This window comes from Streptomyces virginiae (assembly GCF_040638905.1).
Lineage (GTDB): Bacteria > Actinomycetota > Actinomycetes > Streptomycetales > Streptomycetaceae > Streptomyces > Streptomyces virginiae_B.
Window position 1 is genome coordinate 224,900 of sequence record NZ_JBEZYV010000010.1, and the last position, 40,840, is coordinate 265,739.

Sequence of the window (40,840 nt, forward strand, 5' to 3'; positions counted from 1 at the left end):
ACTGCTTCGGTTATCAGGCACCTTACAAGTTGTGGACGGTCCTTCTTCATGCCAGCCCCCACCTACCTCCCGATCGCCGACGTCCTGCCGACCGCCCACGGGGACATACCCGACCCCGCCCCTGAACCGCATCCTCGCTCCGGCCTGAAGGGCGTTCTGCTGCCCGTCGCCGTGGTGCTCGCCATCGGGACGGTCTTCGTGAGCGTCTACCTCGCGGCCTTCCACGCTCCCCGCCCGCATGACCTCCCCGTCGCGGCCGTAGGCAACGCCGCCGAGGCGCACCGCCTGGAAGCCGACCTGGAGCGGGTCCTGCCCGGCGGCTTCGAGGTCAGGCCCTACGGCGACGAAGCCGCAGCCCGCGAGGCGGTCGCGCACCGCGAGGCCTACGCCGCCTACGTCCCCGACCACGGCCAGGGCAGCGGCAAGCTGCTCTACGCGGGCGCCAATGGCCCCTCCGTGACCGGCACCCTGTCCGCTGCCTTCGCCCAAGCCGCAGCGCAGGACGGCCCGCCCCCGGCCGGCGCGGACATTCTTCCGGTGTCCGCCGGCGACACCCGCGGCCTGTCGGTCTTCTACGCCGCCTTCGGCCTGGTCCTGGCCGGCTACCTCTTCGGCATGATGACCTACCAGGCCGCGCCCGTTCTGCGCTTTCGCCAGCGCATCGCAAGCCTGACCCTCTTCGGCGCCCTCGGCGGCATCATCGTCGCCCTCCTCGCCGGCGACACCGGTTTCGGCGCCCTCCCCGGCTCCTTCGCCGGCACCGCCGCGGTCACCGCTCTGATGGCCATGGCGGCGGGCGGCGCGACCATGGCGATCGTGAAATGGACCGGATCCGCGGGCGCCGCCATCGCCTCGGTGATTCTGCTGATCTTCGGCAACGCCACCAGCGGCGGTGTCATGCCCCCCTTCTACCTGCCCGACTGGCTGCATCCGCTGTCCGGCGTGCTGCCCGTCGGCGCAGGGGTACGCGCTCTCCAGGGGATGTCCTACTTCCACGCTGACGGCCTGTGGTCCGGCCTCGCCGTGCTGGCCGCGTGGATCCTCGCCTGCGTGGCCCTGCTCTACCTGCGCGATACCCGCAGCGCCCGCAAGGCCCGGCTGCGCACCGCCTGAGGGATCCCTGCCGCCTGACCTCGCCGGCCCCGCGCGCATGCTCGACAGCTCCGCACGCCGAACGACGCCGTCGGGGCACGCTCATCAGCCACCCGGCGCCTGAGCAGCAGGTCGCCCTCGGACTGATCACCACGGCGACCGGCATCGGTGCCGCTGATCCTGAGGCCGACCGTCCCGGCCAGCAGCCGCTCGGCGTCGGCGTGCCCGTGCCGGGCCGCCTCCGCGACCGGAACCGCGCATCGTCCACCGGCCCGCGCGGTCAGCGCGGCCATGCCGAAGAGCGCACCGGGGTGCCCGGGCGGACCGCTCTCACCCGTCAGCTGCAGGCCCTCGGCCTGGGCCCGAGCATCATGCGCAGCGCCGCCTTGGCCGGCGGCTCGGCGAGCCAAGACCTGCCCCTGCTCGGCTACGTCGATCCATGCGACGACACAGTGTTCAACCGGTCGCAGCTCAGAGGCCTCAAGAAGCCGAGGCAGTGCACAAGATCCTTGCTCTGACTGCTCAAGTCGAGCGCAAGGCTCACCGGTAAGTCGTCTTCAACGGCGGCTGACGACGCCACTTTCACAACAGGCCTTATGCGAAGGAGAACCAGTTGACGTTGACGAAGTCGGAGGACTGGCCGCTGGCGAAGGTCAGATAGACGTCGTGGGTTCCGGTGGTGCGGCGGATGTCGGCGGGGACGGTGCGCCAGGCCTGCCAGCCGCCGGTGTTGGCGACGGCGAAGCCGCCGACCGGGGTGGCTGTGGGGCTGTCGAGGCGGACCTGGACCAGGCCGCTGACTCCACCGGCGGCCCCGGAAGCAACTCGGGCGTCGAAGCGGGTGGCGCCGGTGGAGCCGAAGGCCACGGCCGAGAACTTGAGCCAGTCGCCGTCGGACAGATGGCCGACGTCGGATCCGCCGCCGTCGGAGCAGGCCTCGACCTGCGCTCCGGACTGGGCGTTGAATGCCTCGGCCTGGATGGTCGTGAAGGCGCTGACCCCGCCGCCCGAGGCGGTGGCGGTCGGCGTGGGGGCTGGTGTGCCACCGCCGGTCACACCGCCGACCGTGATGGTCCAGCGGCCGGGGGTGCCGGACTGCACCTTGCCCTCGAAGTCGACTCCGGCCGGGTGAACGTCGTCGTACGGGAAGGCGTACCCGAGATGGTCGGGGGTGGCGTTGTGCAGGATGCGGGCGTAGTGGTTGGTGCGCGGCCGGGTGTAGAAGGCGTCGGGCTTCTCGGCGGTCGGCTGGTGGGGGTTGTCCAGCAGGGTGGTGCGGTTGAAGGCGGCGGCGAGACGTGCGCTGAGATTGCCCATCAGGTCGTTGCCCGTGGTGAAGGGCGCGTCGCTGCAGGAGAAGATCGAAAGGGTGGACGGCTTGGTGAAGCTGCCGACTCCGGGGAAGGCGAGGGCGTCGCCCTTCACCCGGCCGGTGACGGTTCCCCAGGTGAACTGGGTGTCGATGCGCAGGTCGGTGGAGCGGTACTTGTTCCACACCTCGTCTACGTAGTCGTCGAAGTAACTACGGAACAAGGCGCTGTTGCCGCGGATTGCCAGGTTGGGGCTGAGTACGCGCAAGTCGCGGCCGCCCGCGGTGACGATCAGCCGGCTCCAGTCGCTGCCGTCGGCGGCGGACTGGGCCCGCAGCGCGGCGGCGACCCGGGACAGTCCGTCGGCGGGCAGCCCGCGCACCGTCTGAGTGCCCTGCCCGGTCTCCAGTTGGAAGGCGATCGGCAGCGAGACCATGTCGACGAACGTGATGTTGGCGTACAACTGGTCGCTGTTGAAGGTGAATTCGCAGAAGTCGTGAGTGACGTCCGCGTTGGGGTCGGTAGGGTTGCTCACCGATGGCAGGGCCAGACCGCCGCCGCGGTTCACCAGGAAGGTGAGCTTCGTGCCGACGGAGAAGTAGATACGGCCGCTGTCCAGGCGCGGCAGCGTCACCCTCCGCGCTCCGGCGCCGGACTCGTTGAGCGGGATGGCACAGTCGACCGCGAGCGGGGTCTGATCGTTGGCCGGAGCCGGCGGGTGGTACAGGCTGGAGCCGTTGGCCTGGATGAAGGCCCAGGTGCCGCCGGCCGCGGGGTCACGGCCGAGCACATAGGCGTACACCGTGTTGTTGCCGGTGGTGTTCACCAGGTCCAGGGGGAGCGTGGCGGTGGTGGACGCGTTGGCGCTCATCTCGAGCCAGGTTGCCGCGGCGGGCACGGCCAGGGCCAGGCCCGCTGTTACGGCGAGGAGTTTTCTACGGGGCATAGTTCGTTGGTGGCGAGCCGTCACGGTGGGGGTCCGTTCTTCGTGAGGTCGGGCGGGGGAGCGGTCGGACGCAGGGACGGGGGAGAAGGGAGGGCGGCGGGGCTGGTGGGTCAGCCGGCCGTCCACTTCTGGTTGGCGGCGCCGGTGCAGGTCCAGGTCTGCAACCGGGTGCCGTCGGCGGAGGAGTTGCCCTTGGCATCCAGGCACTTGCCCGCACCTGTGTTGGTGAGGTCACGAGCGGCGGTATACGTCCACTTCTGGGCGTTGGTGCCGTTGCAGGTGTAGAGCTGGACGACGGCGCCGTCGGCGGTGGAGCCGCCCGCGACGTCCAGGCACTTGCCGAGGGCGCGGACGGTGCCGTCGCCCCCGATGGTCCACTGCTGGGCCGCGCTGCCGGTGCAGTCGTGCAGCTGGATGGGGGTGCGGTCGGTGTCGGAGCCGCCGGCGACGTCGACGCACATGCCGCCGATGCCACGGATCGGGCGTGCGGCGGGGGCGCTGGCGGAGTAGGCGCGGACATAGTCGACGGTCATCGTCTGCGGGAAGGACGTGGAGGCGTCCGGGCTGCCGGGCCAGTCCCCACCGACCGCCAGGTTGAGGATGACGAAGAACGGGTGGTCGAAGACCCACTTGTTGCCGCCGGTGTCGGCCGGCGTGAGGGTCTTGTACGCGGTGCTGTCCACCGACCAGACGAGGGAGTTCGGGCTCCAGTCGACGGCGAACACGTGGAAGTCGTCGGCGAAGGCGCGGCCGCCGGGCAGGCTGTACGCGGCGCCGAGGCCGCCCGCTCCGGAGTAGCCGGGGCCGTGCACCGTACCGTGCACGGTGTTGGGTTCGCGGCCGATGTTCTCCATGATGTCGATCTCACCGCTGTTGGGCCAGCCCACGCTGCCGAGGTCGTTGCCGAGCATCCAGAAGGCGGGCCAGATGCCCTGGCCGCGCGGGATTTTGATGCGGGCCTCGAAGCGGCCGTACGCCTGGGTGAAGGTTTTGGCGGTGTTCAGCCGGGCCGAGGTGTATTGGCACTGCCCGTACCAGCAGCCGAGGCCGGCGTCGGTGTTCTTGCGCGCGGTGATGACGAGGTTGCCCTGGCCGTCGAGCGCGGCGTTCGAGGTGCTGTTGGTGTAGTACTGCAGCTCGTGGTTGCCGAAGCCCGAACCGCCGCTCTCAAGCGTCCACTTGGCGGCGTCGGGAGCGCGGCCGGCCGCACCGTCGAACTCGTCGGACCAGGTCTGCGCGACAACTGCGGCACCGGCGTGCGGGGCGACCGAACGGGTGAAGGACATGAGCACCGCCGCGACCAGGGCGGTGGTCACGAGGAGCACCACTCCGCCGAGAGAGCGGCGACGTGCGCGATGAGCAGCAGCCATGGGCATGGTTCCTTGTCTGGGTGGGGGAGGAGGGGGGCCAGCCTGGGCGAGTCGTGAAGAGTGACAGGAGGGGGCTGAGAGCGCTCCCACACGTGACGCAATGTCACCCGAGACAGCGAGTATTACGGAGCGGTAACCGTCGTGGCAACGTCAGACGTCACTCTTCGCACGCCTCTGAGCTGCGGTTTTCTACCGTGGCCTTCGGCTTAACGATCTCTTAAGGCTGGCTTGATGCAGAGAGGTGTGAATCGGCATCCGGACCGCGTGCTCCCGGCCACGAACCCAGCCCCGGCCGACGGTTCCTCGTTCATGCGTTGGTGTCCGGTGCCGCGCAGCCCGTCGATCGGTGCACCGGCGTTGGTCCGCGACGCCACAGACACGTCGACGAGCAGCGCCGCCGGCCCCGTACGGGAAGCCGGGCAACAGGTCCTTCCGGGTCTTCGAGCGCGGAAGGACCTGTCGCCGCGCCGACCTCAGGCGGTGTGCAGCGTCAGGCCGTAGCGGCCGAGGATTTCGTTGATCGGCTGGAACCAGGTCTGGCCGCCGGACGAGCAGTTGCCCCAGCCGCCGGAGGTGACACCCTGGGCCTGGTCCCCGCTGAGGAACGAGCCGCCGGAGTCGCCTCCCTCGGCGCAGACGCTGGTCTTCGTCATCTGGTAGACGGCGCCCTGGCTGTAGTTGACGGTCTCGTTCTTGGCGAGGACAGTGCCGCAGTGCCAGTGCGTCGTGGACCCCGACCGGCAGATCGAGGCGCCCACGGGTGCCTCGGCGGAGCCGCGTACCAGCTGGTCCGGGATGGTGCCCCAGCCGAGCACCACCGGTACGGTCCACCAGCCGCTGTGGATGCCGACGTAAGCGTAGTCGTTGCCGGGGAATGAGGATCCCTGGAAGGTGCCCATCGCGGACCCGTCCCAGCCGCGCACGGCGGCCCCCGCCTGCCCGCAGTGCCCAGCCGTCACGAAGCCGCCGTACACGGAGAAGCCGATCGAACAGCGGACGTTGCCGGTGTAATACGGGTCGCCGCCGACAGTGCCCGCGGCGTACGTACGGGGCGCCTGCGCCGTCTCGGCGACGGTGACGGGGCCGCCGGCCCTGGCCCGGTCGACGAACGCCCGTACGGCCGGGGCTTCCCGCTCGGTACGCACGACCGTGACGACGACGCTGTTGGTCCGCGGGTCGACGTGCCAGCCGGCCACCCCGGTGGGGGCGCGCAGCGTGTCCAGGCGCGCTTTGTCGCGGTCCAGCGCGGCTGCGCTGTGCCGGACGAGGCGGGTGTCGGCGCCCAGTGCCCGCGCCGCGGACTCCTTCGCGCGGTCGGTCACCGCGACGACGAGCCGGCCGGTGGAAGGCTCGTACCACGAGCCGCCGTACGCACCACCCGCAGCCTGCCGTGCGGTCTTCTCCACGGCCGCGGCGGCCTTTTCTGCGCTCAGCCGTTCCTCGGCCTGGGAAGCGGTGAGCCCGAGGTCCCGGCGCATCGCGTCGAGCAGTCCGGACGAGGCGGACGGCGCTGCGGCGGACGATGCTGCGGCGGGCTCCGGAAGCGGCACGGCGCTCGCCACGCCGGCATGGGCGGCGCCAAGGCCGACGGTCAGGAGCAGGGCGGCGACGGCGGCGCGTAAGGGGGTGGTGTGTTTCACGAGACCTCCTGGTGTGGGGGATTGAAGGCTTGAGAGCGCTCTCACGGAGTGTCGGGCGCTACGCTAGCCCACCCCATTTGTCAGGTCCATACCAAGTGCCGGTTCGGCGTGGCGGGCCCCCGCGCGACCACTCGGTCAACGGGCAGATCGCCGGGGTGGGCCGGGCCGGGCCGCGGCGGCGAACTGGCGCCGCCGGCATGACGAATTCCCGGCGCAGGTGGGCGGTACGGCGGCGAACCCGGAGTTCGACCGGGCCGCGGTCGTCGCCTGGCTCCTCGCCCACGGCAAGATCGTCGTCCCGACAGAGGTGCCGTCCGCCGCCCTGGTCGTCGCTGGAGCAGGGGGCGGGACGCGTCGGTTCCGGCTGGAGGACCCGCACCTGCTCCTGGCCGACGACGCAGAGGCGGAGGACCGGCTGTCCGGCTGGTCCACCGACGAGGAGGGCACGCCGCAAGGGCTGTGCTTTGCACCGCAGGGCCGCGTCGAGAGCGGGGAGTGACGGGGGAGGAGTGTGTAAGGCTGGCACGGGCCGTCGGCGAATGCCCTGGAGGTGACCTGTTGGAGGAACACGTGGAAAAGGCTGAGCCCCAGCGGCGACCAGACGCTGATGCGGGGCCTCGGAGTGAGGTCATGGACGGTCTGCGCGAGCGCGGCTTCGCCCGCTACGGCGCTGCACAACTCGATATCCAACCGGCTGGCTCCGCTGCGGGGGACTTGGCCAGGATCCGGAAGGTCTGCGCGGTTCTGCCACCCGATCCCTACGCTCCGGGGACGAATCGGTTCCGCCGGTACTCCCATGCCGTGTACCTGCCGTGGAAGGACGAACTGTCCTGGATTCCCGGAACCCCCGACCCGGTACACGGTACGGTCACCGACTTCTCCCAGGGTGAGGGCGACCTTGAGTACCCGCGGAAGCGGCGCGTGCTGCCCGACATCCCCGAGGCGCTGCGTGGCAACGCTCTGCTGTTGCGACTCCTGCGCTGGGACATTGAGCAGGTCCTGTTCCTGAAGGATCTGGGGAGACGCCCGCTGTGGGCTGGTGTCCATCTGATCAGGCTCGGCGTCGACCGTCCTGGCCAGGACGCCGTTTCTTCCCCGAACTGCCTGCACCAGGACGGAGGTTCAGCCAGCACGTTCACGTTCGCCCACCTGATCAGCCGTACGAACGTCACCGGCGGGCACAACGTCATCGCCACACCGGGCAGCGCAGGACTCCAACCCGAGGACCCGTGGGCGGACATCCATGCCGACTTCACCCTCACCGACCCACTGGACGGCTACGCCGTCCACGACCACCGAGTCAGCCATTACGTCGGCCCGGTCCGCACGGGCTCCGAGCCAGGGCCGGGCGAACGGTCCATCCTCATCGTCGGCCTCGCCCCCTACGTCCCCCAGTTGTGATACCGGCGCCACCAGCGCCCGTAAGTACGCGTACCGCCCTCGATTGACCGGCGGGCCGCTGGTCGGCCGTGGCCCGCTTCAGGCCGTTGGGTGTTGCGCGTTACTCAGATGACTGGGGGCGCGCCCAGGCGGGTCATGCGCCATGCGGTCCGCCACCGCATCGGTTGCCGTGGCGGGCATGGGACTCGGATCCCTTCGAAGAAGCCGGCCCCGCAGCTTTGCCGTGCGGAACTGGGGGCCATGCTGAGCTGGTACACCTGGGGCGTGTTCTGGGCGACCTCTACTTCTTCGCACGCGTCAACTACTACAACGGCGTGCTGTGGAGAAAATAGGAAGGGAACCTTTGATCACCACACAATCCCCGCGCCGCGGACCGTTCGTGGTCCTGGCCGTCATTGTCGGCTGGGTGACCGCGCTCGCTCTGCTGGCCGGGTCGGCGTATCTGCTCTTCTACGAGTCGGAGGGCTCGTGCCAGAAGAGCAAGGTGGTTGAGCGCATGGCCCGGGTCTCGGCCGCGGCGCCCGCCGTCCCAGTCGGCGCCACGCCCGGATCGAGAGGAGCATGAACGACTTCGCCGGCACCGCCGGTCTCATCGTGCTGTTACTGGTGATGCTCCTCAATATGACGCGCACGGGCCGCACAAAACGCCAGGGGAAGTACACCCGGCCCTGGGCAAGAGGCCAGGTGCCCGCACACAAGCCCCAGCCGATAACGCCGGTGGAACGCGCGGCCCTATGGCGGGCACGAGCGAGGCAGCTGGAAGTCCCCGGAGATGCCGCCGGTGCTGAGAGAGCGATGCAGGAGGCACACCTCTCGGAGGCGCGTGCAAGCCAGGAAAAGAGCGTCGGGGCGCGCCTCCGCCATGTCCAAAGGCGTCTCTTGCGGAGGTAGCCGCCCGTGAAGAGGCACGCAAGGCAGCCCGTGAGGCTGAGCGGCGCATCGCGCTGGCGCTTCTCTTCATGCCGGCAGGTCAACGGGAGCGCTACCAGCAGGAGTGGAACGCCGAGCTGGACACTCTGAGTGCGCGAGAAGCGTCGGCGTTCGCTCTCCAACTGCTCTGGTCGGCGCCGAGGACCGGATCGATGCTGTGGCTCAAGCACACGTTCGGTCGGAGGCCCGCCTGATGGACGAACCGCGCCCGAGCTTCAAGATCACAGTGGCCGTGGATCAGGATGGGTCTCCTCGCTCGTCCGCTAGGCACCGCCGGATTGAGATCATCGGCGAGGGGCAGGTCGATGACTACGTCCTTTGACGAGTGATTGCTCGTGCCGCTCGAGGGCAACGGGACTGGTGGTCTTACAAGGAGATCGCCGACCACATCCACGTACAGCCCGACACCGTGCGCTCCTATCGCAAGCACGGTCTTCTTCCTTCTCCCGACCTCGTGGAGGACGGTAAGCCCTACTGGAAGGCTGACACCATCCGGGCGTGGGTGAGCAGCCGCCCCGGGGCCCGGACGAAGCTTCAGGTCAACCAACCAGCGAACCCGGTCCGTGAAAGGGCTGCACGTCGCACCGCTCTCGCACTCATCTTCGTGCCGATGCGACACCGCGAGCGCTACAGGCAGGAGTGGGTCAACGAGATGGCGCACCTGAGTCCCCAGGAAGCGGCAGTGTTCGCTCTCCATCTGCTGCTTCTGGCACCGAAGATGGGTATGCAGCTGGTGCTCCAGCGGATCTTCGGCCGGGAGGCCGCCTAACCCCGACACACCAGCCCCCGTGCGCTGCGGCGTTCGGGGGTTTCTCATGTCGTGACATCTCGTTCAACTTGCGACCGAGGTCGACACCGGGCAGCGGGCGCAGCTGCTCGGCGGTGACCCACGTGCCGTACTCGGCCAGCTCGACCCCGCCCCCGGCGGCCGTCTGCCAGAGGGGGACGCCTATGCGGTACATCCATAGGCCGGAGTCGAGCTGCTGACGCTCGTAGAGGCGTAGGCGATTGCGCTGGCCCGGCCGTACGCACGCGTCGGGGGGCCTGCGCTGGAGTTCGTCGCCCGGCTGCTTGCGCGGAACGGACACGAGGACGAGGCGGTCAGGCGGCTCAGCGCCGGAATCGAGGACCGGCTCCTTCCCACTGCTCTGGTCGACGTTGCCGAAGGGACAGGCCGGGACGAGGACGTTGCCGCGCTGTTGATCACCCGGATCCCGGAAGGGCACCGGTGCGACGGCCCATGGTGCTGCCGCGGTCTCGAACCGGACACGGCCATCGGGCTCCTGGCCACCGTCCGTGAACGCCAGGGCCGCGTCGACGAGGCGATCGCCCTGCTGCACACCCGGCAGCACGTCACCTCCGTCAACAACCGTGACCAGCTCGCCGATCTGCTGGCGAGACACGACCGCATTGAGGAACTGCGCGCATACGCGGCGTCCGAGTACCACGGACATGCCGCGCAGTGTCTCGCCAGGATGCTGGAGGAGCGTGGTGACGTGGAAGGCGCGGTCACCGTGTACCGGCAGGAAGGCACTCCGCTGGCCCGCCAGGCCGAGAGTGCAGTGCAACTGGCGCGGCTCCTGTCCCGGCATGGCCGGGGCGACGAGGCGATCGAGGTGATGCGCACGCTCGTAAACTCGCCCGGCGGCGCGGAAGAGTGGCTCGTCGACGCGCTGTGCACCCTGTACTCAGCTCACGGCCGCGCCCAGGAGGGGCTGGCCCACCTCGATGTCCTCAAAACCCGCCGCGACGACCAGGAGGAATGGGACTTTTACAGGATGCGACTTCGACTCATGGCCGACTGCGGCCTGCTGGATGAAGCAGTCGAGCAGGCGTGGGCCCACCCCGAGGGCCACGCCTCCTACGCGGTCTGGACCGTCGCCGACCTGCTCGCCGCCGCCGGCCGGACCGAGGCGGCTGTCGCCGTCCTCGAACCGCACGCCTTCGCCAGCCCCAGTTCTCTGGCCGGCCACCTCATCACCCTTGGTCGGGTCAAGGATGCCGTGGCCCTGCTTCAGCAGCGCCAATTCGATCCACCCGCACGCATCTGGTCGGGCACGTTCTCCAACGAGCGTCCGTCCTGACACCACGCGCCTGGGACGCAAAATCGGATCCCCGCATGGCTGAGAAGAACAGCCCCTGACGTGTAGCACCAATAGTGCAGTTAACACGCCAGCCCTGCGCACGGTACGGCGCTCCTGCGAACCCCCTCCGTGTGCCCTGCCGCAAGACCCGGCTGGAGCAGCAGGCGCGCGCCTGACCTGCATGTCTCGCCCCCGTAGTCCCGCCTTCGGTGTGGCTCATGCTCCAGGGGCGGGCCCGGGCGCGTGCCTTCAGGGCGCGCCGTCGGCGAGTCCTTGACCGCATGTAGTGGGTGCCGGCCCGGATGGCCCCGGACAACGCACCTGGCCCGGGCCGGTGCGACGCTGGAGGAAGAGACCCACGGCGTGGAAGTCTGAGTGCGTCCCATCTGGTCAGGTGCGATCTCCTTCGGGCTGGTCACCATCCCGATCAAGGTGGTGCCTGCCACGGAGTCGCACGACATCAGCTTCCGGCAGATCCACACCGCCGACGGCGGCCGGATCCGCTATCGCAAGGTGTGCGAGCTCGACGGACAGCAGCTGCGCCAGGACGAGATCGTCCGCGGCTACGAGACCGCCACCGGCACCCTCATTCCCGTGACCGATGAGGATCTCGACAACCTGCCGCTGCCCACCGCGAAGGCGATCGAGATCGTTTCCTTCGTGCCGGCCGCGAGTATCGACCCGATCCAGATCGGCGCCTCCTACTACCTGGCCGCGACCGAGACCGTCGCCGCGAAGCCGTACGAACTGCTGCGCCAGGCCCTGGAGCGCAGCAGCAGGGTGGCGGTGGCGAAGTTCGCGATGCGCGACCGCGAGCGGCTCGGCCTCCTGCGGGTCAAGGACGACGTGATCATGCTGCACGCGCTCCGTTGGCCGGATGAGATCAGATCCGCCTCGCAGGTGCCTGTCCCGGGGTGGCCATTACCGAGGAGGAGGTGGACGCGGCTGTCCGGCTCGCCGAAACCCTTTCCGGCGGCGACATCGGGGAGCTGCGCGATGAGTACGGGGACGCGCTCGAAAGTCATCGCCGCGAAGGCGGCCGGGACCCGGCCGGCGCCTGTGGCGGAGGCTGCGGCGCCTGCCTCGGCTGAGGTCGTCGACCTCATGGCCATGCTGGAGAAGTCCGTCCAGGACGCGCAGGCCACCCGCAGCGAACCTGCCACCGTGCACCCGACGCCCGCCGCGAAGAAGTCGGCGGGCAAAAAGAAGAGCACTGGTGCGGCCGCCTCGAAGAAGACCACCGCGAAGGGGAAGCCGCGCCGGAGCGCTACCCCACACGCACGGCAGCACCGAAATCGAAGACTACGTCCCCGCAGTGCGGGCGGCCACGAACAGCCGGCTGCATGGCCCGAGCCTGTCACGCCCCCCGGCCAGCCGCACCGTCCGCCCTGCCTCTGCATCCCTGCCGGACGGTGTCCGTCGGGGCGCATGAGGACGTCAGCGGATCTGTCACGGATGCGTCTGGGCTTTCACCGACTGGGACGGAGCTGAGTGGTACGCGGACCATGCTTTCTCTGGGGGCGCCGATCTGACCGCGCCTGGCGTTGGTGATGAAGCCGAGGCGTCGGTGGAACGCGTGCAACTGGACCAGGTCCCCGCCGAAGGTGTCGCTTGGGCTGAGCGTCATCGGTACACCGCGTAGGTCGGCGGCGGCGGTGATGTGTTCCATGACGCGGGTACCGAGCCCGTTTCCTCGCTCGCTCTGCGGGAGGAGGATCGAGAAGAGCACGAGGTGCGGGCCGGGGTCGATTCCCAGTTCAAGGCGTACGCCCGGGTAGCCGGTCCGTACCTCCTCGCCAGGGCCTCGGCCCATGCCTCCAGCGCTTGGTCCCTCACGTGGTCTCCCTTTCGCGTTGGGCGGTCGGTCGGCGGCCGCGACCGAGCCAAACGAAACTGGGCAGGACAGGGTCGTTGTGGAGCCGCTCCCGCATGGGCGTTGCGGGCGGCGCGGCTGCTCAAGCGCTGTCGATGCGAGCGAGCAGCGCTTCGGCTTCGGTGGTGCGTCGGTGGTCCGGTCCGAAGGCGGTCAGGCAGGCGCCTGCCTCGGTGCCACGCCCCAGGCCGAGGAGGGCGGTGGCCGTGGCCAGCTCGACGACGCCGGTTTCCGGGCGGCACTGCTCTGGGGGCAGACGCTGGCGCAGCTCGTCGGCGCGCTCCGCCTCGGCGAGAGACTCCTCGTGGCGGTCCTGGAATTGAGGCTGCGGGCCAGACCGAGACGCAGGACCAGGGTGAAGCGGTCCGGTGCACGATGGGCGGCAAGTGCTTCGCGTGCCAGCGCCTCTGCCTGCGGGTGGCGTCCCAGTGCGGTGAGGGCGTAGATCTGCCCGTTGCGGGCGGCCGTTGCTATGAGGGGCATGTCCGGCCCTGTGCCGCGGGCTGCGATCCGGGCGACGGCCGCGCACTCTGCCTCGCATTCGGCGTGCCGGGCGAGTGAGGTCAGGGCCTGGGCGCGGTCCGAGCGCAGTTTGAGGGTCTGCGGGTGTTCGGCGCCGAAGATCCTGCCGGCGACCGGCAGCAGTGCGTCGTATGTGGTGACGGCGTCGGCATGGCGGCCTTGAGCGCCCGCAGCGAGCGCGGCGATACCCAGTGCCAACGGCGCGTACGTGTCGTTGCGCGATCGGGAGCGGGCCGCAGCCACGGAGCGTGCCTCGGCCTCAGCCTCCGCATAACGCCCCGCCTGATACAGGGTCATGGCCTGGGCCAAACCGGCTTCGCCTCGCCCGCGCCACCGAAAGAGTTTCATGCCCGGAGCATACGAATGCCGCGCACACCCACTCGGCAAGGGTTGGCGTGTGGGTTCGAGCCCGCAGGGGGCCGGGCCAAGTTGAACACTCGCGGGCGAACCAGAGAGCGACCGAAGGGGCTGTCAGGTGACCTGTCGCAGCGAAGGTTAAGCGTTTCTCACCGAAGATTGAGCGATGGCCTTGCGCGGTAGCGCTCAGGCCGTTGTCAGTGCTTGCAGGCAGGATCACGGGCATGACGCCGTTGCTTCTTTCCGACATCGAACGAGCCGTTCGCAGCAGCTGGAGTGCCGAGACATGCACGCCTGAGTTCCGATCGCGCTGGACCGAGGACAATCCGGCTCGGGACCAGGGCGGGGTGACCGCCATGGTGCTCAATGACCTGCTGGGAGGCGAGCTGATCCGCGGGGAGGTCCACGTCAACGGAGAGCGTGTGGACTACCACTGGTGGAACCGCCTAAGTATGGGTATTGAGGTCGATCTCACCCGCGAGCAGTTCGGGCTGGAGGAGATTGTCATTGGCGCCGTTGTCATCCCCCGCCCGCCCGTGACCGAGTGGCGCAGGCTCCGTGAGGAGTATGAGCTTCTCCGTGACCGGGTCTTGGAGACGCTCAATCGGCAGCAGGCATCCGCCTCTGTGGCCGTGCCTCGGCAGCCATGTGCGGAGCTCGTGGATGAGATGGTCGAGCGTGTGGACGAGCAAGACCAGGTCCTGGCGGTGGTCAGCCGGGGTGAGGCCGTTCGCCATGGCTGGTTGCATCGGATTGCCGTGACGGTATGTCGGGATCGGGAAGGCCGGATCCTCGTGCACCGTCGTTCCGAGGACGTCGATCGGTTCCCAGGACACTACGAGGTGGGATTGGGCGGTGCCGTTGCCCCGGGTGAGTCCTATGAGGAAGCCGCATCGCGCGAACTGGCCGAGGAACTGGATGTTCGAGCGCCGGTCCGCATCATCGTGAAGTTCCTGAACCGTAGCGGGCTCAGCCCCCATTGGCTCGCGGTGCACGAGGCTGTCCTGTCCAACAACCTGTGTCCTGACCCGGACGAAGTGATGTGGCACTGCTTGCTGTCGGAGTCCGAGCTCCTCAAGTCGATGCGGGAAAACCTGTTCACTCCGGATACCCATGACGTTTTGAGTCACTACTTTTCCGTCGTGGAGCGGAAAATCGTCTGATCGCCTTGGTCCTCCTCGCTTTGCCACCACAGACCTTCGATGTCAGGCCAGTGAGCATTTTCAGCGTTGACGTTCCAGGGTGAGGACGATAGCGGCGATGGCGGTCATGCGGTTGGGGCTGCAGCGGGCTCTGCGGAAGATGCGCCAGGACTTCAGCCTTGCGATGCTGCGTTCGACCGGTGCTCGTGCTGCTGACAGGGCCCGGTTGATCGTCTGCGGGTCGTGGTGAGGTCCCGGTTCGGGAGCCGTCTGATCGGTGTGGTCACCCAGGGGCCGGCGCCGATGTAGGCACGGTCGGCAAGGATGGGAACGCCCTGGCGTTCGCAGATCCGGATGATGCGATGGGTGCGGGCCGCGGTCAGATCATGCGTGCGGCCGGCCAGCGCGGGTGAGATCCACAGCAGCTTGCCCGCGGGATCGGCCACGACCTGCACGTTCACGCCGTGACGGCGGTGTTTTTGGGAGAAGTCGGCCCGGCTGTCGCCGACGCGGTCGCACTCGGCGAGTGACCCGTCGAGCAGGACGTGATCAGGGTCGGCTTCTCGCAGGACACGCAGCAGTCCGGGCGCCCGGCCGGACAGATGCTGAACGACGGCTTTGACGTAGGCGTGGGCGGTGCCGATGGATATGCCGAAGCCGGCGGCGATCTGTGCGAGCGTGTCGTGCCGGCGAAGGTAGACCAGGCCGACGAGGGCGCGCTGGTGGGGCGGGAGCTTGCAGCGTCGGTCACCCTCACGGGTGACGATGAGCATGGATACCACTCGACCAGAGCGTGCGGCAGGTCGAGTGCGGCAGGATGGGGAACCAACAGGGCTCCTGCGCCGATGGGTTGAGGCTTCGAACACCTTGCTCAACGGCGCAGGAGCCTTGTGCGTTGCGATCCCCATCCTGACTCGGCCTGGGTCACTCGATCAGTGGCCACTCTGAAAGAGCTCAGTGTTTCTGTGGTCAACACCCATCTTCGCCACTCGCCCGCAAAGGTTGCATCCAAGGGCTAGGGCTGGAGGTGGATGTGATGATAAGTCAGAAAGAGCTCTTCGAGCTGGTCGACGCCCTGCTGGAAGGCGAGCCCGTGCTGCCGCCGCCGTCGGAGCGGGCGCGGCTTCGGGAGGCGGCCGGGGTCTCGCAGGCGAAGCTGGGCGCAGGCGCTCAAGTCGATGACGCAGATGGTGAAGAACTGGGAGAACGGCCGCTCCACGCCGCGGCCGCCGCGACTGCAGGCCTACCTGCGGTTGCTGGAGGGCTGGGCCGCGAAGTACCCCGCCGCTGCCCCGGCCCCGGCCCCCGTGGCGGTGTTCGCGCCTGCGCCGGAGGTTGCGCCCGTTCCGCAGATGTTCACCGGCCCGCCGGCTCGGCATACCGCGACGATCAAGAACTGTCAGCCCTCGACACAGCGCCAAAATCCTCAGTAAGTCATATCCCTCCATGGAGTTGAGATATCCCTTGACGAAACGCTCGAATCTCTCATCCGTTCGCCCCCTCAATTCAATGGTGCCGATCGGGCGCCACCTCAACGTTGCCGGGCGCACCGCTCCCGGTAAGGGCGCAACACCTGCCGGGTCCGCTCAGGCCGCGAGCAGGGCCGTGGTACGGAGGAAGAGGTCTGCGTCCTCGAGCTTTACGCGCTCCGCCTCGATATCGGTGACGATTTCGCCGCAGAACCTTCACCCACTCTCCGATGAAATCCGCAGCAGAAACAACGACATCGCCCCGCTCGGCCGGCAGCGACTCGTATTTGCCGAGTGTGCTGTGCCGGCGTGTTCGGATCCTCAGGAAATCGCCCTGACGGACGATTCTCCACTCGGCCGCGAACTGTCCGCCCCCCAGAAGACCTCGGCTTCCGAGAATCCCGGCCGTCGGATCCCCTCAAGAAGGGGCACCAGGTCATCGAGAAGGGCTGCCAGGTCATGGCCGGAGGATAGCCGGACCGGTATCAGGTTCCAGACGAGAATGGCGTCCTCGGCCTCGGAGGGGTACATCTCACCGACCGCGTCAGCCATGTCGGTGGCCGTTCCGCACCTCCGAACGGCCGGGCAACCCGCCTGGATCGAAAAGCTCACCGGCGTACCACCGCACGGTCACCACGGCGGCATCGGCTGCGCTGGCCAACCGAATCCCGGTTCCAAAGGATGGCGCGCTCCGGCCTATTGCGGGGAACTTCCCGGAGCGATCACTTCAACCTTCCCACCCCGCTCGGCGACCCATGCCTCAAGCTCCGCGCCGCCCACTTCTCGGGACGATTCGCCGCTGAAGACGGAGATCGGCCCGAAAACACTGCCCGTCAGGCCGCGCACCGTCGTGGAGTCGTCGACTGAGACCTTGAAGGTGTTCTGGAACAGGACCGCGTCGGTCAGGTCCGCTCCCCTCATGTCCACACCGTAGAGGGATGCACCCATGATGCGCGTTCCCCTGAAGCTCGCTCGTGACGCATCGACCCCGTGCAACGAGGCTTTGACCATGTCGGCGCCATCGAGCCGCGCCGATCTGAGCACTGCCCTGTCGAGGTTCGCCCTGACCAGGTCGGCGCCGGTCAGATCCGCACCGGTGAGATCCGCCGACTGAAGGTCGGCGCGATAGAGGACCGCTCCCGCGAGCCGCACGCCCGCCAGGACGGAATCCGTGAACCACGAGCTCGAAAAATCTCCGCCCGACAGGTCCGCGCCTCGGAAGTCGAGCTCGACACCGAAAAGGCTGAAGCCCTCTTCGGTGAGCCATTCCTGCAGCCGGCCCGTTGCCTCGGGATCCACCGGAAGCGTCTTGGGCTCCCAGTTCTCACGGGTACCAGATGACATGATCTCCCCACCATGCGTTTCAACGATTTCTCTGATGCTGTCGGTCGCCGCTTGATTCGCGTTGCGGACGTCAACAACGACTACCCGATGCTTTCAACAATCTGCTCCGTGAAGGTATGCACCCAGGTACCAGCATCCCTTGCCGGGTCGTACGCACCCGGGAAGGGCCGGGCAAGCAGAGCGGGATTCTTCACAATTGTTGAACGGGGGTCAGAGAGAATGTACACCCTTGATGTCGTAGTACTTGCCTGTGGTTTCCGAGTAAATTCACCCATGTCCTGCACGGCTGGACGGCGAATATCCGCGGGGAGGCGTCCCTGCTCCCGCAGGTCGAGGCCGACCCGGGCTTCGTCCATCGACCTGACGTCGACCTTACCTGTGTGGTCAGGGTCGTGCTGTAGGTGGTCGAATTCCTCCGGAGCCCGCTTCTCCACGTCCTCCAGATGCCCCCAGTGCCCGGCGCGAGGCCCGCGTCAACATGCACCGCAAGCTCACCAACATGGTCAAGCTGACCGGCCTGCACCCCCTCGCCGTGCACTCCGACTGCGTGGTCTACCCCTCCCCGGGCGCATCCCCGCTGGACTTCCTGCCGTACTCGGAGTCCGGCAAGCCGCTCATGGGCGGCTTCCGCCTCGGCCCCACCCCCGGCCTGGCCAAGCTGGAAGGCGTGCGGGAGATGTCCTGGGCGGTGGACCTGATGGAGAAGGGCCTCCACCCCGCCCGCCACATCAAGGGCGGCGACGCCGTCCTCGAGGCCGGCAAGTAGCCTCCCCCCCCCGCGGCCCTGCCGCCGGATGCGGGGGCGCCACCATCCCAACTCCCCCCGATCGAGTGCGGTTTTGTCCCTAGCGACCGGTCTGCGCATGATCCCTACCCCACCCTCGCCCGCGGCGGCGGGCCCGGTCCGCGTGAGACGCGCGGCCCCCGACGCCCGGCCCGCCCTCGCCGCCGGGCTGGCCCCCACCCCTGCTGAGAGAGGAAGCCCACCGTGGGAGAGATCGAGGACGCGATCGAGCGGGCTGAGAGGGAAGAATTCAGCCAGGAGCCCCCAAGACTCTGACGGGCCGCATCAACTTCCTGGTCAAGAAGCTCAAGACCACCCAGCGGGTCGCCGAGGAGCTGGGGATCAGCCAGCGTTCGGTGGAGCGCTACCGCAAGGGCGACCGGAAGACTCCGCCGAAGGAGATCGCCGACCGCATCGACCAAGCCGTCCGCGCCCGCTGGCAGCCCGTGGTACGCGGCCGCCGCCGCAAGCACGCCGCCACCAGTACCGGCATCACCGTGGAGACCCGCGCCCGGTTCGGGTACAAGGCCAAGGTCGGCACGACCGACGACGGCCGGTTCCGCCGTCTCCTTGACACAGGGGGTTTCGGACGCCGGTCAGGCCGTGGTCAAGGAGTTCTGTGATAGGGCGTCCCGCCACCGTCTCCGGGCACCTGGTGCGGTGCGGTGCCGTCGGTGGTGCGCCCACCCGGTGGGTGCGGTGCGTACCACCGCCGTCCACGATGCGCACTACACGATGCAGAGGTGCACCGGGTGCGCACCGGCGGGTGCGGGGTGGCGGCGAGGGCATGGCCCACTCCGACCGCCTCCAGCTGGCGCAGGACCTCGGCCACGTCCTCGTGGTGTCGGTGAGGAACTGCACGACGAAGTCGATGACGGCGCGGGCGATGCCCTCCGCCGCGTCCGGCCCGGCCTGCGCCCGAAGGCCACCAGGACCCGCCCGAGGGCCTCCAGAGCGATCATCTCCGTGGACGGCTCGCCGGCCTCCGGGCCGGGCAGGGTGGTGATAGGGACGACGGTCCGCTCGATGACGTCGACGAGCAGCCCGGCCATCCGCGGCTCGGCGCCGGCGAACTCGCGGGCGGCTTCGACGTCACCGGCCTGGACGGCCCGGAGGTAGCTGAACGCGCTGATCACCGTGTGCGGGGTCATCGGGGCAAGCGGCAGGGTGGTGGTGTGGGGCATGACGGCTCCTCACCTACGGGCCACCGCGCCGTCATTGGGTCCGCCGCCGTGGCCTCGCTCGCGGACAAGGCCGCCCGCTCCGGATCTGCTGGTTTCCTGCCCTACGACGCCTACCCGGCAGCCGGCTACTGGACGCTGATACTCGGCGCCACCAGCATGGGTGCCCTCACCGTCGTAAGCGAGTACAGCAGCGGGCTGATCCGCACCACCACCGTGGCCGTCCCGGCCCGCGGCTCGGTCGTGCTGGCCAAGGCGGCCGTCGCCGCCGCGCTGTGGACCGCGGTCGGCACGGCCGCCTCCACCGGTTCCTTCCTGGTCTCCCAGGCCATCCTGGACGGACACCATGCCGGCGTTCCGATCACCCACCCCGGGGCGTTCCGGGCGCTGGCGGCATCCGCGTTGCTGGCTCCGGTCTGTGCCCTGGTCGGTCTGGGCCTCGGCGTTCTGCTCCGGCATGCCGCCGGGACCATGATCACCAGCGTCTTCACCCTGCTGATGCTGCCCACCATGTTCTCGGAGAGCAACCGCTGGTCGGCGGACATCAAACACGCGCTGGTGTCGGCAGCCCGGAATCGCCTGGTCCAAACCTGGGAGCCGGACCCCGGATCCCTGGGCTACACCGCCACGGTCCCGGGCTCCTGGATCGTGTACGCGCACTGGCCGCTGGTCACGGTCTCACTCGCCGTTCTCGTCGTGAGGCGCCGCGACGTGTGATCGTGCCTCCAGGGGCGCTGCACAACCCCCGCGGCGGCGCGGAGCGTTCTAACTGCTCATTTCAGAATGAGTTGAGCTGTCAGTCTGTGCTCGACGATCTTGGTCGGCATGCGGGCGCTGCCGGGCAGGGGCGGGTCATGATCGAAGTAGGATGGTCCGTTGGGCGTGGCCACTCAAGACGGAAGACAGGCAAGGAAGTTGAATCGCATACGAACGACGGTGGCGCTCGGTCTGGTGCTGTCCGCGGGTCTCGTGACCGGGTGCTCCGGAGGAGCGGACCCCGCTGCCAAGGCCGGCGGCGGGGAGACCGGGAAGGTCGCGGAGTCCGCGCCCGCGACACCGAAGAGCCCGGCCTACCAGGGCAAGCCGGTGCCCGGGCTGGCCGCGCAGCCAGCCTGGAGCCTGACGGACAATGAGGCGGGGAACTGCGCGGGCAAGGCGTCCGAGAAGGACACGTCGCAGCGCGACATCTGCACGGTCGGGGACGCCGTCATCGTCACCGGCTACCGCGACGGGCAGTCGGACACGAGCACCTTCACCGCCCGGCTTCTCGACGCCAAGAGCGGCAAGGTGCGCAAGCAGTTCGACATCGCCCTCCCCGAGAAGAGCGGCCGGTCCACCTCTTCCCCGACCGTGGCCCTCGCGCAGGTGGGCGAGTGGCGGGACGGTTCGCCGGCCCTGCTGATCCGCAACCGCGTCGATACCCCGGCTGATGGCCTGAAGAAGGCATCGACCCAGACCGTGCTGACCATGTACGCGCCGTCCGGTGAGAAGCTGGGGAGCTCCTCCTTCGACGGGGACACCCACATGTCCACCCCGGTCCGGCACGGCTACCTCGTGGACACCGGCCTCTCCGGCGGCACCAAGTTCATCCCGATCGGTGACGGGGAGACCCTGACCATCGACGCCTCGCACCTCGATTTCAAGGGGGCGGTCGGCTCCGGTCTCGGCTACTTCTCGCAGAAGGACATCTCCTTCCAGCCCTCGGCTGAGTGGCTGACCGCCACGGACATCCGCACGGGCAAGAAGGCGTGGACCACCAAGGACCTCGCACCGCCGGCCGCCATCGCCAAGCTGGTCACCTCGACCAAGGCGACCAGTGCGCGGCTGATGCCGTACCAGGGCGACAAGGCCCTCCTCGAATGGTCTTCGTACGGCGATTCCGAAGCGGTCATGACGCTGATCGACGTCAAGAGCGGCCGCCGGCTCGCCGAAGGGCCGGGCATCGACACCAACGGCACCATCGATGACGACGGCCTCGCCATCTCCCCGGACGGCAAGACCGCCGTGGTGCAGTACGGCAAGGGCGCGGTCGCCTGGAACACGGAGACCGGCAAGGAGCTGTGGCGCCAGGCCGCGGACGAGGTGAACATCAAGCCGCGTGCCCTCCCGGGCAACGGCGTCCTTTACGCGTACCTGGACGGCACCGGAGCCGCGCTCGATGCCCGCGACAAGAAGCTGCTGGCCTCCGGGATCGAGGAGATGCCGCAGTTCACGACGAACGGGTACGCCGCCGTCCGCAGCGCCGGGGGCCTCTTCGTCTTCGCCGCCCAGCCCGTCTGACGGGCGCCCCGCCCCCGGTTCAGGGGGTGCGGCGGTCCGCGGTGGAGGAGGGGTCCGGCGCCGGGTCCGGCGGGGTGGGCCGGAGCCGGCGGACGGCATACGCGGCGATCGCCGCGGCGACGAAGGCCCGCCCGCCCCGAGGCTCGTTACAAACGCCGAACTCCTCGGTCAGCCAGCCGACCAACACCGCTCCGAAGGGCATGGAGCCCTGTAGGGCCGCATCCTCATGCTCCAGCGCATGTTTCCACCCGCCCCGCCGTCGGCACACCACGAGTCGGCGCGTGCTCGGCCTGTGGCCGCGCGATGATCCCCCCGCCCTTGGCACGGCCGGCACGTCGCCGGATTCCGGGCGGGGCAATGACCTGCCGGGCTGACCACCGCTGCTTTCATCACTGCGTCGTAGGCAGGTGGACCCAGGCGAAGGCGTGCTGTTCCACCCACCGAGCCTTGACTTAGCGCTCTACTTGGCCAGCGCTTCTTTGGTTGGCGCGAGGTAACTCCGGCCTAGCCCGTCCCGGCGGCGGCAAGGTGGGCGTCCACGGCAACAACACCGTCGACGCCCTGGCAGAGGCCCACGACCACCAGGACGAGACGCGGTTCCGGGACGTGACCCCACAGGGTGACGACCCCGTCCCGGACCTCGATCGCGACGCTGCCCTCCTCCAGGCCGAGGATGCGCCGCAGGACGTCCTGCTCGACTTCGCCGCGGATCTCGGCGTCGGAGCGGATGAAAGCGTCGAGTAGGTCGCTGCGGCTGACGATGCCGGTGAGGAGCCCATCGTCGCCGACCACCGGCAGCTGCTTGACGTGCCGACTGCGGAGTTCCCGAGCGGCCCGGGGGATCGTCCAGTCGGCGTGGGCGGTGAAGACGGGGCTGCTCATGAGCGCGCCCGCGGTTCGGGCCCGGGCCTTGCCCCAGACGCCCGCGTCGTTCCCGTCCTGCCCCTGCGGATCGGGCATGCCGGTCTCGTGCCGCAGCACGTCGGACGTGGACACGACGCCGACAAGGGAGCCGTCGTCATCGACGACCGGGGCAGCGACGATGTCGTTCGCGTCCAGCAGGCCGACGACGTCCTGGAACGGTGTGTTGGGGTGGAGGGTGACGACATCCTCGGTCATCACGTCACCGACCGTGCGGCGGTGCAGCATGGCGTCGGCCTCCTCAGTTTTGCGATGGGCGGCTGCGGTAGGACCGCCCGGGCGGACGACGCGCGGCGCGCCGGCCTCCGCGGCCCTGCCGGCTCGTCAACGCGTCTTCCCTCCCATGACAGCACCCCGTTTCTCCGGCGACCAGTGAGCTTTGACCTGGCGAGGAGGGCCAGCGGCCCCATGGCCAGAGTGCCGCCGAGTGTGGCAGGTGCTGGCACCTCGACGCCCTGGCCGCGTCCGTCCGGGGTTGCGCGTGCGCGTTGTAGTTGGCCGAGCGGGCTAAGTTGGGTGCTCAATCACACCAGTTGTGACCGAGGGCTGTAGTTGGCCAGTCTGGCCGACCAGGTACGCAGCGCGAGTCCGTGGTGCTCAGCTCGGCCCAGGTCAGCCAGGTGGTCCCGTGCACATCGTGGGGGCCGCCGTAGCCGGCGAATTCACCTCGCAGCCCATCCGAGGCGTCGTCCGGGAAGCCATGATCTTCCGCCAGGGGACGGAAGCCAAAGGAGTTTCGGATTCCGAAGAGGTAGGCCAGGCCGTCGTAGGCGTTGCCTCGGTTGAGGAAGAGATCGATGCCGACCTCCCATACGGAGTCCTCGTCGTCGGGGCCCCACAGGCGGGCGCCCGGCCGGCATTCGATCATTCCGCTCAGGTCGGTCGACATGGGGAGTCCTGCCTGCGCGGGCCAGGGACCAGCATCTCCATTTCCCGTGCTCGCGCGTGACCCCGGAGCCTCTCGCACGGCTGGCTTTGCGCGGCTCCGGCCAACTAGAACGCTCAGTGGCCAACTACGACACTCAGTCACATTTACGGGACAAGCCTTAGGCGGAGTTACCGATTCGTCTTGTTCGATTTTAGTTCTATATCGTGGGTAGCGAGGATCCGGCCATAGCGGCTGAAAATATTCGCTTGCGGGAGGTGCGCCATGGGCTGTGGGGTGCATCTGCACGTCGCCAGCGGCTACTCGGCCCGCTACGGCGCCTCCCACCCCCGCGACCTGGTCCGCCGGGCGGCCGAGCGCGGCGTCGGGGTGCTCGCGCTGACCGACCGGGACACCGTGACCGGCGCCGTGCGTTTCGCGAAAGCCGCCATGGACGCCGGGATCCAGCCCATCTTCGGCGTCGACGTAGCTGTCGCCCCTCACACTCCGGCCAGCCCAGGCTCCGCGCCCCGCCTGCGCACCCCGGTACGTGGTGGCGCGCACGTGGTGGAGCCGCCGCTGCGCATCACGCTCCTCGCGCGGAACGTGGCGGGCTGGGGGCGGCTGTGCAGGCTGGTGTCGGCCGCGCAGGTCAGTGCGGTCGAAGGCTTGCCGGTGGTGTCTTGGGACGTCCTGCGCCAGTACGCGGACGAGGGCTTGATCGTGTTGGTGGGACCGGTGTCGGAGCCGGTGCGGGCGCTGTCGGCGGGGCGGGAGGATGTCGCCGAGCGGCTGCTGGCGCCATGGCGGGATGTCGCGGGCGGGAACCTGCGGCTGGAGGCGGTGTGCTGGGGTGTACCCGGGACCGGCCCGGGCTCGCTGCGGCTGGCCGCTCGAACGCTGCGTCTGGCCGACCGGCTCGGTGTGCCCGCGGTCCTGACGAACGCCGTCCGCTACGCCGACCCGGGCCAGCACCGGATCGCCGACGTCCTGGACGCGGCGCGGCTGCTGCGGCCGATCGACCGGCGGCTGGACTGCGGGCAGCGTTGGCTGACTGGACCGGCTCAGATGGCGGCCGCCGCGGAGCGCATCTCGGAGGCCGCCGGCGCCGACCGCGGGCGGGCCGCCACCCTCCTCGCCGAGACCATCCATCCGGACCGGCGAGGCGTGCGTCGTCGACCCGGTTGCGGACCTGGGACTGGGCCGCCCGCACTTCCCCGAGCCGGAGGTCGTCGGCGCCGAGTCGGGGCCGGGCGGTGCGATGCGGCTGCTGCGGCAGCGGTGCGAGGCGGGCATGTTCGCGCGCGGCCTGGACGCAGACCGGCGGGCGGTGGAGCAGCTGGAGTACGAGCTGTCGGTGATCGGGGAGCTGGAGTACGAGGCGTACTTCCTCGCGGTCGCCCAGGTCGTCGCCGATGTCCGGGCGATGGGGATTCGGGTCGCGGCGCGTGGGTCGGGGGCCGGCTCGATGGTCAACCACGCCCTGTTCGTGGCGACGGCGAACCCGCTCGACCACGACCTGCTCTTCGAGCGGTTCCTCTCCGTCCGACGGCGGTCGCTGCCCGACATCGATGTGGACGTGGAGTCCGCGCGTCGGCTGGAGGTCTACGACCGGATCATCGAGCGGTTCGGGCCGGAGAGGGTCGCGGTGACCGGGATGCCGGAGACCTACCGGGCCCGGCATGCCCTGCGCGACGCCGGCCTCGCGCTCGGCATCGCCCCGCAGACGGTCGACCGGGTCGCGAAGTCCTTCCCGCACATCCGCGCGTGCGACATCAAGGATGCGCTCGCCACCCTGCCGGAGCTGAAGCAGCTCGCGGCGGAGGCCGGCTCGTTCGGGCCGCTGTGGGAGCTGGCCGAGGGCCTTGACGCGCTGCCGCGGGGGATCGCGATGCACCCGTGCGGGGTGATCCTGTCCAACAGCACGTTGCTGGATCGGCTGCCGGTGCAGCCGACGCCCGGCGGTCAGTACCCAATGGTCCAGGCCGACAAGGAGGACGTCGAAGACCTCGGTCTGCTCAAGCTCGACGTGCTCGGCGTGCGGATGCAGTCTGCGATGGCGCACGCGGTCAAGGAGATCCGGCGGACTACCGGTCGGCAGATCGACCTCGACAACCCCGACCACGTCCCCCTGGGCGACCCTGGCGCCTTCGACCTCATCCGCGCCTCCGACACGATCGGCATGTTCCAGCTGGAGTCCCCTGGCCAGCAGGACCTGGTGGGCCGGCTCCAGCCGCGCGACGTCCAGGACGTCATCGCCGACATCAGCCTCTTCCGCCCCGGCCCGGTCAAGGGCGGCATGCCCGCGCTCTACATCGCCGCCCGCCACGGCGCTGCCCCCCAGTACCCGCACCCCGACCTGATCCCGGTGCTGGCCTCGACGTACGGGGTGACGATCTGGCACGAGCAGATCATCGACATGTTCGCCGTCCTGACCGGATGCGACCGGGCGCTGGCCGAGGTCGCCCGCCGCGCGCTCGCCAACGGCGAGCGGCTGCCGCAGGTAGAGGCCTGGTTCAAGGGCGAGGCCGGCCGACGCGGCTACACACCCGCCGTCCTGGAAGAGGTGTGGGAGATCATCAAGGGGTTCGGCGCGTACGGCTTCTGCCGCGCCCACGCCGTCGCCTTCGCAGTCCCCGCGCTGCAGTCGGCCTGGCTCAAGGCTCACCACCCGGCCGCCCTCTACGCCGGCCTGCTGGAACACGACCCCGGCATGTGGCCGCCGCGGGTCATCGTCTCCGACGCCCGCCGCCACGACATCCCGGTCCTGCCCGTCGACATCAACCACTCCGCCGCCGAATACCGGATCGAGCAGACCGGCGACGGCAGGTGGGGGGTGCGGTTGTCGCTGTCTTCGGTGCGGGGCATTAGCGAGGACCAGGTCGCCCGGATCGCCGCCGGGCAGCCCTACAACGGCCTCCAGGACTTCTGGCAGCGCGCCCGCCCCGCCCTACCCATCGCCGAGCGCCTCATCCAGATCGGCGCTCTGGACGCGCTGCGGGGGCCGCTGACCCGACGAGACCTCTTGCTCCAGGCCGCCGAGCTCCACTCCCACACCCGCGGCCACCCCGCCGACGGCCAGCTCCCCCTCGGCGGCGAGCTCGTCACCGCCGAGCCGTCCGGGCTGCCGGAGATGACCAGCCGCGAAGCCCTCAGCGCCGAAATCGACGTCCTGAAGATCGACGTCTCCCAGCACCTGATGACCCACCACCACCGGCTGCTCCGCGAGATCGGGGCCACCGACGCCGCCCACCTCAGGGCCATGCACGCCGGACAGAAGGTCCTGGTCGCCGGCGTGCGCGCCTCCACCCAGACCCCGCCGATCCCGTCCGGCAAGCGCGTCATCTTCGCCACCGACGAGCGCTGGGCGGAGACGACCGCGCGCGGCGGCGCCTGGACGGCCGGGGGCCTGACCGTGTGTGGGACCTGCCACGCCGACGACGTCGCCCGCGAGGAAGCCGCCCGTCTCCAGGCCGCCGTGCCGCCGCCCTCGCAGGAGGACCAGGAGCCGGGCAGGCCCGGCCGCGGCTTCTTCCGCCGTCGCAGCTGACCGCGACGCACGCTGGGCAAGCCCAAGGCGAGCCTGGGCAAGCCGCCCCGAACACCGGCTTGCCCACCCCGGCCAACCGGGCAGCGTCGGTCACGGCCATCCCCGGGCTTCCCGGCGAAGGAGCGGCTGACCGATGACCGGTCACCGCCTCGGTCGGGAGTTGCATGCGTCGGTCACAGCGCTGACGTGCTGTTTGACCGATCGCGGGAGACGGATCGGTCACGCCCGGCCCGCCGATCGGTCACGGGTTCCGCTGGGCAAGCCCTCGACACGGAGGGCTTGCCCCGCGTCCGGGCCGCCGGGCGGGATGGGTCCTGAAGTCCGGGGAGCACCGTCCGGGACGCGGCGGCACGAAGTCGGCCGACGCCACCTCGCCGGCCGTAGACCAGATTCATGAGCGAAGACAAGCAGGAGAGCCCGTCCGGACCTGAGTTCCACGATCCCAGCGCCATGTGGCGCGCACTGACCCGACTTCACGCAACCCACCCCGAAGCACCCGACCACCTTCTTCCCTTCCTGGGGCCGGAGGTGCTGCTGTCTCTCACACGGTCGGAACTCCTCTGGAGGGTGCGGGTGGAGCTGGCAGGCGGAGAGACCATGGCCGATCTGCACGACCTGGTAGGGGATCTGGTGCCTGCCCTGGATACGGACGACAGGCATGCTCTTCCCGGGGAGACGTTGGAAATCGTGGTGGGCACTCGCCACGAACTCACGCTGCACCCGGCCCACGTCCACGGCCTCACCCAGCTCCTGCGCCAGGCCGTCGGCACCATCGGGGCCCGCAGCCCGCCCGGCGGCGGCCGGTGCTTCCACTGCGACGGCGCCGGCCGCGCCCGCCCGCTGTTGGAGCCGGCCGCCGGACAAGCCTGAGTGCCTGGGCAAGCCCAAGGCGACCCTGGGCAAGCCCTCCGCGAGAGGCGGCTTGCCCAGGCCCTCGGTTACGAGGTCTCCCGCCCCGGGCGCAGGACATCGGCGTAGACCCGGGCCCGCGCACCGGGCTCGCCGGGATCCCGGCGCACCGGGCTGATGCCCGAGGTTGCCCAGCGCTCCTCCAGCGCCGCCATGACGGCCCGGACGGTGTCCTCGTCCCCGCCGGTGATGTCCAGCACCCCCAGGCCGGGCTCCGCGATGTGCTTCTCGTCGATCGGCTTCATCCCCTTGTCGACGACAGCGCGGCGGGGACGGTTCGCCGACCGAGATGGGTTCACCCGCACGTGCGCGAACCAGAGGCATGTGTGCCCGGCAGCACCGGCTCCGCTCGATGTCCCGCTTGGGCGGTTTAACGGCGCCGGTGCTGCCGCAGGGATGGGGGGACTTACCCCCGCGTCGCGTGGGGTTCTCATGTCGCAAGGGAGAGAAGATCTTGGGTGACTTCCGTCCGGTGGCCAACGGACTTCGTACCGATCATCCCGTTCCGGGTCTGCCGTTCATCAACGACGAACGGCTGCCGCTCGACAACCCGGACGCGAGCGAGCGCACCGGCCGGGACCAGGGCGAGGGACTGTGGGGCCGCACCGACCCGTTACCGGGAGGCGGCTGGGTGGCGTTCACCACCGAGCCGAAGAACCGCGCGTACGCGTGGGCCGTCCACTACCACCCCGAGCACGGTCGCACCGTCGTGCTGGTCACCGACGGCAGCTGGAGCGGGCTCCACCACGACTGGGTGTACGGCCACACCGGCTTCCTCTACCGGCACGGTGGCTACTGGTGGGACGGGCACCGCCTGGCACCGGCCCGGCGTGGTCTTCGACGGCGCCTACGAACGCTACGATGCCCGCCCCGTCCAAAACGCGCTCACCGTCACGGCCGCGGACCTCCTGGTCCACCCCGCCGACCCCGGCAAGGCGACCGTCGCCACCATCGTCGGGTTCACCACGCCCAGGACAGCCCTGCCCAACTGGCGTGATCATCTGGCGCTGTGGGCGGAGCACCGCCGGCGCCTGACGGATGCACGGCCGCTGGACGAGTGCGTCGTCGACCTGAAGGCTCCCGAGCTGGAGCCGGGCAGCCTGGTGGACCGCACCGGGCTGGCGAAGATCGCGAACATCGCCGAGGACGACCTCCCGGACCCGAAGTTCGAAGACCACAAGATGCCCGAACCGCAGGCCCACGGCGCAGGCGGACCTCTGTGGTCGAGGCCCGTGGGCGGGGACTGGGCTGAACAACATCACTGCGCCCAGGGCCCCGGCGTACTCCTCTCGGCCACCACCTCTTTCGGCACCCCGCAGCCCCAGGGGCTCGTCGCCGACCACAACCGCCTCACCAAGGTCATCCAGGGGGACGGGAAGCAGACCGAGGAGGCGGCCAAGACCCTTGCCTGGTGGCCCGCGGTCTCCCTCACGGTGGGAACCGAAAGCCTTGTCCCCATGTCGGCGCTGCGCACGACGCTGATCGAGGCCGTGCTCTCCCATCTGGCCACGGGAGTCCAGAAGGGGAGGAGCGGCATGTGGCTCGGCACCCTCCGCCGCGACGTGGTCCAGATCTTCGACTGGTACGTCCAGCGCAAGCCGGACCACACCGCCAACCTCCTGAGCGAGATCTGCCTGGACGCCCACACACGGCTGAACGTGGACCCGGAGACCGTCGGGAAAATCATCCGCCGATCCTTCCACCTCGACAGCAAGCTGGGCGAGAAGACCATCGACGCGCTCCTCGACATGGCCCTGCCGCCGTCCGCGAAACCCTCCGAGAGCTAGCCAGGAGGGACACCCGCCAGCTGCCCCGGCCCTGGTGCAGCGGATGGTCCCGATGCTGAAGCCGGCATCCGGGCAAGCCTGAGTGCCTGGGCAAGCCCTCCGCGCGGGCGGGCTTGCCCATCGGCCGGGTTACGCCATCGCGGCGGTCACGGTCTCCAGGACGACGAGCTGTTCCGGGTCGACCGGGACGTCGGCCTGGCGCAGCGAGCGGAGGGTGGTGCCGTCGGCGCACAGCCTGCACAACCCGGTCAGAGGGAACGGGGTGGCGCCGATGAGGGTGTGCGAGGAGGAGCTGCCGTAGACGGGCCGGTAGCAGCCGGGGCACGGCAGGCAGTCGTCGACTCCGTCCCCGGCCGGCGCGTCGGGGCCGAGCTGCGGCACGATCCGCAGGAGGTTCTCCCCGGCCTCGGCCCACTGCGCCATCGGCCGCTCCGCGGACCGCTCGAAGACGACGTCGTCGCCGTCCGGGCCTTCGCTGGTAGGGACCCGCGCCAGCATGCCGATGCCTTCCTCGGGGTGGTTCGGGAGGAACGCCAGGACGATCTTGGCGCCGGGCTCCTCGGTGACGCTGTAGGCGTGCCCGCGCCCGGCCTTCATGGCCGTGCCCATCTCGTTCAGGCCCTGGCCGTCGTCGTTGCGCAGGCGCAGTTGCCACGAGGCCGGGGCCCCGTCGATCTCGGCGGGGGAGGAGGTGATGAGGATGCTGGCTGCGTAGGTCACAGGCAGAAACGGTTGTCGCCGGATTCCGGGAACGACTGCGGGCTGCTGCCTGAGGTAGGAACAGGGGTCTGCTCGTATCGCGTGATGGCAGCCCTGAAGCGGCGGCTTGGGCAGGCATTCGCGGGGGGCAGGCCATGTGGACCGGAGGGTGGTCGGTAGGGCGGGGACCCGGGCGCAGGCCATGCATGTGAGCGTGTTCAAATGTGTGCTGAGCCCGTGGACGCGGGCCTGGCTGCGGGGGTGGAGTTGCCGTGGGATGCATGGGATGGCGGCCTGCCGGGCTGATGGTGGCTGTCGGCGCGGTGACGGTTGCCTGTAATGCTGCGGCGTACCACGCCGTGGCGCTTTCGGCCGACCAGCTGGCCGGCCAGTGGCGCAGCCGGGAGGGGACGGTCTTGACCTTCCACGCGAACGGAAGTTTCACCAGTGACGGGGTTCCCCGGTTGTCAGCGGCAGAGCTCTGCGGCAACCGGTCGGACCTGTCCTCCGGCAGCTGGCACTTCGGTTCGGGGGTGGACGAGCCGGTGGACCGCGGCGCCTACCTGCAGCTCACGTTCTCCGGTACCGACTGCAGGGTTCCCATCTTCCTCTTTGGCGAGGCGGATGACCCCGTGATGTGTCCGACCGACGGCGATCCCGACGCCGGCTGCGAGTACGACGAATACCTCCGCCGCGTCACACTTGCCGCCTCGCCCTGACCCGGCTCCAGGCCGGCTCCTCGCCGACGCACGTCGTGTTGAGCACCGTGCTCGCGCAGCAGATCGCCCGAGGGGAAGAGCAGCGCCGTGCCCTGGCCGACTTCCTCGGCGGCTGGGGCGCGGACGGCAGGAGGTAGTCCCGCCGTCTGCACGCGGGTTGACCTGTGACAGCGAAGTTGGACGGATTGCCACCGAAGTTGGACCAACGCTGTTTAGCGACGAGAAAGTTGGACCGATTGAGGTGGGTGCATGCTCGGTGCGGGTGCCTCGCTGGGGTGCTTCGCGGGGTTTTGGTATGTGATCGTGTGGCTGGCTTCTACCGTCGCGGGTGACGAGCCCGCCGAGGTGCGCGGGCGTTGAGGCGAGAGTGGGCGGAAGCGGTGCCGTCGTTGATGGCCGCGTTGCAGGCCAGAGCAGACACGGCCCAGATGTGGGCCGGGCGGGACGGTGGCTGCGGGCCCACCGGATTTCCGGGCGGTCAGGCCGTCATGCTAACTAGGATTGACCCATGACTAGTCGACGTCAGCTGATACTTCGCCTGTCACCGCCCCTGCCCCTGCTGTTGGCGTCCACGCTCTCCCTGGCGGCCTGCAGTTCGACGCCCTCCAAGGCCACGGTGGCGGCGCGCGAGTTTGCCAAGTCCGCCTGCGCCTCCCTGCAGCAGCTGACCGACCAACTCGCCCGCCCCCGGCCGTCAAATCTGACCGACCCCTACTACCAGACCGCCGGGCAGCACCTGAACACGGCGACCAACCGCGCCGCCGACGCGGCTCAACAGGACCACGGCTACCAGGAGTTCGCCAACACCCTGCACCGGGCGGCCGAGACCTGGCAGGTCACCTTCACGCTGGACGAGGCCGAGCCGCTGATCCAGCAGGCGCGGAAGGAGAAGTGCTGACGCTCTCGACGTGAACCTAGTCGGGTGCAGATCTTCTGGGTGTGCCTGTTCGTCCTGGCTGACCTGCCGTTGCCTCTTCCAGCCCCTCAGGCCGAACCCCTGGTGCTCGGACCACTCCTTCGAGCAGGAGTTCACCAGAGGCTGTGACCAGCGGGAATGTGCGGCATGCGGAACCTCCACGGCCCACCTCGAGCCATCCCGCGCCCGCCAGTGGTGCTCGGGCACCTGCCGGCAAAGAGCGGTCCTCCGGCGAGCCGGACTCCGGGATCGCGCAGCTCAAGCCCCTGCCGGTCCAGCTTCGCTGTCACCAACCATGCAGTGATCCATCTTCGCTGGCGTAAACAGCCGTCCGTCCAACTTCGATGACAAGTGGTCCAGCTTCGCTGTCACAGGTCACCGGTGGCCGGTGGCCGGTCACCGGCTCGGGCGGGAGTTGCATGGGTCGGTCACGGCGCTGACGTGCTGTTTGACCGATCGCGGAAGACGGATCGGTCACGCTCTCCTGCCGACCGGTCACACGTCCCGGTGGGCAAGCCCCGGCGTACGAAGGGCTTGCCCAGCGTTCTTTCATTGGGCAGGGGCCGTCTCCTGCACCGCACGGTGCGCCAAGCACCGGTGGGTCTGGCGGTGGATCAGGCCGGTGGGAGGCGGTTGCTTGGGTACGCGGCCGGCTGCCCGAACGCGAACCTCGCCTTCGATCGGGCCAGCACCTGGACCGATCACCCCCAGCTCGCCCCCCACACCTGGCCCAGCGAACCGGTGGTCGGCAGCGACGGCACCGCCCGCATGCTGCTGGCCTACGCCTCGGCCGGAGTGCACTACCTGCTCGAATCGGTCCGCCCGGCCGGGGACACCTGGTCTTTGTCCGAAGCGGCTCGTCGCCTCAGCCCATGCCTACACGGCCGACGCCGCCGCGGGGCGAAGGATGCGGCCGTTGCCGTCTGGACCGGTCCCGGCGGCCCCGCAGGCTCCTCCGCGTGGACCCTTTCGCTGCTGCCCGCGCCCAAGGCGCTCTCCGCGATCACCCCGGCCGTCGCCAAAGCCTGCCGGTCCCGTCCCGGTTCAGGAGTCGAGCCCGTTGCTCCGGGGAGAGCCGAAGCGGGAGAAGCGAAAGGGGCTGCACTGGTCGGGTGCGCTGCCTGGTGCCATGGTAGGAGGAGCCGCTGTGACCGGTCGCCGCCGCGTCCAGCCCGCGGGAGCCGCCCTGGTGCGGTGTGTGCCGAGCCAGGGGGCGCATCTCGCAGGCCGTGGCGAGAACGCCTTCCAGCGCGCACTGACTATCGCGCCGTGTCGACTTCGGTAGCGCACAGGGAGGTGCCAGGTATGGCGATCGACAACGGTAGCGCCCAGGCCAAGACCCGGGGGCAGCGTGTGGCTGACAGCCGCGCCATGGAGGTTGCCTCCAGAGTCGGGCTCTGTGCCCGGGGAGTGATCTACGTTCTGGTCGGGCTCCTCGCCGTGCGGATCGGTTTCGGTGGCGGCAGTGACAAGGAGGCCGACCGGTCCGGGGCGGTGCGGACCATCGGTGAGCAGTCGTACGGCCAGGTGCTGCTGTGGGCGCTGGTGGTGGGGCTGGCGGCGATGGCGCTGTGGCGCCTTTCCGAGGCCGCCTTCGGGCAGGCGACGGAAGGCGGTGACAAGTGGACCCGGCGCCTGGGCTCCCTGGGGCTGGCCGTCTTCTACCTGGTGATCTGTATCGGCGTGGTGCAGACCGCGCTGGTCGGCGGGTCCGGCGGGGCCCGCGGCGGTGACGAGTCGTCGAAGGACTACACCGCGCGCGTGCTGGAATGGCCCTATGGCCGGGTACTCGTCGGCGTGTTCGGGGCCGTGCTGGCCATCGTGGGCGTGGTGATCGTGGTGCGCAGCCTGATGCGCAAGTTCGAGAAGAACCTCCGCACGGAGCGGATGAGCCGGACGACGCGGCGTATCGTCGCGGCTCTGGGCATCATCGGCGGCGTGGCGTGCGGGGTGGTCGCGGTGGCGACCGGCCTGTTCGTTCTCCTGGCCGCGGTGCGCTTCGACGCCGGCCAGGCAAAGGGCCTGGACGAGATTCTGCGCTCGTTCGCTGACACGCCGGCCGGGCCCGCGCTGCTGATCGCCGCGGCGGTGGGCCTTCTGTTGTTCGGCCTCTACTCCTTCTGCGAAGCCCGCTGGCGCATAGCCCCGGAACACGACGCCCCGGCGGAGCAGCAGGTCAGGAGCCGCGGTGCAGGCTGACAGGCCGGTGCGTGGCCATGGCGAGTGTCGTATGCCATTTGGGCGGTACGGATAACCCGCCTCACCTGCGTTGTTCTCACACCGCGCTGACATGCGTGACTCCCCCGCCAAGCTGGAAGGCGTCGCCCGAGCGGCCTCACCCCCCACCGAAGAGCACGCTGTGCTCGTTTGCCGCACGTCCGGCCGTGACCGACGCTCTGATGTCGTTTGCCCATATCGTCGCGTCAGTGCACCGGTCCCCCCTTGCGGTGGCAGCGGCTTTTGGCGCGCGGAGAGTCTGTCGCGCACCGTTTGTTCGCTGCTGATCCCATATGGGTGATTTTCGTAGTGCAGGCCGTGGAGTTCCCGCAGGACCCAGCACGCCGACACAGTGGCCCGTCTGCTCGCCCTCGCCCAGCATCTGCTCGGCAGGCGCCGAGGATGCGGTCCAGGACGCTTTCCTCAGCGCCGGGGGGGCACACGTCTCCCTCGGGGGTCGGGGCGGTCGCGGTTCGGTCTCGGCGGCCCGGGAGGGTGCTTAACCATGCGTGAGGTCAGGCAGAGTGTTCGCCTTGCGGCACCAGCTGCGCACCGCACGGACCGCGCGGCCAGTGCCGGACTCGGCCGCCCGCCGTCGGGTCCGGGTCAAGGACTCTGGGGTCGGAGGGCCCGCGCTGTGAGTTTCCAATGCGCCGCCCCGGGATGGCAGTAACGCAGAGTAGTGGCTTCAGCCCAGCGGAGAAGGCCGGGTCTGTTTTGGGGGATAATTCGCTTAGTGGCCATTTTGGGGTGGTTTTTGGGTGGCCTAGTGGAAGGTGGCAGAGATGGCGGCTGGCAAGAAGGTCAAGAACGTAGCCAAGAAGACCAAGGGCAAGCTGAAGGAAACCACCGGTCGGGCTGTCGGTAACGAGAGTCTGGAGGCGAAGGGGGCCCGCGAACAGATGGCGGGTGATGCGAAGCAGACCATGCAGAAGGTCAAGGACACACTCAAGCATTGACCCCACACCTTGGAGCCCACCCCCTCCCGGGGGATCTCCTGGGAAGCCATAGCAAAGGGCCGACGTCTCACGTCGGCCCTTCTCGGCGACTATGTGCGGCTATCGGCGCGGACGGCTTGCTTCGTCCTCGTCGTCCTCTTCGGGGGCTCCCTCGTCTTCGTACTCGTCCTCGGGGACCCGGCGTCTTTGAGCGCGGCCGCACTGGCATCCGCGCCGAACGAGGCGTCGGCCGCGGGCCCACAGCCGCATCGACCGACCTGGATCGATTGGACGATCAGGACGACTTCCTCGGCGGCTGGGGCGCGGACGGCAGGAGGTAGCCCCGCCGTCTGCACGCGGGTGCCCTGCAACACAGGCGGTGCAACGCGGCGAACGCAACCGTGCGTTGCGGTCTTGACCTGGCGCAACGCGTGCAACGCGCTGTTGCGCGAGCGCGGTGCACCACCGTGTTGCACCGCTTCCGGGACCCGTGCTACCCAGATACTGGAGCGCGGTCTGGTGACTGCTTGTGGCGAGCGTGTGCTGCTGTGTGTCGGCGGGAATGCCGGGTCGGCGAAACGGTTCACAGTGCCGCCGCCGAGAGGAATCGCTCATGAGCACCCCCACCGCACGCACCGCAGTCGCGACCTGGGCCCCATCCCAGTCCGGACCGTGCGTGCGCTGGCCTGTTAACTGCACCAGTGACTTCGAGTCCGCAGCGAGTTGATCCATGGGCTGAAGGAAGCTCCCGTTGTTGGACCTCCGCCACTAGCTGGTCGAGGGTGGGGTCGAAGTACCTCGCCTTGGCTCGGTCGTCGAGCTGGAGTCCATACCCCAGTACGCCGTTCTCGGGGCCGACGCGACCGCCGTCGCCACCGGCAGTAGCCGGCTACACGTGCTTGGGCCGGAAGCCGCTCAGCTCATCGGCGACGGCACTGAGCCAGCTGCCCGGAGAGTGGTCTCCCGGCGGTTCGAGCTCCATTCCCAGTTCTGCCACGGCGACGGCGTGGTCGGTCTCGTCCAGTCCGAGTGCGAGCAGCTCGTGGATCTCGCCGACGACGCGGGCCACGAGAGTGTGGTCTGTCGAGACGGCGTAGTCGCGGACGGCCGCTTCGTGGTCGGTGAACTCGTCTGGCATGTCCTGCGAGAACCAGCCGCCGAGGAACTGGCCGAGTTCGGGGAAACGCGCATGCCATTCCCAACGGGTCTCGGGCAGCTCCGATGGGCGAGGGGCCTCACCGCTCTCGATGCTCTGCTTGATGTGGTCGGCGAGCTGGACGAGCCATGACTGGATCTCGGAGTCGGGTAGACCGATGTCCGGGACCGGGTAGAACTCGCCCAGCCGCTGACGCAGCCGACCGGGCGGATTGTTGGCGTAAGCGCGCAGTTGCTGCTCCGCGGCAGACAGAGCCCAGGGGCGAGTGTGCCAGGTGTGCCGCAGGTACGCGCTGAGAGCGCGGCTCGGCCGGTCTTGCTCGTCGTCTCCGGGCTGACCGAGGTACGCGCTGACCACTTGGTCCAGCTCGCCATAGCGGCGGTCGAAGTCGATGGGCTTCATGGACATCGGGGACGGCCTCTACAGGTAGATCGGGACGGTGGTGTGCACGACGAAACCGTCGGGCGCGCCGGGCTCGCGCCGAAGCACCACCCGTGCCGCCCGTACGTCCACGGGCCCAAGCCCGGCGAAGGCCATGGCCTGGAGCAGGACGCGGCCGACCGGATCGGGACGGGAGGGCCAGGCCGCTTCGAGGGTGATCCGGAGGCGGGTGCGCTGGGCGAGCCAGCGGTGGATGGCCTGCTCGTTACGGGTGATGACCTCCTGGGTAGCCCATTGGGCGGTTTCCCGGTCGGGGTAGGTGGCGGTTCGCGTCAGCATGGATTCCCAGTTCGGTGGATCTGATCAGGTGGGGTCGAAGTACCAGATCATCGCGACTTCGGCGTCGTTGACGGCAATCAGACCGGCATCCCAGCCGTAGCGGCTGAACGGATCCGTCTGGCGGACGGGCTGCTCGTAGAAGTCCGGGTTGTCGGTCTTCCACCCCACATTGGAGTAGAAGCGCGTGCCGTGGAGGAAGCGTGAGAGGATCAGACCCGCTCGGCGTTCCATTTCGGGCCGGTCACGTCCGAAATCCGCCGCCTTGGCCACCTCCAGGCCGGGGATACCGAGCAGGACGACCAGCGACTGGACCGAGCTCCGGGGAAGCTCGGTCACTCGCTGCCGGAAGCGGACCACGTCTTCGGGTGTAGTAGGGGCCTCGGCGAAGGGGAACAGCGGATCGTCCCGTCGTTCGTCCTCGTCCTCGTCCGGATCGAGCGATCGCCATCCGCGTGGGTCGGAAGTCTGGCCGCGCATGATCGCGGCGGCGTCGAGCCACCACTCCTCGTGCTCCCGGCGGACAACGGATACGGAGGTATAGCTGTATTGGTAGAGCTCGAGCGCGTCTGCCCACGCCTCCGCGGTGAGTTCAGTCATCATTCACTCCACTACTCAGGTGACGATGTGTGGACGACGAAAGGCGGATTCAGGTTCGGGTCGTACTGAAGGCGCGTTCTCACACCTTTGGCATCCTCAACGGGCATCGGCACGTTGTTCACACCCCGAGAGGTTCGTCCGGTCACTGCGTCTCCGGTGAGCGGGCCTTCCAACGGTATCGATGGCACGACGATGGACAGTGCACGTTTGGCCGGGGGAGGATTCTTCAGCCATTCCTGGATTTCCGCGGTGTTGTGGCGGATGTTGTACTGAGTGTATTTCTGGGCGGACTCGAAGTCGGCGAAGCTCGACGCCGACATGAGCTCGAGCTTCCCGGACGGCTTGGACTGGTCCCGGTGCCTTTGCAGCAGCTGCTCATCGGTCTTGCCGACGTGCTTCTCCAGGGTGTGCCCGCCCCCGAGGTCCTCGTTCGTCGCCAGGTCGAACGAGTACATGAACGGGGTGGGACTCTCGCCGCCGCGCTGCCAGCTGTGTTCCTGCTTGAACTCGTTGAGCGACCGCGCACCGAACCCCTGGGCGCGCGCGATTTCGGACTGGTACGTGGGGGCGCTGAGGATCGCCTCTTCCAATTCCGGTACGAGCTTGATCAGCTTGTCGGCCGCTGCGTCGAACTCGCTGTGGTAGTGGTCGACGGCTGCGTCCACGGTCGCTTGGTCCATGTGAGACCGGAATGAGCGCATGACTTCGCCGACGATCGCGCCGACCGCGAGCTTGGTGACGTCCCTCAGGTCCAGGCCGGTCGTGAAGTCCTTGGCCGTGGCCCTGGCGGCCTCTTTGCCGCAGCGCTCGGTCGTCGCCCTGGTGGTGTCCATGACCTGGGCCAGGTGGTCGAGGGTTTCCTGAATCGTGTCCGCCGTCTTCTTCAGTACGTCGACGATGGGACGCCGCCCCGTGGGCGGCAGATCCCGATTGGTCCGCCAGCTACGGCCGGTCTCCGCCCTGTTGCGGTTCTCGTCGAGGGCCCTGCCCCACTCGGTCGAGCCCCAGATGCTCTGTCCGAACGCGCGCATCGCGCGCTGCCATTCACTGTTGCCGCGCGTGTCGGTGATGGTGGAGATGGCATCGGTGAACTCGTCGGAGGCCTTCGTGGTTTCACCCGCGATGAGGCGCCAGGACTTTGCCATGTTCCGGCCATCCTCCTGCTTGAAGCCAGGAGTGATCTCGTGTGCCTTCCCGAGGCGCAGAAGATGCTGGAACGAGGGCCCGACGATGAGGGCGAGCCAGTCGGGGAACTCGCCGAGGATCCCGGAGATCCACCAGGAGTCGGCGTCCTCTCCGGTGCCCGACCACTTGATGCTGTTGACGGGGCCGTACCGAGGCGGCTTGTCGATGACGGCGGGCTCCCGGGTGTTCCTCGGCTGCGTACCCTTGCGACCGCTCGCCTCCCAGTCGGCCAGCACATAGTGGTTGGCGGTGATGGTCAGGCCCACGGCGGCGCCGCCGACGCTGACCACGCTCCTGCCCCAGGCCTCCAGGAACTTCTCCGTCACGATCATGTAGGCGACCGCGAAGTTGTGGGCGCCCCAGCCTCTGCCGGCGGACTGGTTGTACTTGTTCAGCGCGTCGACGAGCGCGAATGCCCGGTCGGCGTGGGCGAACTGCGCATCCTTCACCAGCTCCGAGGCGTGGTAGACGTGCACTGGCTGGACGTCGAAGCCGCCGTTCTGGTTTGGCGGGGGCGGAGCGGTTCCTGCCATCAGGCCGCTCCCCAGCCGCGCAGCACGGCCCTGTGGGCGTTCGCGTAGTTGTGGTGCCCGTTGACGACGATGTCGTGGAGCCAGGCCTGGGTCGCGACCAGGTCCTGCGCCGACCGGTCCCATCGGTCGAGTTGGTCGATGAACGACTGCCTGGCTTCGCCGTCCCAGGTCAACACGACCTTCTCGGCCCGTTCGTAGAGCGCGTCGAGCTGCTTGTTGAGTGTCTTGAGGATGGCCTCAAGGTCGCCCGCGAGCTTCTGTTGGGTCGCGAAGTCGACTGATATCCCGTCGTCGCCAGACGGCACGGTTCCCCCTCGTGTCCTTGATGGTCGGTCGAGCCGGTGTTACCTGCTCACAGGTCGGCTATGCGGCTGTGTGGCGCGGTGACCGGTGCGACGTTCGGTGTGGAGAGGGCGTCCGCCTCCGCTGACACGTCAGCCCCCGCCTGTACCCGTCTGAACTGCTGCAGGACTTCGAGCTCCTGCGCCGTGAACCCGCCCTCGCTGAGGCGCATCGCCTCAGCGAGCAGCTTCATGGTCCCCCTGATCCTTACGGCGTCCTCCGCTGCCGCGCGATGCCGGGCGCGGTACGCCTCCGCTGCCGGCCCCCGCCACCGCGCCTCGATGGCGTCCACGATCTCGTCCATGCGCAGCAGTTGTTTCGTCAGAACTTCCTGCATCGCGTCGAGGTCGCGGGCGAGGCTCTTGAGCCGCTCGGCCTCCACCGAGAGATCTGCGTTTCCCACGGTGCCTCCCTCCCCTGAGCTCCGGGTCGACAGATGATCAACATGTTTGACCTTAACAAAACCGTTCGATCGGATTTGATTCGAATAGGGGGCACCGATCGGCAACCCGTGATCGCGGCAAGGACGACGGGAGCGTGTCAGCGGGCTGTCGGTGAGCCGTTCGGTCCGGTCAGCCCGGCGCCTCATCGTGACGTCGTCGCCAGGCAGGAACACCGAAACGAGGACCCCCGATGAACACCACGATCGCCGCTCTCCAGATCCTGATCGCGCTCGCCTTCCTCAGCATCCCGCTCGTCCGCCACCGTTACCCAGGCCGCCGTCGAGGCGGAGTTGAGCCGCCAGGGCGTACGGACCACGGTCATTGCGGAGAACGGGATACGCGTCGACGTCGGCGGGCAGGAGACCTGGGCGCCGGTCGGGATCGCCCTGGCCCTGGCGGTGTCTGCCGTCGCCGGGCTCGCGTAGAGCGGATGGGCCAGGGCCGTCTCCTGGAGAGTCGCCGATCCCCCGTGACTTGGTGCAGAGAAGTCATCGAACGTGCTGTCGATTTGGGGTTGGCGGGAACCCGCTCTGCCAGGAGTGCCGCGCCCGGCTCCTGGAGTCACAGCAGAAGCCGGCCCACCCCGCAGCCTGACGTCGCGGGGCCTTCTGGCCGTAT

General features: G+C 69.0%; 34 protein-coding genes and 6 pseudogenes. 23 read left to right on the forward strand and 17 right to left on the reverse strand.

Going from position 1 to position 40,840, the window contains the following annotated elements:
- Positions 1-48 precede the first annotated feature (48 nt).
- Positions 49-1,113 (forward strand): ABC transporter permease, encoded by a 1,065-nt coding sequence (locus AB0F82_RS17230; RefSeq protein WP_362628238.1) that lies wholly within the window; start codon positions 49-51, stop codon positions 1,111-1,113.
- 573 nt (positions 1,114-1,686) lie between these two features.
- Here the strand turns inward: AB0F82_RS17230 and AB0F82_RS17235 are convergent.
- The 3 genes from AB0F82_RS17235 to AB0F82_RS17245 all read right to left on the reverse strand — a co-directional run bounded on the left by AB0F82_RS17235 (position 1,687) and on the right by AB0F82_RS17245 (position 6,358).
- Positions 1,687-3,348, reverse strand: coding sequence for a beta-1,3-glucanase family protein (locus tag AB0F82_RS17235; protein WP_362628240.1), 1,662 nt, complete (start codon positions 3,346-3,348; stop codon positions 1,687-1,689).
- Between the two features lie 110 nt (positions 3,349-3,458).
- Positions 3,459-4,718 (reverse strand): family 16 glycosylhydrolase, encoded by a 1,260-nt coding sequence (locus AB0F82_RS17240; RefSeq protein ID WP_362628243.1) that lies wholly within the window; start codon positions 4,716-4,718, stop codon positions 3,459-3,461.
- Positions 4,719-5,191: 473 nt separating this feature from the next.
- Positions 5,192-6,358: a S1 family peptidase gene (locus tag AB0F82_RS17245; RefSeq protein WP_362628246.1), complete on the reverse strand. Its 1,167-nt coding sequence runs from the start codon at positions 6,356-6,358 to the stop codon at positions 5,192-5,194.
- A 217-nt stretch (positions 6,359-6,575) separates the two neighbouring features.
- Between AB0F82_RS17245 and AB0F82_RS17250 the strand changes: the two genes are divergently transcribed.
- The 7 genes and pseudogenes from AB0F82_RS17250 to AB0F82_RS17285 all read left to right on the forward strand — a co-directional run bounded on the left by AB0F82_RS17250 (position 6,576) and on the right by AB0F82_RS17285 (position 12,264).
- Entirely contained in the window at positions 6,576-6,857 is a 282-nt protein-coding gene (locus tag AB0F82_RS17250) for a hypothetical protein (RefSeq protein ID WP_362628249.1), read from the forward strand.
- A 131-nt stretch (positions 6,858-6,988) separates the two neighbouring features.
- Complete coding sequence (locus tag AB0F82_RS17255) at positions 6,989-7,759, forward strand: 2OG-Fe dioxygenase family protein (RefSeq protein WP_362628364.1); 771 nt, start codon at positions 6,989-6,991, stop codon at positions 7,757-7,759.
- Between the two features lie 343 nt (positions 7,760-8,102).
- Complete coding sequence (locus tag AB0F82_RS17265; protein ID WP_362628252.1) at positions 8,103-8,324, forward strand: hypothetical protein; 222 nt, start codon at positions 8,103-8,105, stop codon at positions 8,322-8,324.
- A gap of 394 nt (positions 8,325-8,718) precedes the next feature.
- Positions 8,719-8,883, forward strand: a complete 165-nt coding sequence (locus AB0F82_RS17270; protein ID WP_362628255.1) for a hypothetical protein — start codon at positions 8,719-8,721, stop codon at positions 8,881-8,883.
- A gap of 134 nt (positions 8,884-9,017) precedes the next feature.
- A pseudogene (locus AB0F82_RS17275) lies at positions 9,018-9,215 on the forward strand (helix-turn-helix transcriptional regulator); the annotation flags it as partial.
- 673 nt (positions 9,216-9,888) lie between these two features.
- The gene (locus AB0F82_RS17280) at positions 9,889-10,773 is read left to right on the forward strand and encodes a tetratricopeptide repeat protein (protein ID WP_362628258.1); all 885 of its coding nucleotides are present in this window, start codon (positions 9,889-9,891) and stop codon (positions 10,771-10,773) included.
- A 375-nt stretch (positions 10,774-11,148) separates the two neighbouring features.
- Positions 11,149-12,264 carry a Ku protein gene (locus tag AB0F82_RS17285; protein ID WP_362628261.1) on the forward strand — a complete coding sequence of 372 codons (1,116 nt, stop codon included), beginning with the start codon at positions 11,149-11,151 and terminating at the stop codon, positions 12,262-12,264.
- 535 nt (positions 12,265-12,799) lie between these two features.
- On the opposite strand, the gene AB0F82_RS17290 is transcribed toward AB0F82_RS17285, so the two are convergent.
- Positions 12,800-13,465 carry a tetratricopeptide repeat protein gene (locus AB0F82_RS17290; RefSeq protein WP_362628264.1) on the reverse strand — a complete coding sequence of 222 codons (666 nt, stop codon included), beginning with the start codon at positions 13,463-13,465 and terminating at the stop codon, positions 12,800-12,802.
- Between the two features lie 284 nt (positions 13,466-13,749).
- On the opposite strand from AB0F82_RS17290, the pseudogene AB0F82_RS17295 reads away from it, so the two are divergent.
- Together AB0F82_RS17295 and AB0F82_RS17300 are read left to right on the forward strand one after the other, a co-directional pair.
- Positions 13,750-14,133, forward strand: a pseudogene (locus AB0F82_RS17295) (YunG family protein); the annotation flags it as partial.
- Positions 14,134-14,193: 60 nt separating this feature from the next.
- Entirely contained in the window at positions 14,194-14,688 is a 495-nt protein-coding gene (locus AB0F82_RS17300) for an NUDIX hydrolase (protein ID WP_362628366.1), read from the forward strand.
- 60 nt (positions 14,689-14,748) lie between these two features.
- Here AB0F82_RS17300 and AB0F82_RS17305 read toward each other — a convergent pair.
- Positions 14,749-15,496: pseudogene (locus AB0F82_RS17305) on the reverse strand (transposase family protein).
- Positions 15,497-15,845: 349 nt separating this feature from the next.
- Between AB0F82_RS17305 and AB0F82_RS38690 the strand changes: the two are divergent.
- Positions 15,846-16,100: a hypothetical protein gene (locus AB0F82_RS38690; RefSeq protein WP_436842101.1), complete on the forward strand. Its 255-nt coding sequence runs from the start codon at positions 15,846-15,848 to the stop codon at positions 16,098-16,100.
- Positions 16,101-16,832: 732 nt separating this feature from the next.
- Here the strand turns inward: AB0F82_RS38690 and AB0F82_RS17315 are convergent.
- Positions 16,833-17,480 carry a pentapeptide repeat-containing protein gene (locus tag AB0F82_RS17315; RefSeq protein WP_362628267.1) on the reverse strand — a complete coding sequence of 216 codons (648 nt, stop codon included), beginning with the start codon at positions 17,478-17,480 and terminating at the stop codon, positions 16,833-16,835.
- Between the two features lie 421 nt (positions 17,481-17,901).
- On the opposite strand from AB0F82_RS17315, the pseudogene AB0F82_RS17320 reads away from it, so the two are divergent.
- Together AB0F82_RS17320 and tpg are read left to right on the forward strand one after the other, a co-directional pair.
- Positions 17,902-18,246: pseudogene (locus tag AB0F82_RS17320) on the forward strand (telomere-associated protein Tap); the annotation flags it as partial.
- Between the two features lie 222 nt (positions 18,247-18,468).
- Positions 18,469-18,833: pseudogene (gene tpg, locus AB0F82_RS17325) on the forward strand (telomere-protecting terminal protein Tpg); the annotation flags it as partial.
- A gap of 159 nt (positions 18,834-18,992) precedes the next feature.
- Here the strand turns inward: tpg and AB0F82_RS17330 are convergent.
- The gene (locus AB0F82_RS17330; RefSeq protein ID WP_362628270.1) at positions 18,993-19,448 is read right to left on the reverse strand and encodes a hypothetical protein; all 456 of its coding nucleotides are present in this window, start codon (positions 19,446-19,448) and stop codon (positions 18,993-18,995) included.
- Between the two features lie 48 nt (positions 19,449-19,496).
- Here AB0F82_RS17330 and AB0F82_RS17335 point away from each other — a divergent pair, with 48 nt between their 5' ends.
- Both AB0F82_RS17335 and AB0F82_RS17340 read left to right on the forward strand, forming a co-directional pair.
- Complete coding sequence (locus AB0F82_RS17335; protein ID WP_362628273.1) at positions 19,497-20,162, forward strand: ABC transporter permease; 666 nt, start codon at positions 19,497-19,499, stop codon at positions 20,160-20,162.
- A 198-nt stretch (positions 20,163-20,360) separates the two neighbouring features.
- Positions 20,361-21,725 (forward strand): outer membrane protein assembly factor BamB family protein, encoded by a 1,365-nt coding sequence (locus AB0F82_RS17340; protein ID WP_362628275.1) that lies wholly within the window; start codon positions 20,361-20,363, stop codon positions 21,723-21,725.
- A 504-nt stretch (positions 21,726-22,229) separates the two neighbouring features.
- Here AB0F82_RS17340 and AB0F82_RS17345 read toward each other — a convergent pair.
- Entirely contained in the window at positions 22,230-22,874 is a 645-nt protein-coding gene (locus AB0F82_RS17345; protein ID WP_362628278.1) for a CBS domain-containing protein, read from the reverse strand.
- Between the two features lie 292 nt (positions 22,875-23,166).
- On the reverse strand, positions 23,167-23,535 hold the full coding sequence (locus AB0F82_RS17350) for a hypothetical protein (RefSeq protein WP_362628280.1): 369 nt from the start codon (positions 23,533-23,535) through the stop codon (positions 23,167-23,169).
- Between the two features lie 261 nt (positions 23,536-23,796).
- Here AB0F82_RS17350 and AB0F82_RS17355 point away from each other — a divergent pair.
- A pseudogene (locus AB0F82_RS17355) lies at positions 23,797-26,872 on the forward strand (DNA polymerase III subunit alpha); the annotation flags it as partial.
- A 582-nt stretch (positions 26,873-27,454) separates the two neighbouring features.
- On the forward strand, positions 27,455-27,931 hold the full coding sequence (locus AB0F82_RS17360; protein ID WP_362628283.1) for a hypothetical protein: 477 nt from the start codon (positions 27,455-27,457) through the stop codon (positions 27,929-27,931).
- A gap of 68 nt (positions 27,932-27,999) precedes the next feature.
- On the opposite strand, the gene AB0F82_RS17365 is transcribed toward AB0F82_RS17360, so the two are convergent.
- The gene (locus AB0F82_RS17365; RefSeq protein ID WP_362628286.1) at positions 28,000-28,215 is read right to left on the reverse strand and encodes a DUF6207 family protein; all 216 of its coding nucleotides are present in this window, start codon (positions 28,213-28,215) and stop codon (positions 28,000-28,002) included.
- 543 nt (positions 28,216-28,758) lie between these two features.
- Between AB0F82_RS17365 and AB0F82_RS17370 the strand changes: the two genes are divergently transcribed.
- Positions 28,759-29,757: a hypothetical protein gene (locus AB0F82_RS17370; RefSeq protein ID WP_362628289.1), complete on the forward strand. Its 999-nt coding sequence runs from the start codon at positions 28,759-28,761 to the stop codon at positions 29,755-29,757.
- Between the two features lie 129 nt (positions 29,758-29,886).
- Here the strand turns inward: AB0F82_RS17370 and AB0F82_RS17375 are convergent, their stop codons facing one another.
- Positions 29,887-30,477, reverse strand: a complete 591-nt coding sequence (locus AB0F82_RS17375; RefSeq protein WP_362628291.1) for a hypothetical protein — start codon at positions 30,475-30,477, stop codon at positions 29,887-29,889.
- A 260-nt stretch (positions 30,478-30,737) separates the two neighbouring features.
- On the opposite strand from AB0F82_RS17375, the gene AB0F82_RS17380 reads away from it, so the two are divergent.
- From AB0F82_RS17380 to AB0F82_RS17395, 4 genes are all read left to right on the forward strand, one after another.
- Positions 30,738-31,175, forward strand: a complete 438-nt coding sequence (locus tag AB0F82_RS17380) for a hypothetical protein (protein WP_362628294.1) — start codon at positions 30,738-30,740, stop codon at positions 31,173-31,175.
- 508 nt (positions 31,176-31,683) lie between these two features.
- On the forward strand, positions 31,684-32,073 hold the full coding sequence (locus tag AB0F82_RS17385; RefSeq protein ID WP_362628297.1) for a hypothetical protein: 390 nt from the start codon (positions 31,684-31,686) through the stop codon (positions 32,071-32,073).
- A 1,323-nt stretch (positions 32,074-33,396) separates the two neighbouring features.
- Positions 33,397-34,290: a DUF1206 domain-containing protein gene (locus AB0F82_RS17390; protein WP_362628300.1), complete on the forward strand. Its 894-nt coding sequence runs from the start codon at positions 33,397-33,399 to the stop codon at positions 34,288-34,290.
- Positions 34,291-35,093: 803 nt separating this feature from the next.
- The gene (locus AB0F82_RS17395) at positions 35,094-35,267 is read left to right on the forward strand and encodes a CsbD family protein (RefSeq protein WP_362628303.1); all 174 of its coding nucleotides are present in this window, start codon (positions 35,094-35,096) and stop codon (positions 35,265-35,267) included.
- An 868-nt stretch (positions 35,268-36,135) separates the two neighbouring features.
- Here AB0F82_RS17395 and AB0F82_RS17400 read toward each other — a convergent pair.
- From AB0F82_RS17400 to AB0F82_RS17425, 6 genes are read right to left on the reverse strand one after another with little or no spacing between them, the layout of a single operon-like run.
- Positions 36,136-36,810 carry a contact-dependent growth inhibition system immunity protein gene (locus AB0F82_RS17400; RefSeq protein WP_362628306.1) on the reverse strand — a complete coding sequence of 225 codons (675 nt, stop codon included), beginning with the start codon at positions 36,808-36,810 and terminating at the stop codon, positions 36,136-36,138.
- 12 nt (positions 36,811-36,822) lie between these two features.
- Complete coding sequence (locus tag AB0F82_RS17405; protein WP_362628309.1) at positions 36,823-37,122, reverse strand: RNase A-like domain-containing protein; 300 nt, start codon at positions 37,120-37,122, stop codon at positions 36,823-36,825.
- A gap of 24 nt (positions 37,123-37,146) precedes the next feature.
- Positions 37,147-37,719: a hypothetical protein gene (locus tag AB0F82_RS17410; protein ID WP_362628312.1), complete on the reverse strand. Its 573-nt coding sequence runs from the start codon at positions 37,717-37,719 to the stop codon at positions 37,147-37,149.
- An 11-nt stretch (positions 37,720-37,730) separates the two neighbouring features.
- The gene (locus AB0F82_RS17415; RefSeq protein ID WP_362628315.1) at positions 37,731-39,437 is read right to left on the reverse strand and encodes an RNase A-like domain-containing protein; all 1,707 of its coding nucleotides are present in this window, start codon (positions 39,435-39,437) and stop codon (positions 37,731-37,733) included.
- Complete coding sequence (locus tag AB0F82_RS17420) at positions 39,437-39,742, reverse strand: WXG100 family type VII secretion target (protein ID WP_362628318.1); 306 nt, start codon at positions 39,740-39,742, stop codon at positions 39,437-39,439. The genes AB0F82_RS17415 and AB0F82_RS17420 overlap by 1 nt, the downstream gene beginning before the upstream one ends.
- Before the next feature lie 47 nt (positions 39,743-39,789).
- Positions 39,790-40,182, reverse strand: a complete 393-nt coding sequence (locus tag AB0F82_RS17425; protein WP_362628320.1) for a WXG100 family type VII secretion target — start codon at positions 40,180-40,182, stop codon at positions 39,790-39,792.
- 330 nt (positions 40,183-40,512) lie between these two features.
- Here AB0F82_RS17425 and AB0F82_RS17430 point away from each other — a divergent pair, with 330 nt between their 5' ends.
- On the forward strand, positions 40,513-40,647 hold the full coding sequence (locus tag AB0F82_RS17430; RefSeq protein WP_362628323.1) for a hypothetical protein: 135 nt from the start codon (positions 40,513-40,515) through the stop codon (positions 40,645-40,647).
- The last annotated feature ends 193 nt before the right edge of the window (positions 40,648-40,840 follow it).

Excerpts from the sequence above, each read along its gene's own strand:
- AB0F82_RS17230 (WP_362628238.1), top strand. The coding sequence starts at position 49 with ATGCCAGCCCCCACCTACCTCCCGATCGCCGACGTCCTGCCGACCGCC.
- AB0F82_RS17235 (WP_362628240.1), bottom strand. The coding sequence starts at position 3,348 with ATGCCCCGTAGAAAACTCCTCGCCGTAACAGCGGGCCTGGCCCTGGCC.
- AB0F82_RS17240 (WP_362628243.1), bottom strand. The coding sequence starts at position 4,718 with ATGGCTGCTGCTCATCGCGCACGTCGCCGCTCTCTCGGCGGAGTGGTG.
- AB0F82_RS17255 (WP_362628364.1), top strand. The coding sequence starts at position 6,989 with ATGGACGGTCTGCGCGAGCGCGGCTTCGCCCGCTACGGCGCTGCACAA.
- AB0F82_RS17270 (WP_362628255.1), top strand. The coding sequence starts at position 8,719 with ATGCCGGCAGGTCAACGGGAGCGCTACCAGCAGGAGTGGAACGCCGAG.
- AB0F82_RS17290 (WP_362628264.1), bottom strand. The coding sequence starts at position 13,465 with ATGACCCTGTATCAGGCGGGGCGTTATGCGGAGGCTGAGGCCGAGGCA.
- AB0F82_RS17300 (WP_362628366.1), top strand. The coding sequence starts at position 14,194 with ATGGTCGAGCGTGTGGACGAGCAAGACCAGGTCCTGGCGGTGGTCAGC.
- AB0F82_RS38690 (WP_436842101.1), top strand. The coding sequence starts at position 15,846 with ATGACGCAGATGGTGAAGAACTGGGAGAACGGCCGCTCCACGCCGCGG.
- AB0F82_RS17315 (WP_362628267.1), bottom strand. The coding sequence starts at position 17,480 with ATGTCATCTGGTACCCGTGAGAACTGGGAGCCCAAGACGCTTCCGGTG.
- AB0F82_RS17330 (WP_362628270.1), bottom strand. The coding sequence starts at position 19,448 with ATGCCCCACACCACCACCCTGCCGCTTGCCCCGATGACCCCGCACACG.
- AB0F82_RS17345 (WP_362628278.1), bottom strand. The coding sequence starts at position 22,874 with ATGCTGCACCGCCGCACGGTCGGTGACGTGATGACCGAGGATGTCGTC.
- AB0F82_RS17350 (WP_362628280.1), bottom strand. The coding sequence starts at position 23,535 with ATGTCGACCGACCTGAGCGGAATGATCGAATGCCGGCCGGGCGCCCGC.
- AB0F82_RS17360 (WP_362628283.1), top strand. The coding sequence starts at position 27,455 with ATGAGCGAAGACAAGCAGGAGAGCCCGTCCGGACCTGAGTTCCACGAT.
- AB0F82_RS17365 (WP_362628286.1), bottom strand. The coding sequence starts at position 28,215 with ATGAAGCCGATCGACGAGAAGCACATCGCGGAGCCCGGCCTGGGGGTG.
- AB0F82_RS17380 (WP_362628294.1), top strand. The coding sequence starts at position 30,738 with ATGGGATGGCGGCCTGCCGGGCTGATGGTGGCTGTCGGCGCGGTGACG.
- AB0F82_RS17385 (WP_362628297.1), top strand. The coding sequence starts at position 31,684 with ATGACTAGTCGACGTCAGCTGATACTTCGCCTGTCACCGCCCCTGCCC.
- AB0F82_RS17390 (WP_362628300.1), top strand. The coding sequence starts at position 33,397 with ATGGCGATCGACAACGGTAGCGCCCAGGCCAAGACCCGGGGGCAGCGT.
- AB0F82_RS17395 (WP_362628303.1), top strand. The coding sequence starts at position 35,094 with ATGGCGGCTGGCAAGAAGGTCAAGAACGTAGCCAAGAAGACCAAGGGC.
- AB0F82_RS17400 (WP_362628306.1), bottom strand. The coding sequence starts at position 36,810 with ATGTCCATGAAGCCCATCGACTTCGACCGCCGCTATGGCGAGCTGGAC.
- AB0F82_RS17405 (WP_362628309.1), bottom strand. The coding sequence starts at position 37,122 with ATGCTGACGCGAACCGCCACCTACCCCGACCGGGAAACCGCCCAATGG.
- AB0F82_RS17410 (WP_362628312.1), bottom strand. The coding sequence starts at position 37,719 with ATGACTGAACTCACCGCGGAGGCGTGGGCAGACGCGCTCGAGCTCTAC.
- AB0F82_RS17415 (WP_362628315.1), bottom strand. The coding sequence starts at position 39,437 with ATGGCAGGAACCGCTCCGCCCCCGCCAAACCAGAACGGCGGCTTCGAC.